Origin of the sequence: Achromobacter sp. HNDS-1, assembly GCF_040084795.1 — a bacterium.
In the GTDB taxonomy this organism is placed as follows: domain Bacteria; phylum Pseudomonadota; class Gammaproteobacteria; order Burkholderiales; family Burkholderiaceae_B; genus Achromobacter; species Achromobacter ruhlandii.
Genome location: NZ_CP157584.1, coordinates 2,540,681 through 2,597,555 on the forward strand (window position 1 = coordinate 2,540,681; position 56,875 = coordinate 2,597,555).

At 63.8% G+C, this 56,875-nt stretch carries 54 protein-coding genes and 2 tRNA genes (2 of these 56 cut by a window edge); 14 read left to right on the forward strand and 42 right to left on the reverse strand.

The features are described 5' to 3' along the window. The 8 genes from ABFG95_RS11710 to ABFG95_RS11745 form a co-directional block, all read right to left on the reverse strand. Positions 1-1,120: the 5' portion of a TolC family outer membrane protein gene (locus ABFG95_RS11710; protein ID WP_348995885.1), read on the reverse strand. The gene continues 239 nt to the left of window position 1, outside the view; only the first 1,120 of its 1,359 coding nucleotides appear in the window; the start codon lies at positions 1,118-1,120; its stop codon lies beyond the left edge, outside the window. Continuing rightward, positions 1,117-2,469, reverse strand: a complete 1,353-nt coding sequence (locus ABFG95_RS11715; RefSeq protein ID WP_348995886.1) for an HlyD family type I secretion periplasmic adaptor subunit — start codon at positions 2,467-2,469, stop codon at positions 1,117-1,119. Before ABFG95_RS11715 ends, ABFG95_RS11710 begins: the two co-directional genes overlap by 4 nt. Continuing rightward, positions 2,466-4,388, reverse strand: coding sequence for a type I secretion system permease/ATPase (locus ABFG95_RS11720; RefSeq protein ID WP_348995887.1), 1,923 nt, complete (start codon positions 4,386-4,388; stop codon positions 2,466-2,468). Before ABFG95_RS11720 ends, ABFG95_RS11715 begins: the two co-directional genes overlap by 4 nt. 131 nt (positions 4,389-4,519) lie before the next feature. Then, positions 4,520-5,128, reverse strand: a complete 609-nt coding sequence (locus ABFG95_RS11725; RefSeq protein ID WP_063584528.1) for a heme acquisition protein HasA — start codon at positions 5,126-5,128, stop codon at positions 4,520-4,522. A 138-nt stretch (positions 5,129-5,266) separates the two neighbouring features. Next, positions 5,267-8,491: a TonB-dependent hemoglobin/transferrin/lactoferrin family receptor gene (locus ABFG95_RS11730; RefSeq protein ID WP_348995888.1), complete on the reverse strand. Its 3,225-nt coding sequence runs from the start codon at positions 8,489-8,491 to the stop codon at positions 5,267-5,269. A 301-nt stretch (positions 8,492-8,792) separates the two neighbouring features. Beyond that, complete coding sequence (locus ABFG95_RS11735) at positions 8,793-9,908, reverse strand: FecR domain-containing protein (protein ID WP_348995889.1); 1,116 nt, start codon at positions 9,906-9,908, stop codon at positions 8,793-8,795. Beyond that, a complete protein-coding gene (locus tag ABFG95_RS11740; RefSeq protein ID WP_336728560.1) occupies positions 9,883-10,392 on the reverse strand; it encodes an RNA polymerase sigma factor in 510 nt (169 codons plus the stop codon). The genes ABFG95_RS11735 and ABFG95_RS11740 overlap by 26 nt, the downstream gene beginning before the upstream one ends. Before the next feature lie 190 nt (positions 10,393-10,582). Further along, the gene (locus ABFG95_RS11745) at positions 10,583-11,422 is read right to left on the reverse strand and encodes an IclR family transcriptional regulator (RefSeq protein WP_049076401.1); all 840 of its coding nucleotides are present in this window, start codon (positions 11,420-11,422) and stop codon (positions 10,583-10,585) included. A gap of 408 nt (positions 11,423-11,830) precedes the next feature. Between ABFG95_RS11745 and ABFG95_RS11750 the strand changes: the two genes are divergently transcribed. The 8 genes from ABFG95_RS11750 (at position 11,831) to ABFG95_RS11785 (ending at position 22,006) form a co-directional block, all read left to right on the forward strand. Then, positions 11,831-12,847, forward strand: coding sequence for a 2-dehydro-3-deoxygalactonokinase (locus ABFG95_RS11750; RefSeq protein ID WP_348995890.1), 1,017 nt, complete (start codon positions 11,831-11,833; stop codon positions 12,845-12,847). Further along, complete coding sequence (locus ABFG95_RS11755) at positions 12,844-13,497, forward strand: 2-dehydro-3-deoxy-6-phosphogalactonate aldolase (protein ID WP_348995891.1); 654 nt, start codon at positions 12,844-12,846, stop codon at positions 13,495-13,497. The genes ABFG95_RS11750 and ABFG95_RS11755 overlap by 4 nt, the downstream gene beginning before the upstream one ends. Then, positions 13,494-14,642 (forward strand): galactonate dehydratase, encoded by a 1,149-nt coding sequence (dgoD, locus tag ABFG95_RS11760; protein ID WP_006391563.1) that lies wholly within the window; start codon positions 13,494-13,496, stop codon positions 14,640-14,642. The genes ABFG95_RS11755 and dgoD overlap by 4 nt, the downstream gene beginning before the upstream one ends. 32 nt (positions 14,643-14,674) lie before the next feature. Continuing rightward, positions 14,675-15,985 (forward strand): MFS transporter, encoded by a 1,311-nt coding sequence (locus ABFG95_RS11765; protein ID WP_024070516.1) that lies wholly within the window; start codon positions 14,675-14,677, stop codon positions 15,983-15,985. Positions 15,986-16,215: 230 nt separating this feature from the next. Further along, the gene (locus ABFG95_RS11770) at positions 16,216-16,926 is read left to right on the forward strand and encodes an ABC transporter ATP-binding protein (RefSeq protein ID WP_348995893.1); all 711 of its coding nucleotides are present in this window, start codon (positions 16,216-16,218) and stop codon (positions 16,924-16,926) included. Continuing rightward, positions 16,923-18,311 carry an ABC transporter permease subunit gene (locus ABFG95_RS11775; RefSeq protein ID WP_049076410.1) on the forward strand — a complete coding sequence of 463 codons (1,389 nt, stop codon included), beginning with the start codon at positions 16,923-16,925 and terminating at the stop codon, positions 18,309-18,311. Before ABFG95_RS11770 ends, ABFG95_RS11775 begins: the two co-directional genes overlap by 4 nt. A gap of 10 nt (positions 18,312-18,321) precedes the next feature. Then, positions 18,322-19,782, forward strand: coding sequence for an ABC transporter permease subunit (locus tag ABFG95_RS11780; RefSeq protein WP_348995895.1), 1,461 nt, complete (start codon positions 18,322-18,324; stop codon positions 19,780-19,782). Between the two features lie 40 nt (positions 19,783-19,822). After that, positions 19,823-22,006, forward strand: a complete 2,184-nt coding sequence (locus ABFG95_RS11785) for a TonB-dependent siderophore receptor (protein ID WP_348995897.1) — start codon at positions 19,823-19,825, stop codon at positions 22,004-22,006. 33 nt (positions 22,007-22,039) lie between these two features. Here ABFG95_RS11785 and ABFG95_RS11790 read toward each other — a convergent pair whose 3' ends face one another. From ABFG95_RS11790 to ABFG95_RS11810, 5 genes are all read right to left on the reverse strand, one after another. After that, complete coding sequence (locus ABFG95_RS11790) at positions 22,040-23,239, reverse strand: MFS transporter (RefSeq protein ID WP_175144868.1); 1,200 nt, start codon at positions 23,237-23,239, stop codon at positions 22,040-22,042. A 197-nt stretch (positions 23,240-23,436) separates the two neighbouring features. Beyond that, positions 23,437-23,724, reverse strand: coding sequence for a hypothetical protein (locus ABFG95_RS11795; RefSeq protein ID WP_156524566.1), 288 nt, complete (start codon positions 23,722-23,724; stop codon positions 23,437-23,439). Positions 23,725-23,835: 111 nt separating this feature from the next. Next, positions 23,836-24,093: a type II toxin-antitoxin system Y4mF family antitoxin gene (locus ABFG95_RS11800; protein WP_049076418.1), complete on the reverse strand. Its 258-nt coding sequence runs from the start codon at positions 24,091-24,093 to the stop codon at positions 23,836-23,838. A gap of 249 nt (positions 24,094-24,342) precedes the next feature. Further along, positions 24,343-26,232, reverse strand: coding sequence for a molecular chaperone HtpG (htpG, locus tag ABFG95_RS11805; RefSeq protein WP_063587946.1), 1,890 nt, complete (start codon positions 26,230-26,232; stop codon positions 24,343-24,345). Positions 26,233-26,527: 295 nt separating this feature from the next. Then, the gene (locus ABFG95_RS11810; RefSeq protein WP_348995898.1) at positions 26,528-27,913 is read right to left on the reverse strand and encodes a DKNYY domain-containing protein; all 1,386 of its coding nucleotides are present in this window, start codon (positions 27,911-27,913) and stop codon (positions 26,528-26,530) included. Positions 27,914-28,087: 174 nt separating this feature from the next. Here ABFG95_RS11810 and ABFG95_RS11815 point away from each other — a divergent pair, with 174 nt between their 5' ends. Both ABFG95_RS11815 and ABFG95_RS11820 read left to right on the forward strand, forming a co-directional pair. Then, positions 28,088-29,479: a nucleobase:cation symporter-2 family protein gene (locus ABFG95_RS11815; protein ID WP_348995900.1), complete on the forward strand. Its 1,392-nt coding sequence runs from the start codon at positions 28,088-28,090 to the stop codon at positions 29,477-29,479. A 118-nt stretch (positions 29,480-29,597) separates the two neighbouring features. Further along, positions 29,598-29,682 (forward strand) — tRNA-Leu (locus ABFG95_RS11820). Between the two features lie 383 nt (positions 29,683-30,065). Here ABFG95_RS11820 and ABFG95_RS11825 read toward each other — a convergent pair. After that, positions 30,066-31,334 (reverse strand): hypothetical protein, encoded by a 1,269-nt coding sequence (locus ABFG95_RS11825; RefSeq protein ID WP_348995901.1) that lies wholly within the window; start codon positions 31,332-31,334, stop codon positions 30,066-30,068. A gap of 183 nt (positions 31,335-31,517) precedes the next feature. On the opposite strand from ABFG95_RS11825, the gene ABFG95_RS11830 reads away from it, so the two are divergent. Then, positions 31,518-32,183 carry an SOS response-associated peptidase family protein gene (locus tag ABFG95_RS11830; RefSeq protein ID WP_348995902.1) on the forward strand — a complete coding sequence of 222 codons (666 nt, stop codon included), beginning with the start codon at positions 31,518-31,520 and terminating at the stop codon, positions 32,181-32,183. A 3-nt stretch (positions 32,184-32,186) separates the two neighbouring features. Here the strand turns inward: ABFG95_RS11830 and ABFG95_RS11835 are convergent, their stop codons facing one another. Continuing rightward, on the reverse strand, positions 32,187-32,375 hold the full coding sequence (locus ABFG95_RS11835) for a hypothetical protein (RefSeq protein ID WP_348995903.1): 189 nt from the start codon (positions 32,373-32,375) through the stop codon (positions 32,187-32,189). Between the two features lie 197 nt (positions 32,376-32,572). Here ABFG95_RS11835 and ABFG95_RS11840 point away from each other — a divergent pair, with 197 nt between their 5' ends. Then, positions 32,573-32,791: a hypothetical protein gene (locus tag ABFG95_RS11840; RefSeq protein ID WP_348995904.1), complete on the forward strand. Its 219-nt coding sequence runs from the start codon at positions 32,573-32,575 to the stop codon at positions 32,789-32,791. A gap of 116 nt (positions 32,792-32,907) precedes the next feature. Here the strand turns inward: ABFG95_RS11840 and ABFG95_RS11845 are convergent, their stop codons facing one another. The 25 genes from ABFG95_RS11845 to ABFG95_RS11965 form a co-directional block, all read right to left on the reverse strand. After that, the gene (locus ABFG95_RS11845; protein ID WP_348995905.1) at positions 32,908-33,792 is read right to left on the reverse strand and encodes a hypothetical protein; all 885 of its coding nucleotides are present in this window, start codon (positions 33,790-33,792) and stop codon (positions 32,908-32,910) included. Positions 33,793-34,017: 225 nt separating this feature from the next. Continuing rightward, positions 34,018-34,284, reverse strand: coding sequence for a hypothetical protein (locus ABFG95_RS11850; RefSeq protein ID WP_348995906.1), 267 nt, complete (start codon positions 34,282-34,284; stop codon positions 34,018-34,020). Positions 34,285-34,286: 2 nt separating this feature from the next. Beyond that, positions 34,287-34,778 (reverse strand): hypothetical protein, encoded by a 492-nt coding sequence (locus tag ABFG95_RS11855; protein WP_348995907.1) that lies wholly within the window; start codon positions 34,776-34,778, stop codon positions 34,287-34,289. A gap of 2 nt (positions 34,779-34,780) precedes the next feature. Beyond that, positions 34,781-35,245 carry a hypothetical protein gene (locus tag ABFG95_RS11860; RefSeq protein ID WP_348995908.1) on the reverse strand — a complete coding sequence of 155 codons (465 nt, stop codon included), beginning with the start codon at positions 35,243-35,245 and terminating at the stop codon, positions 34,781-34,783. A 95-nt stretch (positions 35,246-35,340) separates the two neighbouring features. Then, positions 35,341-36,009: a hypothetical protein gene (locus ABFG95_RS11865; protein WP_348995909.1), complete on the reverse strand. Its 669-nt coding sequence runs from the start codon at positions 36,007-36,009 to the stop codon at positions 35,341-35,343. Positions 36,010-36,358: 349 nt separating this feature from the next. Further along, a complete protein-coding gene (locus ABFG95_RS11870; RefSeq protein ID WP_348995910.1) occupies positions 36,359-39,532 on the reverse strand; it encodes a host specificity protein J in 3,174 nt (1,057 codons plus the stop codon). Beyond that, positions 39,529-40,134, reverse strand: a complete 606-nt coding sequence (locus ABFG95_RS11875; protein WP_348995912.1) for a tail assembly protein — start codon at positions 40,132-40,134, stop codon at positions 39,529-39,531. The genes ABFG95_RS11870 and ABFG95_RS11875 overlap by 4 nt, the downstream gene beginning before the upstream one ends. Before the next feature lie 3 nt (positions 40,135-40,137). Next, the gene (locus tag ABFG95_RS11880; RefSeq protein ID WP_348995913.1) at positions 40,138-40,911 is read right to left on the reverse strand and encodes a C40 family peptidase; all 774 of its coding nucleotides are present in this window, start codon (positions 40,909-40,911) and stop codon (positions 40,138-40,140) included. A gap of 2 nt (positions 40,912-40,913) precedes the next feature. Next, complete coding sequence (locus tag ABFG95_RS11885) at positions 40,914-41,642, reverse strand: phage minor tail protein L (RefSeq protein ID WP_348995914.1); 729 nt, start codon at positions 41,640-41,642, stop codon at positions 40,914-40,916. 9 nt (positions 41,643-41,651) lie between these two features. Continuing rightward, positions 41,652-42,101, reverse strand: coding sequence for a hypothetical protein (locus tag ABFG95_RS11890; RefSeq protein ID WP_348995645.1), 450 nt, complete (start codon positions 42,099-42,101; stop codon positions 41,652-41,654). Further along, positions 42,101-43,126, reverse strand: a complete 1,026-nt coding sequence (locus tag ABFG95_RS11895; RefSeq protein ID WP_348995915.1) for a hypothetical protein — start codon at positions 43,124-43,126, stop codon at positions 42,101-42,103. Before ABFG95_RS11895 ends, ABFG95_RS11890 begins: the two co-directional genes overlap by 1 nt. Positions 43,127-43,131: 5 nt before the next feature. Then, positions 43,132-43,470, reverse strand: coding sequence for a phage tail protein (locus ABFG95_RS11900; protein WP_348995916.1), 339 nt, complete (start codon positions 43,468-43,470; stop codon positions 43,132-43,134). A gap of 8 nt (positions 43,471-43,478) precedes the next feature. Further along, complete coding sequence (locus ABFG95_RS11905; protein WP_348995917.1) at positions 43,479-46,976, reverse strand: tape measure protein; 3,498 nt, start codon at positions 46,974-46,976, stop codon at positions 43,479-43,481. Positions 46,977-47,019: 43 nt separating this feature from the next. After that, positions 47,020-47,316, reverse strand: a complete 297-nt coding sequence (locus tag ABFG95_RS11910) for a phage tail protein (RefSeq protein WP_348995918.1) — start codon at positions 47,314-47,316, stop codon at positions 47,020-47,022. Next, positions 47,316-47,780: a phage tail assembly chaperone gene (locus ABFG95_RS11915; protein ID WP_348995919.1), complete on the reverse strand. Its 465-nt coding sequence runs from the start codon at positions 47,778-47,780 to the stop codon at positions 47,316-47,318. The genes ABFG95_RS11910 and ABFG95_RS11915 overlap by 1 nt, the downstream gene beginning before the upstream one ends. Before the next feature lie 3 nt (positions 47,781-47,783). Then, positions 47,784-48,266 (reverse strand): phage tail tube protein, encoded by a 483-nt coding sequence (locus ABFG95_RS11920; protein ID WP_348995920.1) that lies wholly within the window; start codon positions 48,264-48,266, stop codon positions 47,784-47,786. A gap of 57 nt (positions 48,267-48,323) precedes the next feature. After that, the gene (locus tag ABFG95_RS11925; protein ID WP_348995922.1) at positions 48,324-48,674 is read right to left on the reverse strand and encodes a DUF3168 domain-containing protein; all 351 of its coding nucleotides are present in this window, start codon (positions 48,672-48,674) and stop codon (positions 48,324-48,326) included. Next, a complete protein-coding gene (locus ABFG95_RS11930) occupies positions 48,671-49,102 on the reverse strand; it encodes an HK97-gp10 family putative phage morphogenesis protein (protein WP_348995923.1) in 432 nt (143 codons plus the stop codon). Before ABFG95_RS11930 ends, ABFG95_RS11925 begins: the two co-directional genes overlap by 4 nt. A gap of 318 nt (positions 49,103-49,420) precedes the next feature. Then, positions 49,421-49,741 (reverse strand): head-tail connector protein, encoded by a 321-nt coding sequence (locus ABFG95_RS11935; protein WP_348995924.1) that lies wholly within the window; start codon positions 49,739-49,741, stop codon positions 49,421-49,423. 41 nt (positions 49,742-49,782) lie between these two features. After that, positions 49,783-51,027 carry a phage major capsid protein gene (locus ABFG95_RS11940; RefSeq protein WP_348995925.1) on the reverse strand — a complete coding sequence of 415 codons (1,245 nt, stop codon included), beginning with the start codon at positions 51,025-51,027 and terminating at the stop codon, positions 49,783-49,785. Between the two features lie 12 nt (positions 51,028-51,039). Then, a complete protein-coding gene (locus tag ABFG95_RS11945; RefSeq protein ID WP_348995927.1) occupies positions 51,040-51,657 on the reverse strand; it encodes an HK97 family phage prohead protease in 618 nt (205 codons plus the stop codon). Positions 51,658-51,667: 10 nt separating this feature from the next. After that, entirely contained in the window at positions 51,668-52,909 is a 1,242-nt protein-coding gene (locus ABFG95_RS11950) for a phage portal protein (protein WP_348995929.1), read from the reverse strand. Positions 52,910-53,062: 153 nt separating this feature from the next. Then, on the reverse strand, positions 53,063-54,787 hold the full coding sequence (locus tag ABFG95_RS11955) for a terminase large subunit (RefSeq protein WP_348995930.1): 1,725 nt from the start codon (positions 54,785-54,787) through the stop codon (positions 53,063-53,065). Between the two features lie 3 nt (positions 54,788-54,790). Beyond that, positions 54,791-55,273, reverse strand: coding sequence for a phage terminase small subunit P27 family (locus ABFG95_RS11960; protein ID WP_348995931.1), 483 nt, complete (start codon positions 55,271-55,273; stop codon positions 54,791-54,793). 206 nt (positions 55,274-55,479) lie between these two features. Continuing rightward, positions 55,480-55,860 carry an HNH endonuclease gene (locus tag ABFG95_RS11965; protein ID WP_348996045.1) on the reverse strand — a complete coding sequence of 127 codons (381 nt, stop codon included), beginning with the start codon at positions 55,858-55,860 and terminating at the stop codon, positions 55,480-55,482. Between the two features lie 51 nt (positions 55,861-55,911). Here ABFG95_RS11965 and ABFG95_RS11970 point away from each other — a divergent pair, with 51 nt between their 5' ends. Then, positions 55,912-56,094 carry a type II toxin-antitoxin system HicA family toxin gene (locus tag ABFG95_RS11970; protein ID WP_241049130.1) on the forward strand — a complete coding sequence of 61 codons (183 nt, stop codon included), beginning with the start codon at positions 55,912-55,914 and terminating at the stop codon, positions 56,092-56,094. Between the two features lie 22 nt (positions 56,095-56,116). Next, positions 56,117-56,506: a type II toxin-antitoxin system HicB family antitoxin gene (locus tag ABFG95_RS11975; RefSeq protein ID WP_348995932.1), complete on the forward strand. Its 390-nt coding sequence runs from the start codon at positions 56,117-56,119 to the stop codon at positions 56,504-56,506. 65 nt (positions 56,507-56,571) lie between these two features. On the opposite strand, the gene ABFG95_RS11980 is transcribed toward ABFG95_RS11975, so the two are convergent. Both ABFG95_RS11980 and ABFG95_RS11985 read right to left on the reverse strand, forming a co-directional pair. Then, a tRNA-Gly gene (locus ABFG95_RS11980) sits at positions 56,572-56,645 on the reverse strand. A 113-nt stretch (positions 56,646-56,758) separates the two neighbouring features. Further along, positions 56,759-56,875: the 3' portion of a hypothetical protein gene (locus tag ABFG95_RS11985; protein WP_348995933.1), read on the reverse strand. It continues 525 nt past the right edge of the window; the window shows 117 of its 642 coding nt (coding positions 526-642); the start codon falls outside the window, past its right edge; it ends in the stop codon at positions 56,759-56,761.

Sequence of the window (56,875 nt, forward strand, 5' to 3'; positions counted from 1 at the left end):
AGGCCGCGATGCGTGCGCGGCTGCTGGTAAAGGTATGGAACTGCCGCGCCAGGTCATCCAGCAACGCCCACGTGGCGGCATCGAGCTTGTGCTGCGCTTCTTCCTGCTCGGCCAGCGCCTGGCCGCTGGCCGCCGACGTGCGCCCGCCGGAATACAGCGGAATGCTGACCTCGATGCCCACCGACCCGGTGTCATAACGTTGCCCGATCTGGTTATCGCCATTGGAATGCGTCAACTGCTTGCGGGCCACCAGCCTCGCCGTCGGCAGATGTCCCGCGCGGGCGGCCTCGTAGCGCTGGCGGCTGGCTTCCAGCAAGTGCCGCTGCGCCAGCAATTCGGGGTTGCTTGCCAGCGCCAGCTCGCGCCACGCCGGCAGGTCACGCCCCTCCACGGCCAGCCCGGCCAGCGCGGCCGCCCGCAAGGGCGCCAGCGGCTGCTCGGCCAGCGCCGGGCCGACGATCGCGCCCAGCGCATTGCGCGCATCGCGCAACTTGTCTTGCGCCTCGATCTCCTGCGCCTGCACCACGCGGGCGCGCGCCTCGATCTCCAACTGATCCGTGCGCGTGCCCTGGCCCGCCGCCACGAAGCGTTCGCTGCGGCGCGCGTCCTCCTGCAACGAACGGCCCTGCGACTGCGTCAATGCCAAGGCTTGCTGCGCGTAGAGCACGGCGGTATACGCCTGCAGCACGCGCACCGCCAGCGCCTGGCGGGCGCGCTGCAACGTCAATCCCCCCGCCTCGGCGCGCTCGCGCCCGGCACGGTACTGCGCAAAGGCCGCCGCGTCGAACAACGGCTGGCTCAACGTGAAGCCCGAGGCGGAGCTGGCGTAGCGCGACCGTTGCTCCAGCGTGCCAAACCGCGTCTCCTGGCGCGACGACGTATCGTTGCGGGCGCCGCTGTAGTGGTAGCTCAGGTTCGGCAGCAAGCCGCCGCGCCCCAGCGCCTCTTCCTGCGCATCGGCCCGCTCGCGGGCCTGCGCGGCCTGCCAGGTGGGATCGGACGCCAACGCCATCGTGTACGCCTGCTGGAAATCCAGCGCCTGCGCCGCCCCCAACGCGGGCAGCAACAGCGCCCCCATCAACATCCACGCCGCCGCGCGCGCGCCCCGCCAGCGATTCATGCGTCACCCCACGCCAGCCGCGCACGATCGAGCAAGGGCTTGAACAGATAATTCAACAGCGAGCGCTCGCCCGTGCGCACGAACACCTCCACCGGCATACCCGCGCGCAGCGGCGCATCGCCAATGCGGCGCAACTGACCCGGCGCCACATCGGCGCGCAGGCGATAGTAGGGACGACCGTTGCGGTCATCATCGAACCGGTCCGCCGACACCAGCATCACGGTGCCTTCCAGCCGTGGCGTGCGGCTGGCATCAAAGGCGGTGAACATCAGCTCGACCGGCAGGCCCGTGTGCACCTTGTCGATGGACTCCACCGGCAAGCGCCCCTCGACCACCAGCGGCACGTCCTTGGGCACGATCTCCATCAGGCGCGCGCCCGGCTGCACCACGCCACCGACGGTGTGCGCGGCCAGCGCCACCACAGTGCCGCTGACCGGCGCGCGGATCTCGCTGTGCGCCAGATCGAATTCCGCCGCCGCCAGTTTCTGCGTCAACTGTTCGCGCTGCACGCGGGTTTCCGCCAGATCGGTGCGCACCTCGCGCTGGAATGCGTCGCGGCGTTGCTGCCCGCGCAGCGCCAGTTCCGCGATCTGTTGGCGGGTCTGGCCCAGCGCGCCCAGGTCCGAGGCCATGTCACCGTCCAGTTGCGCCAGGCTGCGCTCCAGGTCCAGCACCCGGTTGCGCGGCACGTAGCCTTCGCGCGCCAGATCGCGCAGGTTGCCCAGTTGTTCCCGCAACAGCGTGCGTTGCGTGCGCTTGTGCGCCAAGGTCGATTCCAGGCCGGCGGCCAGGGCCCGGCTGCCGGCCAGCGTCGCGTCGATGCCAGCCAGCTCGCCCGCCAGCGCCGCCCGCCGGCTGGCGAACAGTTGACGCTCCATCGCGTAGGCGGCCGCCACTTCGGCGTTCGCTTGGGCATCGGGCGGCGCAAGATCATCCCGCCCATCGCGCTCGGCCAGCAAGCGCGCTTCGCGGGCCATGACCGCCGCCTGCTGCGCGCGCAGGCTGTGCGCCTCGCCACGCACCCGGGTGTCGTCCAGCCGCACCAGCGCCTGGCCGGCCCGGACCTGGTCGCCTTCGGCCACCAGCAAGGCGCTCACCACGCCGCCCTCGATGCTGTCCACCGCCTGCCGCTCGCCGGTCACGACGACGATGCCGGGCATCACCACGCCGTTGTCCAGCGGCGCCCATGCCGCCCATGCCAGGAAGCCGCCAAAGCCCAGCGCCAGCACCCACCAGCCGAAGCGGGCCGACCAGCCGCCATGGTCTTCGGCATCGACCGCGCCCGCATCGCCCTTGTTCAGCTCGGGCCGCAACACCACCACCCGATTGCCCGCGGCGCGCCCCGTCATGCCTTGCCTCCGAAGATTCGCCCCGCAAACGCGCCACCGGCCAACGGATAGACCTGCGCCGCCGACCCGCCCGGGCGCGTCTGTGGCGGCGAGCCGGCTACGCCGGACGCCCCCGCCCCCGTCGCGCCGGCCATCGTCGCCGCGCGGCCGCCGGGCTCGGCGGACGCCGTTGGCGGTGATGGCCTCGCCCCGGGCGCTCCCTCGGGCCCCGGCCGCAACACGTCATGGGTGGCGCCGAAGCGCTGCGCGCGGCCATCGCGCAGCAACAGCAAGTGCGTGGTCGCCGCCAGCACCTTAGGCCGGTGCGTCACCAGCACCACCGTCGCGCCGATCTCGCGCAGCCGGCCCAGCGCATCGAGCAAGGCCTGCTCGCCCGCGTCGTCCAGGCTGGCGTTGGGTTCATCCAGCACCACCAGGCGCGGCGTGCCGTACAGCGCCCGCGCCAGCGCGATACGCTGGCGCTGCCCGCCCGACAACCCCTGGCCTCCGGCGCCCAGCGGCGTGTCATAGCCGCGCGGCAGGGCCAGGATCATGTCGTGCGCGCCGGCCAGCCGCGCCGCGTCGATCACCCGCCGGGCCAACCCCTCGCCATCGCTGTCCGGCCCAGGAAAGCGCGCGATGTTCTCGGCCACGGTCCCGGAGAACAACTCCACGTCCTGCGGCACATAGCCCAGCCACTCCCCCAGCCGCGCGCGTTCCCATTGCTTCAGGTCGGCCCCATCCAGCCTCGCCGTGCCCAGGCGGGCCGGCCACACACCCGCCACCAATCGGGCCAACGTCGACTTGCCCGCGCCCGACGGGCCGACCACGCCCAGCACCTGCCCCGGCTCCAGCGCGAACGACACGTTCACCAGCGTCGGCTGCGCCGCGCCCGGCGGTGTCACCGTCACGCCCTCCAAGCGCAATGCGCCCTTCGGGTCTGGCAGCGTCAGGCCCGTGGACGGCTTCGGATACGTCGTCAGCAGCTCCTGCAGGCGCCGCCACGCCAGCCGCGTGCCCGCCCATTGCCGCCAGGCGCCGATCACCTGATCGATCGGGCTGAGCACGCGCCCCATCAGGATCGAGCCCGCAATCATCATGCCGGCGCTGACATGGCTTTGCAGCACCAGCCACGCGCCCAGCCCCAGCACCAGCGATTGCAGCGCCATCCGCACCGTCTTCGACAGGCTCGCGATCATCGCCGAGCGCTGGCTGGCCAGGCCCTGGCGCCGCACATAGCCCACATGCAGCCGCTGCCAGCGCGCGCGCAACCGGTCCAGCATGCCCATGGCCTGGATGGCTTCGGCATTGCGCAGTTGCCCTTCGGCCTCCACCCCGGCCCGCACCGACAACCCGCCCGCCTCGGCCAACAGCTTGCGCGACACCTGCTCGTTGAGCCACGCCAGCGCCACCAGGATGATGGTTCCCGCCAACGCCAGCGTGCCCATCCAGGGATGGAACAGGAACATCACCAGCAGGAACAGCGGAAACCACGGCGCGTCGAAGAACGCGAACACCGCGCTGCCGGTCAGGAACTGGCGCACGGTGTTCAGGTCGTTGACCGCCTGCCCCGCATTGGCGGGCACGCCCGCCAGGCCGCGCTGGAACGCCGCTTCGTGCACGCGCCCGGCCAGCGCCGCGTCAAAGCGCGCGCCGATCTGGATGATGACGGCGCTGCGCGCATAATCCAGCGCGCCCATCAGCGCGAGCAAACCGACGATCATCAGGCTCAGCATCACCAGCGTGAAGACGTTGCCGGATGCCAGCACGCGGTCATAGACCTGCAGCATGTAGAGCGACGGCGCCAGCATCAGCAAGTTGGTGGCGACACTGAACGCGGCCACGCTGTACCAGCCCGTGCGAAAGCGCGCCAGGAGCGCCTTGATATCCAGGACGTCCGCGCCCTGTGCCGCGCCCGCGCGCGTCTGGGTTTGCTGCATTGAATTTCCTTGCCCGGATGACTGCCGGGACACGCAGAATGAAGAAACAAAAAGACGGTCGCGACGGGGGATAGGCCCGCCGCGACCGTGACCCACGCGCCCGAGAAAGCGCGGGGAAACTCACGGGTGGGTTACGCCGCCAGGGCGAGGTCGGTTTCGGTGGCGAAGTTGTGGGCGACCAGGTCGGCGATGGACATGGTGATGTCCATGTCGTTCTGCGCCAGCGCGCCGAACAGACCGCCATGGGACATGACACCGGCCTTGATGTCATCGAAACCATCGACATGCCCGTTCATCAAGCCCCATACGATGTCATGTACGTCGTTTCCGCGGCCTTCCGAGACATCACCATGGATCGGTGCGTCGAACGTGAACGTAATGAGCGGATCAACCACATGCCCGGTCTGATCCACCCCACCGCCCAAGGTAATGGAGTCCAGTTCGCCCCATACGGTGTGCGGCGTCGCACCTTCGACCTTCGGGCCGCTAAACGGCGGGAAGTAGTAGTTCACGTCGCCCGACGCAACGAAGGCATAGTGGCCAACGGCTTTGCTGGCGTAACCATAGTCGGTGCCGTTGAAGGGGCCTCCACCGAAAAAACCCCCAAAGTTCTTGCCGGCGGTGTGTTCACCGGCAACGCCGTCGTTCTCGAAGGCTACCAACATGGATTCCAACGAATCCTCCATCGAGATGCCTTGAGGGAAGTGACTTTCGTCGATAAAGCTGATCGATACGGACATTTTCATGCTCCAATAACTACGAGTTCAGCCGGGTAACCCCGACTCCCTTGGCGCCGCGTCACGCAGGCGCCAAGCATGCGAACCATTCGCATGTTCTTTCGAAGAACCGCCATACGCCGGTCCTGGTCAATGCTTGCCCTAGAAGCGCACCTCCATGCCCAACGTGACGGTGCGCCCGGGCGCGAACGTGCGCGCCAGCGCGTCGGAATAACCTTCCACGTACATGCGATTGGTGATGTTCTCGACCGCCGCCATAAACTTGACGTTGTCATTGGCCTGATAACTGGCATACCAGTCCCAGGTGGTGTACTTGAACCAAACTTGCGCGCCGCCGGTGTCGCGGTTGTACCAACCCTCACCGCTGTAGTTGAAGCGCACACCGGTATCCAGCTTGCGCTCCAGCAGCCGCGCACCAACGAGCACCATGCCTTTATCGACCGGCTTGGCGATGGCGCTGTTGAAAACGAAATTGCCGCATGAGGTCCAGGCGTCGGCCCAGGCCTGCCAGGAGTCGTACCCCGCCTCAAGCGCTTCATCGTGCGGCTTCGGATAGCTGCCATCCGACTTGGGCACGTCATACTTGTTTGGCCCTGATCCCAGCGGATACACGTTTTCGCAGAACTTGTTCGGTCTCCCGAGGTAATGCGTGTAACTCACGGCGCCATAGACAAAACCGGCGTCGTAGCGCCCTTCCAATTCGAGACCGCGAAACCGGGTGCGAGTGAGGTTGTTGGTAAAGAAGGTCGTGCCCAGCAGCGGGAAATAGCTCCCCGGGCTGGTCCCGCTTCCCGGCAGCAGACCCATCATCGAGGAAAACAGATAGTTGTCCGCCCGCGTGTCGAAATAACCAACCTTGAGCGACAAATTGTCGCCCTGTGCCATGACGTCACTGAAGATGGCATTAGCGCCCACTTCCCAGGTTTGCGCGGTCTCAGGTTTCAGGAAGGGGTTGGGTACGATCGTTTCGAATCCTTCCGTGGGATGACCGCCGGCCATCATCAGTTCATTGATGGCGGGCGGACGCCACGACTTGCCCCAACTGCCGTACAACTCCAGCCAGCGGGTGGGGCGGATGGAGGCGGACAGCGACGGCAGCAGCTTGCCGCCGCTACGGTCAACGTCGTACTCGTACGTGGTGGGCTGATCGTCCCACCAGACGTCTATAAATTGATCTTCAAACTTTCTGTGCGAGAGGTTGACGGGTCTCCGAGTCGGTACTTTGCTGTACACGATCTCGCCCGTGTCCGGGTCACGCCTATAGGGGTATATAAATCGGCCTGGATTCTTTGGGTCCGGCACACGGTCGCGCAGAGCTTTGTAGTAGCTATAAGCAGGATCGGAATCCCACCACGCTTTCAATGCCGCCAAGTCACCGCCTCTCGCTATGCGGCAGCCTTCCCCATAAACCTCAGCCTTGTCCACCTCACCAGGGAGATTGTGCGTATAGCGGCAAAGACTTTTTTCGGCCGTCCTCAATGAGGTTTGGTGATACGGCCCGGTTCCAGGCATATGTGTCTTGCCTTTGACCCAGTAGCGTTCATAGCGCACACCCGCTGAAACCGTATAGAAATCGTCTTCCAGCTTCAAATTGGCGAAGATGCTTCCCATGTTGCGGCGTCCTCTCGGGTTGAGAGAGTCCTTACCCTCCGCGCCAAAAGGCCTGACTTCACGCCCCTGGTTATTCCAGCGTTGGCTCGAAGTTGCACGATCAGAGAAATACTCGATACCGTAGTGGGCACTGAGCAGCGAGTTCGTACCCAGCAGGAAGCGCGAGGTATTGTCCACCTGCACGCCATGGGTCCGGGTGCGCAAGCGGGTTTCCTTACCGACGCCGTAGTGGCTGCAAATGTCCGTCGTGTAGTCGGAGACGTACCCCCCATTATCGGTTTCACATTTGCCGGTGCCGTCGGACTTCCAGTGCTCGAAATGAATGGCCTCTCGAATCGCCACAGGATCGGTCATCCAAGAGCCTCCTCCTGGAGTTAAGACTTTCGGATAATTCGGTTCCGTGTAGTTGCTGACACGGGTATCGACGGCATAGAGCTTCACGTTCAAGTCTAGCCACGGGTTGTCCGCCGGCTTGAGCTTGTAGTCCAGCGCGAAGCTGTCGGACTGCGCCTTGGACGCTCCCAGCTTTCGCCAGGGGGAGCCGCTGTTATCTGGACTCGCCAGCACGGATTCCGCAGTGTACGAATAGTTCACCCGCGTGCCGACATAACTCAATTGCAGGGACGATGCATCATTCAACTTCCAGCGCGCCTTGAACAGGCTGGAATCCTGCTCCTGAGCGGCGAATTTCACATCGTTGAATTCCACCTTGCTGCGCCGGCCATCGCTGTCACGCACCACTTCCTTGTTCCAGTCGGATTGCCCGCCCCGCAACCCAAACCGATAATCCCCGATAGATCGCCGCGACACCGCCGCCATCACTTCCAGGTTCTCACCAGCGCGCGCTGCGCCCGCCGCGCTGCCGATGAAATTGACCCCGTTCCCCTGATATCCCATCCCGGACGTGCCGCGAAGCTTCAGCCCGATATCCCTGCCTTCCCGCAGCACATCCCCAAAATCCAGCGTGCGGAAATCCACACTGCCCGCCATCGCGCCGGTGCCATGCACCCCATGCACCACGCCTCGCTCTACCTCCACCTCGGACAGCAGTTCCGAATCGACATACATTTCTCCATTGCGTTGCATGTGCCCGTTCTGCACGAAATCCTGGCGCATGCCGTCGATCATCATGTTGACGCGGCCGAAGTCCTGCATGCCGCGGATGTTGATCGACAGACCGGGGTTCTGGCGGTTGACGGCGCTGGCGACGCCGGGGGTGTCCTGGATGAGTTCGGCGGCGTGGCGCACCGGCACGCGGTCCATTTCTTCACGCGTGACGATGCTGACGGCGCGGGGGGCCTGATAGACGCGCTCGTTGACATCGTTGCCGCGCACCACAACGGGCGCCATCGAGTACACCCGCGCACGCGCGCCGGGACCGTTGTCGACCAGTTGCACGTTCGGTCGGACAGCGCCCGCGGTCCGGCGATAGCGGTAGCCGATAGGACTGTTTCCCAGCAACCGGGTCAGGCCGGTCTCGAGGTTGAAGCTGCCCTTCAGCTCGACACTGGTATAGGCTGAGAAATCGACGTCGCTCATGTACAGGTCAACGCCGGACTGGCGCGCGAATGCCAGTACGGCCTGCGCCATCGCTTGAGCCGGGATGTCGAAAACGAACGTCCGTTGACGTTCATCATCCTTCCGATCGGCGGGCTCCGCCATGCCCGCGGCACGCTCCTGCGTTTGCGCCATGGACACGCACGGTAGCGCCAACGCGCCCGCGGCCAGCATCCGACTCACAATACGGAACGTCACCTGTCTTCTCTTCACTTTCGTCTCTGGTTGTCAATGATGCAAACGCGCATCATTACCATTAACGTTTGAGAATCGAAGTTCAGTAAAAAAAGTTCGAAAAAGGGCAATTCCCAGAGGGAGAGCGGTGCGGGTACGTCCTGACTTCGTCTTACTCGGGGCCCGACGATGGCGGCGCGCGCACCGCGATTGGATCGTGCGGTCGGCACGCGAAAGGGTGTCGAATACAAATCAGCGTTTGTTTTTCCGCTTTACCAACCAGGCTTTGTAAAGCCGAACTCGACACTCAAGAAATCGACGCTTTTCAGTACAGCACCGTCACCCCTGGCAGCCGCAACCGCGCAAGCCGCAGCTCGCTACAGAGCGTGGCCAGCGCGCCCTCAAGGTTATCCAGGTGGAACAGCGCATTGACCGGCCTGCGCGCCGCGGCGCGGTTCGCCAGGATCAACAGGCCCGGCCGGAAATCGCCGATGCGTTGCAGGACCTGCTCCAGGGGTTCGCCTTCGAAGATGAGATAGCCGTCGGCCCAGGCGGCCCCGCGCGCGGGCGCGACGGGACTGCGGCCGATCCCGGCGGCGTGACTGAAGGTGGCGCTATCGCCGGCTGTCAGCGCCGCGTAGGCGACGCCCGCGGTGGGCGGGCGATCCATCAGGAGCGCGACACGATGCTGCAATACGCCCATCCAGCCGTGGCCGGCGTCCTGGCGCCGCACGGCGTAGCGCGTGCCCAGCGCGGTCATGCTGGCGCCCGCGCTCTCCACCACGAACCTGCGCGGCTCGGCCGCCCCCGTAGGCGCCGGCGAGAACACCGCTTCGCCGCGCAGCAGGCGCACCCGACGGATCGAAGCGTCGTATGCCACATCGAGCGCGCTGTTGCTGCCCAGCAATACGCGGCTGCCATCGGGCAACGCCAGGGAACGGATTTCGCCGACGTCGGTGCGATAGTCGACCAACCAGGGTTCGATGAGGTCCGGCCCATTGATCGTGCCGGCGACGACCAAAGCGGCGCATGCCAGCGCCAACGCGCGCCGTCGGGGCGCCATGAGATGCGCTCGGCACCACGCCGCGGCACAGGCGCGCCAGGGGAGGTGCCGCGCCCTCGGCGCCGGCTGCGCGAGCGAGGGCGCGTCGCGGCAGGCGCCGGCCAGGGCCCAGGTCATTTCGGCATCGGCCAGGGCCGGGCCGTGGCGCGCGTCGCGCGCCAGCCAATGATCGAGGCGGCGTCGTTCAGCCTGGGTGAGCGCGCCGGCCTCCAGGCGCACGGCCCACAGACTGGCCTGGCGACGCAGACGTCGTTCGCGATGGATACGTGATGGGATCTTCATGAAAGGGATAACGGGCCAGACGCGAAAGACAGTAAAAAAAGTGGCCAAGGCGCGTATTCGCTGCGCCGGTTCATGGATCGCGCCCCAGGCGTTCACGCATCAGCTCAAGGGCCATGGCCAGGTGCTTCTGCACCGAACTGGGCGAGATATCCAGATAGCGCGCGGCCTCCGCATGGCTCAGGCCCTCGACGCGGCAGAGCCTGAAAATCTGCCGCGTGCGCGGCGGCAGTTCGGCCAGCGTCGCGGCCAGACGCGCCAGTTGGCGGCGCACGTGCGTATGCACGTCAGGCGCGGCACGCGGATCGCGCACGCCTTCCAGCAGGTCGTCCGCCCCCATGTCGGTGCGGGATTGATGGTGATTGCGGCGATGGTCGATGAGCAGGCGATTGACGATGGCGTAGAGGTAGGCCAGCGCGCTGTCGTCCGACGGGATGTCTTCCTGGTGGGCCAGGAGCCGCGCGAAGCAGTCCTGCACCAGATCGGCGCTGAGTTCGGCTTCGCCGGTCTTCAGGAACAGGTAACGGCGCAGCCGCTCGGCATGGGCGGCATACAGGCGCTCGACATCAGGTTGGGGCGCCACTTGCTCGTCGCCGGGAATCTACTCAATCGTGATGAGCGTCATTGATGATTGAGCGAGAGACTAGCACCGATAGGGCGTCCCGCCGGTCGCGGCGGCATATGGATTAGTCGGAGATTTGACCGACGCCGGCGGTGCCGGCGGACGGCCCGCGTCATGTGTCGAGGTCGCCTTTTTTTGCCAGCGCGACGCGTTATGTGCCGGCGTCGCGCGTCTTGGCGGGCCCGCCCTGCACCTTCCAGCCCAGCTCGGCGGAGATGCGCGCCGCCGCGTCCTTGACCACGTCGACCATCTCGTTCATGCGTTCCAACGACATGTACGGCACCGTGCTGGACACGCTGATGGCGGCGACGATGCCGCTGGAAGCGTCGCGCACCGGCGCCGCCACGCAGCGGATCGAGGGTTCGTTGTCTTCCAGGTCGAAGGCGTAGCCGTTGGCCGCGTAGTCGCGCATGCGGTCGCGGAAGGCTTCCCAGGTCTGGCGGCCGCCCGGCGCGCGCGAGGACACCGGCGCGCCGACGCGGTGCAACGCCTTCCATTGCGGCTCGTCGGCATCCAGCAGAAGCGCCTTGCCGACGCCGGTGGCGGCCAATGGCATGCGGTGGCCGACCCGCGAGCGCATCTCCAGGCCCTTCTTGCCGGGGATCTTTTCCAGGTACAGCACTTCGTCGTTGTCGCGCACCGCCAGATGGATGGTGTCGCCGGTCTCGGCGGCCAGGCCGTCCAGGTACGGACGCGCCAACGTCGCCATGGGAAAGGCTTCGCGCGCCTGGAAGCCGAGTTCGATCAGCTTGGGGCCCAGCACGTAGCCGACGCCGGGAAGCGAGCGCAGGTAGCGTTCCTGCACCAGGCAACTGGCGAGCCTGTGCGTGGTGCTGCGCGCCACGCCGATGTGGGCGCAGATGTCCTTGAGGTCGCGCGCGCCGGAGGCGACGGCCTGGATCACGCCTAGCCCGCGCATCAGGGTCTGCGTGCCGGCGGGCGCCGCGGCGTCGGGATCGTAGGCGGGAGAGGCGGGCGAGGAATCGGACATGAGAAAGGAGTGTGAATCGAAACGTGGACCGGGCGGCGAAGACCGGCGGGAGGGCATGGCAAGCGGTATTACGCGGCAGACGGCAAGGGGCAAGCGGCAAGCGGCAAGCGGCAAGCGGCAAGCGGCAAGCGGCAAGCGTCAAGCGTCAAGCGGCCGGATTGGCTGCGCAAGGCCGCGGCATGGGGAGTTTTCGCCACTCGCTTTTTTCCCTATATATGGGATTTAATTCTATATTTTGAGATTTTTCAAGCGCTGATCTAGAATTTTTCCCAGCCCGTCCGCCGCCGCCCCGGCGCCGTCGCGGGTCTGACGACAACAAGGCTGGCCAGCCCCTGACTGCCGCGTACGCCGCGAATGCGCGCGCCCGCGCCCGCAGCGCGCCGCCGGCCCGAGACGAGACAGATTCTGATGACAACCGGATCACCTGCCCGCGCGGCACTCATAGCGCTGGACTGGGGCACCTCTTCGTTGCGCGCCTATCGCCTGGATGGCGCCGGCCGCACGCTGGATACCCGCCACCTGCCATGGGGCATCATGCGCCTGCCGCAACCCTTGCAGGACGGCGCCGCCACGCCCAGCGGCCAATCGGGCTTCGAACTGGCGTTCGAGCAGGCCTGCGGCGACTGGCTGCGGGCAGAGCCCCATCTTCCCGTGATCGCTTGCGGCATGGTCGGCAGCGCGCAAGGCTGGCGGGAAGCCGCCTACCTGGACGTGCCGGTGGACCTGGAACGCATCGGCACCCTGCTGACCCGCGTCGAGCGCAACGGCGCCACGCCCGTGCACATCGTGCCGGGCCTGATCCAGCGGCATGGCCTGCCCAACGTGATGCGCGGCGAAGAAACGCAGGTATTCGGCGTGCTGTTCGACCAGGCCGACGACCCCGCCGACAGCGTGCTGATCGGATTGCCCGGCACCCATTCGAAATGGGTCAACGCGCGCCGCGGCCAGGTCACGCATTTCGACACCTTCATGACCGGCGAGGTTTACGCCGCGCTGCGCGGCCACACCATCCTGGGCCGCACCATGATCGAGGCGCCGACCTCCGACATGGCGGCCTTTGAGCGCGGCCTGAAGGTGGCTGGCGTGCCGGCCGGCCGCGCCGGCGTGCTGTCGACGATCTTCAGCACCCGCGCGCTGGGGCTGACCGGCGAACTGGCCGGCGTGTCGCAGGCCGATTACCTGTCGGGCCTGCTGATCGGCCATGAGATTTCCGCGCTGGCCGACATGCTGCGGCTGCAGGGCGAGCTGCCGCGCATCGTGCTGTGCGGCGACGACGCGCTGTGCCAGCGCTACATCCTGGCGCTGCGGCACTACGGCCTGGGCACGCCGCGACTGGCGCAACACGCCACCGAACGCGGCCTGTGGCACCTGGCGGTTTGCGCCGGACTGGTGCCTGCCCCCTCTTCTTCCGAGACCACATCATGACCCATACCGGACTGCAAACCGCCATGGCCCATTGCGGCCTGATCGCCATCCTGCGCGGCATCACGCCGGCCGAGGCCGTGCCCGTCGCGCAAGCGCTGTACGAGGCGGGCTTTCGCCTGATCGAGGTGCCGCTGAATTCGCCGGAACCGCTGGCGAGCATCCGCGCCATGCGCGACGCGCTGCCAGCCGACTGCCTGGTGGGCGCCGGCACGGTGCTGAATCCCGATGACGTGGCGCGCATCAAGGACGCCGGCGGCGAGCTGATCGTCATGCCGCACAGCGACCTGGCCGTGGTGCGCGCGGCCAAGGCCGCCGGCCTGGCCTCGTGCCCCGGCGTGGCCACGCCGACCGAAGCCTTCGCCGCGCTGGCGGCCGGCGCCGACGTGCTCAAGATGTTCCCCGCCGAACAGCTCGGCCCGGCCGTGCTCAAGGCCTGGCGCGCGGTGATGCGCCCGCCGATCGCGCTGGTGCCGGTGGGCGGCATCACCCCTGACAACCTTTCCACTTACGCCCAGGCGGGCGCCAGCGGCTTCGGCCTGGGCTCCGCCTTGTACAAACCCGGCCTGTCGGCCACCGAAGTCGGCCATAACGCGCGCGCTTTCATTGCCGCCTGGCAACGCGCCTATCCCGCCCAGGAGACCCAAGCATGAAGATCACCAAGCTCACTACCTACATCGTGCCGCCGCGGTGGTGCTTCCTGAAGATCGAGACCGACGCCGGCATCGTCGGTTGGGGTGAACCCGTGGTGGAAGGCCGCGCTCATTCCGTGGCCGCCGCCGTCGAGGAACTGTCGGACTACCTGATCGGCAAGGACCCGCGCAACATCGAGGACCACTGGACCGTGCTGTACCGCGGCGGCTTCTACCGCGGCGGCGCCATCCACATGAGCGCGCTGGCCGGCATCGACCAGGCGCTGTGGGACATCAAGGGCAAGGACCTGGGCGTGCCGGTGTCGCAACTGCTGGGCGGCAACGTGCGCGACCGCATCCGCGTGTATTCGTGGATCGGCGGGGACCGACCCGCCGACACGGCCGCGGCCGCCAAGGGCGCGGTCGAGCGCGGCTTCACGGCCGTCAAGATGAACGGCACCGAGGAACTGCAGTACATCGATTCGTTCGACAAGGTCGAGAAGTGCCTGGAGAACGTGGCCGCCGTGCGCGACGCGGTCGGCCCCAACGTCGGCATCGGCGTGGACTTCCACGGCCGCGTGCACAAGCCGATGGCCAAGGTGCTGATGAAGGAACTGGACCCGTTCAAGCTGATGTTCATCGAAGAGCCGGTGCTGAGCGAACACTACGAGGCGCTGAAGGAACTGGCGCCGCTGACGTCCACGCCGATCGCGCTGGGCGAGCGCCTGTTCTCGCGCTGGGACTTCAAGCGCGTGCTGGCCGACGGCTACGTCGACATCATCCAGCCGGACCCGTCGCATGCCGGCGGCATCACCGAAACGCGCAAGATCGCCGCCATGGCCGAGGCCTACGACGTGGCGCTGGCGCTGCACTGCCCGCTGGGCCCGATCGCGCTGGCCACCTGCCTGCAGATCGACGCCGGTTGCTACAACGCCTTCATCCAGGAACAGAGCCTGGGCATCCACTACAACGCCGCCAACGACCTGCTGGACTACGTCAGCAACCGCGAAGTGTTCGCCTACGAGAACGGCATGGTCGCGATTCCGCAGGGCCCCGGCCTGGGCATCGAGGTCAACGAGGAATACGTGAAAGAACGCGCGGCGGTGGGCCACCGCTGGCGCAACCCCATCTGGCGCCACGCCGACGGCAGCTTCGCCGAGTGGTAAGCCGGTAGAAAAAAGCGAAAGAGGAGACCCCCTTGACCACCGCCACCCACCCAGGCCTGCAAAGCGCCCAGCGGCCGACGCGCAGCCGCTATCTCATCATGGTGATGCTGTTCATCACCGTCGTCATCAACTACCTGGACCGCAGCAACCTGTCCATCGCCGCGCCCGCGCTCAAGGACGAGTTCGGCCTGGACACGGTGCACGAAGGCCTGATCCTGTCGGCCTTCGGCTGGACCTACGCCGCCATGCAGATCCCCGGCGGCTGGCTGGTGGACCGCGTGTCGCCGCGCGTGCTGTACGCGGCCGCGCTGATCCTGTGGTCGGCGGCGACGTTCTTCATGGGGTTTGCCGGCAGTTTCGTGATCCTGTTCGTGCTGCGCCTGGCCGTGGGCGCGTTGGAAGCGCCCGCCTATCCGATCAACAACCGCGTCGTCACGACCTGGTTTCCGGAAAAGGAACGGGCCACCGCCATCGGCTTCTACACCTCGGGCCAGTTCGTCGGCCTGGCGTTCCTGACGCCGGTGCTGGCCTGGCTGCAGCATCACTACGGCTGGCACATGGTGTTCGTCAGCACCGGCCTGCTGGGCATCGTCTGGGGCGTGCTGTGGTACCTGATCTACCGTGAACCGCGTCAGTTCAAGGGCGCCAATGCGGCCGAGATCGAGCTGATCCAGAAAGGCGGCGGCGTCGTGGACCTGGACAAGCGTGTGACCGAGAAGAAGGCCCCCTTCAACTGGAACGACCTGGGCCTGGTGATGAGCCAGCGCAAGCTGTGGGGTGTGTACCTGGGCCAGTTCTGCCTGACCTCGACGCTGTGGTTCTTCCTGACGTGGTTCCCCACCTATCTGGTGAAGTACCGCGGCATGGACTTCATCAAGTCGGGCTTCCTGGCGTCGGTGCCGTTCCTGGCGGCGTTCATCGGCGTGCTGTGCTCGGGCGTGCTGTCGGACTTCCTGATCCGCCGCGGCGCCACCGTGGGCCTGGCGCGCAAGCTGCCGATCATCCTGGGGCTGCTGATCTCGACGTCGATGATCGGCGCCAACTTCACCGACTCGACGCCATGGGTGATCTTCTTCCTGGCGGTGGCGTTTTTCGGCAACGGCCTGGCGTCGATCACCTGGTCGCTGGTGTCGGCGCTGGCGCCGGTGCGGCTGCTGGGGCTGACCGGCGGGGTGTTCAACTTCGTGGGCAACCTGTCGTCGATCTGCACGCCGATCGTGATCGGCTTCCTGGTGTCGAAGGACAGCTTCGCGCCGGCCATCGTGTATGTGTCGTCGCTGGCGCTGCTGGGCGCGCTGTCGTACATCCTGCTGGTGGGCAAGGTGGAGCGGATCGAAGCCTGACCGGCGCGCACCGCTGCCGCAATGACGAAGGGCGCCCACGTGGGCGCCCTTCTGCTTTGGGTCGTTGTTTTTGCCAGAGTTCCGCGCGAGGAATGGCAATATAATCACGTTATGTTATATCATCCCCAACGATAGAAATTCCCAATGGATCGGAAGCCCTGCGCCGGCGCCCCCGCTCCCCCACCCCCTCCCTTGAATTTCCGGCATCTTCGGACGAAGAAGGATTTGCAGTGCTCGAAGCCATCGGCCTGACCAAACACTACGGCGACCAGATCGCCCTCCACCCGCTGAACCTGCGCATCGAGCCTGGCGAAATCTATTGCCTGCTGGGCGCCAATGGCGCCGGCAAGACCACCACCATCAACCTGTTCCTGAACTTCATCGCGCCCGACGGCGGCCAGGCCCTGATCCATGGGCTGGACGTGGCGCGCGAGCCGCTGGCCAGCAAGCGCCACGTGGCGTACATCCCGGAACAGGTCAATCTGTACGGCACCCTGACCGGGCTGGAAAACCTGCGCTACTTCGCGGCGCTGGCGCTGGGGGAAGCGCCGCCACGGGCGCGGCTGCTGGAACTGCTGGCCGAGGTCGGACTGGACCAGGCCGCCGCGGACAAGCGGGTGGCCGCCTATTCCAAGGGCATGCGCCAGAAGGTGTGGATCGCCGTGGCGCTGGCCAAGAATGCCCGCGCGCTGCTGCTCGATGAGCCGACCTCGGGCCTGGATCCCTCCGCCGCCGCGGAGTTCACGCGCCTGCTGCAACGCGCCGCCGAGCGCGGCGTCGCCATTCTCGCCACCACGCACGACCTGTTCCATGCGCGCCAGACCGCCACCCGCATCGGCATCATGAAGCGCGGGCGCCTGGTCGAAAACCTGGACGCCCGCCAGCTCGGCGACCTCGACCTGCAGGCCCTGTACCTGACGCACATGAGGACAGAGGCATGATCCTCCTGATCGCTCTCAAGGACCTGCGCGAACGCCTGCGCGACGGCCGGCTCTACTGGGCCGGCGGCATCGTCGCGGTGCTGTTGATGACAGCCCTGGCCGTCGGCTACCTGCACCAGCAGGAAGCGCGGGCCGAACAGGCGGCCGCCCAGAACACCGACTACAGCGACTGGCTGCGCCAGGGCGCGCGCCACCCGCACGACGCCGCGCACCAGGGCATGCACGTCTTCAAGCCCGACACCACGCTGGCGCTGCTGGACCCCGGCATCAATCCGTATATCGGCAGCACGGTGTGGCTGCAGGCGCACCGGCAGAGCGAAGTCAAATTCCGGCCGGCGCAGGATGCCACGGGACTGCAACGCTTCGGCGACCTGTCCGCGGCGTGGATCCTGCAGGCGCTGGGACCGCTGCTGGTGATCGTGCTGGGCTTCAACGCATTTTCGGGCGAACGCGAGCAAGGCATCCTGCGCCAGACCCTGAGCCTGGGCGTCGCGCCTTGGCGGCTGCTGTGGGGCAAGGCCACGGCCCTGGCCATGAGCCTCGGCCTGCTGCTGGCGCCCGCCGCGCTGGTCGCCATCGCCGTGGTGTGGCTGGCGGGAGGACGGCTCGACGCGCTGCTGCGGTTCGGCGTCCTGGCGGGTGGCTATGCGATGTACCTGGCGGCCTTCATCTTCGTCACGCTGGGGGTGTCGGCGACGGCGCGCTCGTCGCGCGTGGCGATCACCGTGCTGCTGGCGCTGTGGATCGCCAATACCGTCATCGCGCCGCGCGTCATGGCCGAGCTGTCGCGCGGCCTGTATCCCAGCCCCACGCGCCTCGAATTCAACCAGGCCTTGCAGGACGACCTCAAGGCCACCTCCGACCGCGTCTGGATGCAGGCCTTCGGCACCACCGAACGCTGGAGCCGCGACGTGCCGCTGAACAAATGGGGCCTGGCGCTCAAGCTGGACGACCAGTCCAGCTATGCCGTCTACGACCGCCATTTCGGCCGCCTGTGGGACACCTGGGAACGGCAGCAGACCGTTCAGGAATCGGCCGGCTGGCTCATGCCGCTGCTGGCGGTGCGCGCGCTGTCGGCCGCCATGGCCGGCACCGACTTCGCCCATCACCGCGACTTCACCACCGCCGCCGAGCAACAGCGCCGCGTGATCCAGGACATCGTCAGCGCCGACCTGGTGGCGCACGCCGACACGCTGGAACACCAGCACTTCTCATATCAGGCCAGCCCGTCGCTGTGGGCCCGCGTGCCGCCGTTCCGCTACCAGCCGCCCGAGGCCGGCTGGGCCTTGCACCAGGCGCGCCTGAGCCTGTTGATGCTGGGCGCCGCGCTGCTGCTGAGCCTGCTCTTTGCCTGGCGCGCCGTGGCCCGCCAGACCGCCCTGTAGGAGACCCCTGGTGCACGATACGCAATTTCGCCGCTTCGGGATGGTCCTGCGGCACGAACTCCGCCTGCTGACGCGCGAGCGCGCGCTGTGGCTGTGCGGCCTGCTGTTCCTGCTGCTGGTGGGCTATGCCGTCTTCAACGGCCTGCTGCAGACCTCGCTGCGCGACGAGGCCCAGGCCGCGCTGGCGCGCGCCGATGCGCAGAACCGCGCCAGCCAGCTGGCCCAGCTACAGCGCATCATGGACGGCAGCGAAACCCCGACGCCGTTCGGCAACCCGGCCAGCCCCGCCAACATGGGCGGGGGCCTGGGCGCGCACTACGCCATCATGCCCAGCGTGCCGCTGGCCCCCGTGGCGCTGGGCCAGACCGACCTGTTCCCTTCGCAGTTCAAGGTGACCTACGACAGCAAGGTCAACTTCATCCACAACAACGACATCGAAAATCCCTGGCACCTGCTGAGCGGACACTTTGACCTGGCGTTCGTGGTGGTCTACCTGCTGCCGCTGCTGATCTTCGCGCTCGGTCACAACCTGCTGTCCGGCGAAAAAGAAGACGGCACGCTGCGCCTGCTGCTGTCGCAGCCGCTGTCGCTGCTGACGCTGGTCAGCGGCAAGATCGTCCTGCGCGCGGCGGTGCTGCTCGGCGCGGCCGTCCTGCTGCCGGTGGTGGCGCTGCTGATCGCCCGCCCCCAGGCCTTGCAGGCCGCCAGCGCCACGCTGTGGTGGGCGCTGCTGGTGGGCGCCTACGCGCTGTTCTGGTTCGCGGCCGTGGTGGCGGTCAATGCCTTCGGCAAGTCCTCGGCCGCCAACGCCATGATCCTGATGGTCGGCTGGGTCCTGCTGGTGCTGGTGGTGCCGGTGATCCTGAACCTGGTGGCGGCCTATGCCAGTCCGGCGCCGTCGCGCGCCGAGCTGGCCACGCGCACCCGCGTGGCCACGGCGCTGGCCATGCGCGACAACGCCGCCCTGCTGTCGACCGACTATGGGCACATGGACAGACCCGACGCGCTGATCCCGCGCGACGGCCGCCTGGAAATCACCGGCCGCCCACTGGGCCATGCGCGGGTCGAGCGCCAGGTGGACGCGGCGATGCAACCCGAGCTGGATCGCTTCGACGCGCAGATGGCGCGCCAGCAGGCGCTGGTCGCCCGGTACAGCGTGCTGTCGCCGGCGGCGGTGGCCTATGAAGGCATCACCGCGCTGGCGGGCACGGGGCAGCGCCGCCACGCGCACTTCATGCGCCAGATCGATGCCTATCACCGGGCCTGGAAGGATTTCTTCCTGCCCCGCATCGAGGCCAGCCGCGCCATCACGCCCGAGGACTTCCCCGGCATGCCGGTCTTCCAGTGGCAGGAAGAGGACCCCGCCGCCGTCCGCGGCCGTGCCCTGCGCGCGCTGCTGCAGCTGCTGGCGCCCGCCGCGCTGCTGCTGGCGCTGGCCGGCTGGCGCCTGCGCCGCTATCGCGTGGTCTAGACACAGGTTTTTCACCCCCATCGAGTTTCGGGAAAGCGTCATGAGAAGAGTCGTATCCACCGCCGCGCTCGCGGCTTGCACCGCCGTGCCCAACGTCCAGGCCCAAGAGGCCCAGGCGCGCGAGGCCGAACTGCCCAGCATCCGCGTGGAGGCCGCCAGCGACGCGGACAGTCTGCATCTGGACAGCCGCAGCAGCAGCGCCTCGCGCCTGGGCCTGACCCTGCGCGAAACGCCCGCCTCGGTCGAGATCGTGTCGCAGCAGGCCATGCGCGAACGCGGCGCCGCCACCCTCAGCGAAGCGCTGCGCGGCGCCACCGGGCTGGCCGGCGGCGGCCCGCCGTCCTCGCCCACTACGTTGACCTCGCGCGGCTTCACCGACATCCTGTATCTGTACGACGGCCTGCGCATGTCGGGCGCCGGTTCGACCAACCGGGTCGAGGACACCTGGAACTACGAACGCATCGAGGTCCTGAAAGGCCCGGCCTCGGTGCTGCAGGGCGACAGCGCCATCGGCGGCATCGTCAACTTCCAGACCAAGCGCCCCGACCGCGACAACCCCTCGCGCGAAGCGATGTTCTCGTATGGCAGCTATGGCAGCACGCGCACCGGCATCGGCCTGGGCGACAATTTCGGCGAGACCGGCGCCTACCGCATCGACTACAGCCACAACGACAGCCGCGTCGGCACCATCGCCCGCAACAGCAACAAGCTGGACCACCTGACCACCGGCGTGGCTTTTGACGTCGCGCCCGCCACCCGCCTGGACCTGTCGTTCGACTACTCGCGCGACACCGGCCATGCCTATTGGGGCACGCCGCTGATTCCGCGCGAACTGGCCAAGGACCCCACCGGCGTGGTCAGCACGCACGATGGCCGCGTCCTGGACCGCGCGCTGGCCGGCAAGAACTACAACGTGCTCGACGATCGCAACGAGGCCGAAGCCTATTGGGTGCGGGCACGGGTCACCCACCAGCTGACGCCATCGTGGACGCTGCGCAATGAGCTGGCAATGAACAAGGTCGACCGGCTGTGGAAGAACTCGGAGTCGGCCACCTTCAGTGCGCCCGGCTCGATCAACCGCGACCAGACCATCATCACGCACCACCAGCGCTACCTGATCGACCGCTTTGACGCGACCCACAGCGGCACCCTCGGCGGCCTGTCGAACAAGTTCGTCATCGGCGGGGAACTCAGCAAGACCACCCTGGACAGCGAACGGCGCTTCTCGAACCGGGCCGCCAGCACCGCCGACGCCCTGCGCGTGTCGCTGTGGAACCCGGACGTGGGCTACTACAACGACGACCCTGCCCTGATGAGCGGCGCCGGTAACCGCACCGACTACACCACCGACGTGCGCGGCGCCGCGCTGTTCCTGGAAGACTCGCTCAAGCTGACCGATCGCTGGACCGTGGTGGGCGGCTACCGCTACGACCGCATCCGCGTCGAGCGCAGCATCACCGACCTGAACGCCGGCACCCACACCGCCTTCGGCACCCGCTACGGCGCCAACTCCATGCGCCTGGGCACGGTGTATGACCTGACGCCGGCGTCCTCGGTCTATGCGCAATACACCAACGCCACCATCCCGGTGGGCTCGCTGTTCCTGCTGTCGCAGTCCAACGCCTCGTTCCCGCTGGCCAAGGGAGAACAATGGGAGGCCGGCTTCAAGCAGAGCCTGGGCGACGTCGAATGGACCGCGGCGGTCTATCACATCAAACTGGAGAACGTGCTGACGCGCGACGCCAACGACCCGCGCGTGACGGTCAACAACGGCCGCCAGTCTTCGCGCGGCGTGGAACTGTCGGCCGACTGGCGCATCACGCCGCAACTGACCCTGTCAGGCAACGTCGCCGCGCTGAACGCACGCTTCGATTCACTCACCGAGGCCGACGGCACCTCGCGCGTGGGCAACACCCCGCCCAACGTGCCCGAGCGAGTCGCCAACCTGTACGCCACCTACCGCTTGAAGGAGGTGCCGATGGACCTGTTCGTCGGCCTGAACCACACCGGCAAGATCTACACCGACAACGCCAATCAGATCCGCATCAACAGCCACACCACGGTGGACGCGGCGATCAGCTACCGCATCCGGCCGGCGCTGATCACCTTCCGCGTGCGCAACCTGACCGACAAGCTCTACGCCTACTACGGCGGCCGCGCCACCAGCCAGGTGCTGCTGGCGCCGGGTCGCACCTACGAGCTGGGCGCGACGTTCGAGTTCTGACGGGACGAATCGCGATGTCGCCCCGCTTCACGCTCAGCAGCCCTGCACCGCCAGCTTGCGCTGGCGCTGGTTGGCGGCGCGCTGCCACAGCACCAGCACAAGGCCCGCCGCGGCGATGATTGCGCCGGCAATCGGCACCGCGGCATAGCCCATCCCGGCCGAGATCACGCCACCACCGGCGGCCGCGCCCACCGCATTGCCCAGGTTGAACGCGCCCACGTTCACCGACGAGGCCAGGCCGGGCGCGTCGGTGGCGGCGCGCATCACCCGCATCTGCAGGGGCGGCACCACGGCGAAGGTGCCGAAGCCGAAGATCAACAGGCCGATCGCGGCGCCCACCGGGGTCTGCGCCAGCCACGGGAAGGCCAGCAGATCGGCGATCACCAGCACCAGGAAGGCGATCAGGCTGCCATCCAGCGAGCGGTCAGCGAAGCGGCCGCCGGCGGTGTTGCCGACGGTGAAGCCGATGCCGATCAGCACCAGCATCGCGGTCACGAAGTGGGGCGACGCGCCGGTCAGTTCGGCCAGCGTCGGCGCCACGTAGGTGTACAGCGTGAACATCGCGCCCGCGCCCAGCACCGTGGTCAACAACGCCACCAGCACCACCGGGGTCTTGAGCACCGCCAGTTCGTGACGGATGTCCGGGCGCCGCCCGGCTTCGCCCGCCGGCAGCGCGAACCACAGTGACAGCATCGCCACCAGGCCGAGCACCGAGGTCGCGGCGAACGACATGCGCCAGCCGATCACCTGGCCCAGCCAGGTCGCCGCCGGCACACCGCCGACGTTGGCGATGGTCAGCCCCAGGAACATGGTTGCCACCGCGCTGGCCTGCTTGTGGCGCGGCACCACGCTGGCGGCCACCAGCGAACCCAGGCCGAAGAAGGCGCCATGGTTCAGGCTGGTCACCAGACGCGCCAGCAGCAGCGTGGTGTAGTTGGGCGACAGCGCCGACAACAGGTTGCCGAGCGTGAAGATCGCCATCAGCACGATCAACGCCTTGCGGCGCGACCAGCGCGACAGCGCCAGCGTCATCAGCGGCGCGCCGACCATCACGCCGATCGCATACGCGCTGATCAGCATGCCGGCGCTGGGGATGGATACCCCCACGCCGTCGGCGATCACGGGCAGCAGGCCCATAGGCGAGAATTCGGTGACGCCGATGCCGAAGGCGCCGACGGCCAATGCCAGCAAGGGCGGGCCGGCTTTCACCGGCGGGGTTTCATGGGAGGACATACGGGTTCCTTGGTTGGATGCGCCGACCAGGGAATCCAGAGGCGTCGCGGCAAAGGCCGGGCGCATGGGGCGCGTCTGATCGGAAGACAGGCGGCCAGTATGACGGGTATACCCTTACGGAAAAAGCGACAAAACGGGGAAAGACTTTTGACCTGGAGTCATGAATGACGTGGGGGGGTTCCAGGAGGCGGGCAGGATCAGCCCGGCAATTCCCAGCGCTTGGCGAGCTTGCGGGTATTGGCCCGGATCCACTGGCCCAGACGCTCGATCAGCGTGCTTTCCGTCCCCGCCGTGGCCTGCCGCGCCAGGTCGGCCTGCACCGTTTCCAGCGCCGGCGGCAGTGCCGTCACCAGCGCCTGCGCCACGCCAGCCACATAGCGGGGACTGAAGCCCAGCTCCCGGGCCATGGCATCCAGGTGTCCGCGGCCGATGTGGCCGGGCCTGGACTCGCCCCCCACGGTGAACGCGAAATTGCGCGATGGCATGCGCCGCGGGCCATCCCAGCCAGCCATCGTCATAGACGAAACGCAGGGGCCGTTCGTCGAACAGGCGGCCGACGTTGCGATCCGCCTGGTAAAGATCGAGCGCGTCGACGCTCATGGCCGGCCCACGCGCTTGGGACCAACCCGCACTTCCAGGCCCAGCAGGTCCAGCATGTCGAGCACCTTCTGCAACTGCAGCGTCGGCTTGCCCCGCTCCAGGTCCACCACGAAGCGATTGCCGGTGCCGGACAAGCCGGCCAGGTCTGTTTGCAGCAACCCTTGCGCGCGGCGCACCTCCTTCACCAGTTCACCGAGTTCGGCAGAGGTGTGGATGACGGTGGCCGCCGCATCGGCGGAAGGTGGCGAGGGCATGGGACTCTCCGAATTACCGTACGGGAAGTCTAGGCGAACATGCCGGAGCTATACAAATAAAATTACCGATCGGTAATTTTATTTGAGAAACCCTCGCGCTTTGCCCGAAAAATTACCGATCAGGAATATTACGGCGCCTTCCCCCGGGCAGCGGCCTGTCCCGCGCCTGCCGAAACCTTGATCTCCCGTCCTGGCCAATGAAAAAGGCGCCCTCGCGGGCGCCCTTTTCCTGCCTTCGTACCGCCGCGCTTATTTCAGCAGCAACGCATTCAGCCGCTTCACAAACGCCGCCGGGTCGGCGATCTGCGCGCCTTCGGCCAGCAGGGCCTGATCGAGCAGCAGGCGGGCCCACTGGTCGAACTCGCCGTCGTCGGCGGCGCGGATGCGGGCCAGCAGCGGGTGTTCCGGGTTGATCTCCAGCACCGGCTTGACGTTGGGCGCTTCCTGGCCGGCGGCCTTCAGCATGCGCAGCAGGTGCGGGCTGAGTTCGTTCTGGCCCACCACCACGCACGCCGGCGAATCCACCAGGCGCAGCGTGACGCGCACTTCCTTGACCTGGTCTTCCAGGGTCTTCTGCAGGCGCTCGACCAGCGGCTTGAAGTCCTCGGCCACTTCGGCCTGGTGCTTCTTTTCTTCCTCGTCGGCCAGCTCGGCCAGGTCGAGGCCGCCCTTGGCCACCGAGACCAGCGACTTGCCGTCGAACTCACGCAGGTACGACAGCATCCATTCGTCGACGCGGTCGGACAGCAGCAGCACCTCGATGCCCTTCTTGCGGAAGATCTCAAGGTGCGGGCTGTTGCTGGCGGCGGCGAAGGTGTCGGCCGTGACGTAGTAGATCTTGTCCTGGCCTTCCTTCATGCGGCCCACGTAGTCGGCGAACGACACGGTCTGGGCCTGGTCGCCGGTGTGGGTCGAGGCAAAGCGCATCAGCTTGGCGATGCGTTCCAGGTTGGCGTGGTCTTCGCCCGCGCCTTCCTTGAGCACCTGGCCGAATTCCGACCAGAACGTGGCGTAGTCTTCCGGCTTGTTCTCGGCCAGGTCTTCCAGCAGCGACAGGATGCGCTTGGCCGAACCTTCGCGGATGGCGCGCACGTCGCGGCTTTCCTGCAGGATCTCGCGCGACACGTTCAGCGGCAGGTCGGCCGAGTCGATCACGCCGCGCACGAAGCGCAGGTACGACGGCAGCAGCTGGTCGGCGTCGTCCATGATGAAGACACGCTTGACGTACAGCTTGACGCCGCGGCGGCCGTCGCGGTCCCACAGGTCCATCGGCGCGTGCTTGGGCACGTACAGCAGCTGGGTGTATTCGCTGCGGCCTTCGACGCGGTTGTGGGTCCAGGCGAGCGGGTCGTCGTAGTCGTGCGACACCGTCTTGTAGAACTCGCGGTACTGTTCCTCGGTCACATCCGCCTTGTTGCGGGCCCACAGCGCGTTGGCCTGGTTGACCGTTTCGAGTTCGTCCTTCTTGACCTGCTCGCCCTTTTCCGAATCCCACTCTTCCTTGGCCATGCGGATCGGCAGCGAGATGTGGTCGGAGTAGCGGCGCAGGATCTCGCGCAGCTTCCAGCCGTTGAGCAGCTCGTCTTCGTCGGCGCGCAGGTGCAGCGTGACGTCGGTGCCGCGCGTAGCCTTATCGGCGGCGGCGATGGTGAATTCGCCCTGGCCGTCGGACTCCCAGCGGATGGCGTCGGTGGCGCCGGCGCGGCGGCTGACCACCGTGACCTTGTCGGCCACGATGAACGAGGAATAGAAGCCCACGCCGAACTGGCCGATCAGTTGCGCATCCTTCTGCTTGTCGCCGGTCAGCTGCGAGAAGAACTCGCGCGTGCCGGAACGGGCGATGGTGCCCAGGTTGGCCACGGCCTCTTCGCGCGACAGGCCGATGCCGTTGTCGGAGATGGTGATCGTGCGCGCATCCTTGTCATAGCTGACGGTGATGGCCAGCTCGCCATCGCCTTCCAGCAGCGCCGGGTTGTCGATGGCCTCGAAGCGCAGCTTGTCGCAGGCGTCGGATGCGTTCGACACCAGCTCGCGCAGGAAGATTTCCTTGTTGCTGTACAGCGAATGGATCATCAGGTGCAGCAGTTGCTTCACCTCGGCCTGGAATCCCAGGGTTTCGGACGTGGCGTTCTGGCTCATCGTTGTATGAAAAGTCGGAAAATTAGGGACAAAAGGAAGCCGGATCGCGGGGCGCATGGCCCAGGCGTTTTCCGGGAAACCCTGTTGTGATGGGGGCCATCTGAAATATTTCAAGGGCCGGAGGGATGCGGCGGCCATCCTGGCGCCTGCCCGGCGCGCGGTGACGGCCGACCGGCGCGGAGTCGCCCGGCGGGAAAACGGGCGAAAGCGGCCAAAGCGCGCTCAGCCCGGCAACAAGGCCACGGCTCCCGCCCTGCCGCGCGCGGGCAAACAAGCCCAGACCGCCGCCCCGGCCTCAATCAAAAAGGGACCAGATGCCGCTGCGATAACGCGTCTTGGCCTCCAGCACCGCGTCGGATTCGGGCGCCGCCAGCTTGCCGCTGCGCACCAGCTTGCGGATGTCATCCGCCTTGATCTGCCGGGTCTCCTGGGAGCGCAGCAGGAAATCCGCCGCGGCCGGGTCCAGGATGCGATAGATCGGGCTGTGGATCAGTTGGGTCGCCCCCAGTTCGTCCAGGTAATAGAGCGCGTCACCATTGCGCCAGACCGAACCGAAGCCGTGATAGACATCGCCCAGCTTGGCCCATGGCCCCGTGGGCGCATCCTTGAGCCGCAGGATCAGGGTGGACCTGGACAGCAGGCCGCCGCCGCCACGCGAGCGGTTCCAGACTTCCTTGCTCTGGAAGAACAGCACCTGGCGGCCGTCCCGGAACACGTAGGGCGACAGCGCCGTGAAGCCGCCCGCCGCGAACGGATCGTCGCCGGCCCGCTCCACCGCGCGCTTTTCGCTGTTGTAGAAATAGACGCCGTCCTTGCTGGCGAACAGCGCATGGAGCACATGGCCGCCGGCCTCGTCCAGCAAGCGGTACGGCGCATGCGCCGGGTCGAAGGCCAGCGCGCCCAGGTACACCATGCCGTCGCGCGGATCGAACAGATAGGGCTGGTTGTGGAGATTGCCGACCATGAAGGTGTAGAGCGCCGGATCGTCCGACAGCGGCAGCAGGGTCTCGCGGTAATAGACCCGGCGGCCATCGGCAAAGAAGTCGTTGCCCGGCCGCGTCTCGCCGCGCTGGATCGCGGCGATGCGACGCAACCGCGCCGGATCCGCCTGCGGCATTGCGCGGCCTTCGTAAAAGACGCGGGCGCCGTCGGTGGCCAACTGGCGATCGAGCAGCGGCCGGTAGGGTTGCGCGCTAGCCGGCAGGGCCAGGAACGGATACAGGTAGGTCTGCGGCTTGTCGCCCTTGCCGGCGCGGTACAGGATCCGCTGCCATAGTTCGTCCAGCCGGCCCAGTTCGAGATTGCGCTCGGAGGCGAAGTCGCAAAAGTAGGTGGCCGAGCCGTCGCTGAAATAGCTGTTGCCCAGATAGCGCGTCGATGCGGGCCGCATGCCCGGCAGCACCAGGTTGCCGCAATACACGTGGCGGCCGTCACGCGCCGCCTGCCGGCCGTCGTAGCGGCCCGTGTCGAAGGTCTCGAAACCCGCCGGGTCCGCCTCGCGCATCCGGTAATAGCCGTTGCTGGGCACGGCCGCGTAGACCTCGCCCTGGTAGCGCTTGTAGATACTGCTGCCGTAGGACTCGCCATGGTCGATCGCGGCGAAATCGTCGCCACTGTCATCGATCAGCCAGACCAGCAGCATCATCGGCAGGATGGCCGTCAACAAGACCAGGACGATCACGATTCCTCGGGTGCGCTTGTGCATCGATTCCCGGGCCGGCGGCCCCTGGTTGGCGGATCAAGATTCTATCAAGCCCTCTGCCGCCACCCCGGGCAGACGCGCTGCGCCCGAGGGTCTTCCCCGCTAAAATGCCGCACTTTCCTCCCCTACCCCCTCCCCGGCCGGCTCCCTGCCATGCAACCCGCCTCCCTGACCCAACCTGCCTCCCACGGCGCGTCCGACGACGCCGAACCCCGCCACGACCTGGTCTACGGCCCCGACGACCGTCCCGCCGCCCCCGTCGCCTTCGTCGCCGCCCTGCAGCACCTGCTGGCCATCCTGGTGCCCATCGTCACCCCCGGCCTGCTGATCTGCCAGGCCCTGGGCGTGAGCAGCCGCGACACCACCCTGATCGTGTCCATGTCGCTGGTCATCTCCGGCATCGCCACCTACGTGCAGTGCAAGCGCTTCGGCCCGCTGGGCGCGGGCCTCTTGATCGTGCAAGGCACCAGCTTCAACTTCGTCGGCCCGCTGATCGCCGGCGGTTCGGTCATGGTCAAGCAGGGCACGCCGGTCGAGGCCGTCATGGCCGCGATCTTCGGCGTCGTCATCGCCGGCTCCTTCGTCGAAATGGGCATCAGCCGCATCCTGCCCTTCGTCAAGCGCCTGATCACCCCGCTGGTCACCGGCATCGTCGTGCTGCTGATCGGCCTGACGCTGATCAAGGTCGGCCTCATCAGCATGGGCGGGGGTTTCGGCGCCATGGCCAGCGGCACCTTCGCCAGCGCCGAGAACCTGACGCTGTCGGGCCTGGTGCTGGGCACCATCATCCTGCTGAACCGCGTGCCGGTGGTGTGGATCCGCAGCACCGCGCTGGTGCTGGCGCTGGCCGTCGGCTACATCGCCGCCGCCTACATGGGCCGCCTGGACTTCACCGGCGCGCGCGAAGCCGCGCTGTTCCAGGTGCCGATGCCGCTGCACTTCGGCCTGGGCTTCTCGTGGGCGCTGTTCGTGCCGATGCTGATCATCTACCTGGTCACCTCGCTCGAAGCCATCGGCGACGTCACCGCCACCAGCAAGGTGTCCAAGCAGCCGGTCGAAGGCCCGCTGTGGATGCAGCGCATCAAGGGCGGCGTGCTGGTCAACGGCGCCAACTCGCTGCTGGCCGGCGTCTTCAACACCTTCCCCAGCTCGGTCTTCGCCCAGAACAACGGCGTCATCCAGCTGACCGGCATCGCCAGCCGCCACGTCGGCGTGTGGATCGCCGGCATGCTGATCCTGCTGGGCCTGTTCCCCACCGTCGCCGGCGTGCTGCAGGCCGTGCCCGAACCCGTGCTGGGCGGCGCCGCCATGGTCATGTTTGGCGCCGTGGCCGCCTCGGGCATCAACATCCTGGCGGGCATCCACCTGGACCGCCGCGCCCTGCTGATCATCGCCGTGTCGCTGGCCCTGGGCCTGGGCGTGTCGCAGGTGCCCGAGATCCTGTCACACCTGCCGCACGCCGTGAAAAACGTGCTGGAATCGGGTGTTGCCACCGGCGGCATCTGCGCGCTGGTCATGAACTGGTTCCTGCCGGAAAAGAAGTAAGCACGCAGGCCGGCGCGCCCCGCGCCGGCCCCTGGCCTGACAATTTTTCCCAGACCGCATATAATCGCGGTCTTCGCTTTACCCGCGACCGTCGCCTGGACGGCTCCGCGACCAGCCTGCCCGGGTGGTGAAATTGGTAGACGCAGGGGACTCAAAATCCCCCGCCGCAAGGCGTGCCGGTTCGATTCCGGCCCCGGGCACCAGCAATGAACAGGCCGTCTCTAGCGGTAGTGGGTACTTCCTTCCACATACAGTGTTCCGCTTTTGTTCCGCGCCATGTTCCGCATTCATACACTTGTAACTTGCATCTAGCCTCTGTTAGCGTACACTGAGGCTGTGATATCAAAACGCTTGACGGAAACCCCGCTTGTGTTAGGATCACGATCCTGGCCTAACGAAAACGTAACAAAGCGTTTTCTCCGAACGCCAGGCGGCCTGAAGGCCTTGTTACTTTCTTGCTCAAGAGACTATGGAGAATTCTATGACCCACGCCCCCAATGCTATTGCCTTGGATGTTCGCCCCTGGGCAATTAAGTAACCACCAAAAAAACCCGCTCCGGCGGGTTTTTTTTCGGGTGTGCACGGGCTACAACGCCTGCCCTTCATCATTGACTGTGGTCACAAGGGCAGCTTTAAAGGCCACACCATGTGAAGCGTGTTTGCGAACCCAGTCAAAGTCGGGATCTTTCATAGCCTTGCCTGAAAATTTTCCGTGTAGCTTCACGGCAGTCGTCAACGCTTCGACACACATATCTACGAAGGGCGTCACCATCGCTTCTTCACTATCAGGACTACATTTCCTGGCTTTATCCTCCGCCACCATGGCGGCATAACACGCCACGTTGTAGTGAGCCGATGGATCATCAGGCGCCGCATTGGCAGCGCCTTTCGCCGCCGTCAGTGCTCCCATCGGATCGTCTAACCGTTTTCGAACGTTGCCGAGCGTACCCAGAGCGCGAGCCCTCACGCGGTAATTATTGCGGTCGCAGTGGTCGAGGGAGCGCTCCAGGTATGCGAGGCTCTCTTGAAGGCGCGCCACTTTTTCGCCGAACTCTATGTTTTGACCTGCTTGCGAAAGGTGCTTCGCAATTACTTCATACACATCCGCAATTTCCCGCAATATGATGCCGTGCGCGAGATACAGCTCAGCACTCGCAAATTTCGGATACTCCTCGGTCCGGAATATTTGGTGTTCTGCAATAGACTCCGTCACGCGACGTTGTGCGTCCTCAGCCCGCTTAACCGCTATATCAGCCTTAGCAACCGTTTCTTCGGCCCGAGCTTTCGCTTGAGCGAATGATTCGAAACCCTTAAATCCTAAGAAGCCTAGGAGCGCCGCGAACGCGGCGATCATCGCAAAGAGTTTGTCGTAGTTCTCTTTTATCCCTTCGATTCGGTCTTTGGACGTATCCAGAGCCATTTTTGCGATTTCAGTTATGGGACGTGTGGCATCGGCAACAGAGGACTGGACGGGGCTAGGGGACTGCTCTTGAGCCATCCCAGGCGCGGCATCGCTGCTCGGGATTGAGGTGGACGACGCCGCCGATACAGGCTTGGCCTGCGCCGAAGCTTGGACTGGCTGATTCGAAAGTGCAGTCTCGATTATCGGAAGTATTCTCGGCAAAAAAGCACTAATGGAAAGCGCCAGAAGCGTGCCGACAATGGCATACATCGGCAACCCGTGCGTCAGCAACCAGCGCACGAGCCGCCCACCCGCGCGGAAAAGGCTCAGCCATTTCGAATCCGCATTTGACGCACTAGCGGCAGGAGGCGAGACATCACCACTAGGCTTTGCTGCTTTGACCTGTGACGGATGGCCCGAGGATGAAGCAGCATCGTTCTCGTCTCGATTCATGTCGGCATTTCCGCACTCTGATTGAATAAGTAACTATTTTAATCGATGCCTAAAGGGTACTGCCGACAAAAATCTTTGATCCGAGGGCTTTTGCGGACTTATTCAAGCATTTCTAATATTGACCGTCTCCTGTGAGCGGCCGCAGCTACTGACCCTATACTGGTTCCCTTCACGGAGGGTTTCATGTGTAGCCACTACCAGACCCTGAAGGACGCCGAGCTGCTGCTCAAGAAGTTCGGCGCGCCCAACAAGCCGGCCGGCGGCAAGTACGACATGTGGCCGCGCTACCCGGGCGTTTTCATCCGGCGGCCGGTCGAGCATGACGCCGGCGACGAAGCCGTGCCGGAGCGCGAGGCGGTGGTGGGCCGCTGGGGCCTTATCAGCGCCATGACCAAGGCGGATGGCCTGGACAAGGCCGGCAAGCTGTCGACGTTCAACGCGCGCAGCGAGACGGCGGCCAAGTCCTTCACCTTCGGCAACGCCTGGCGCCGGGCCCAGCACTGCATCATCCCGGCAGACGCCATCTTCGAGCCTGACTGGAGGTCGGGCGCCGCGGTGGCTACCCGGTTCACCCGGGCCGACGGCGCGCCGCTGGGCATCGCCGGCCTGTGGGATCGCTGGCGCGACGCCGCCGGCCAGCTGCAGGAGAGCTACACCATGCTGACGATCAATGCGGACGAGGATCCACTGTTCCGTGACTACCACCAGGCCGGCAAGGAGAAGCGGATGGTCGTCATCCTGCCAGAGGGCGCCTACGGAGAATGGCTCACCGCGCCGGCGGATGCCACGCGTGATTTCCTGGTGCCCTTCCCGGCCGACCGGCTGGTGGCCACACCCATGGAGAAGTAGGCGTCAGCCTTTCACCTTGTCGTAGAGCATGATCGCGGCGGCCAGGGTCGGCTCCATGCCGTGGCGCGTGCCGTTCGCCGCCCATACCTCGTACTGCCAGCGGTTCTGCGCGAACACCTTGCAGATCGTCCAGCCTCCAGGCCCCGCCCAGTAGTATTCGTCCCGCTGTTGCCAGTCCGTCACGTCCGCCATGTTCCGTCCCCAATCGGCCGAAATCGGGGCCGAATTGCGCGAATTCTAGGACTGTTTACACTGTATGTCCATACAGTATTTTTCTAGGCAAGACTGTGCAATTCCAGTGCAGCGTGCTACGCACACACCACCTCGGCGAGCGCCGCCGCGAGAACGATCCAGGCCAGCCCGTCGTGGGCACGGTCCGGATGTACTCCATGCTTCACAAGGGCCTAAATCGGCACGTTCCGCGCATGACCATGGACGCGCTGGCGAAGTTCGGCGCCACGGTACCTAGCGCCATCCCCGATCTACTGGACCCCCAACTCCTAACCTTCGCGTCAGACCGCGGCATGATGGTGGTCGGCTTTGAGGAAATCGCCGGCGTGCGCTACTACCAAGGGTGGTGGATGCAATGGATCACCAAGCGAGCCTGACGTCACCACGAAGCCAATGACCGTGATAGATTTATCACGCTCGCGACGCCCATGCCGGCCGCCGCAGAGCATTCGCCCCAGCCCCCTCACGGGTTGGGGCGTTTTTGTATTGGCGACTAACGCTCCTGCAACGAGAAACCCATCTGCTGGGGCGGAGATATCACCTCCAGCACCTCCACAATCGCCAAAGTGCGATCAAGCTCATTGTGGTCGGCATCATAGAAGGTCGTTTCTTCAAACTTGCAGCGCAAGCTATCACCAGGAAGGATTGCAAACTTGCGTTGGTGATAGGCGGTCAACCAGTCCTGATGCAGAACGTTGACCCGAACGGACCGATTCCCTCTCAACACGGTCCACTGAGAGTGGCCGAGCATATCCACCGATTTGACCTTGAAGTACTCTTCACCACGATTGGTTACTGAACTCGCGGGGTCTCTAAATGCTTCCAAAACCGGCACAGCCACCACCTCGACGATAGGCAAATCCCCATACTCCGTTTGGACAGTTACTTTTTGCCCAGGGAATAGAGATCTGGCTTCCGCAACCTTGTCTAACGCCCCCTTCACTTCCGCTACCGTCGGCGGCGTATAGCCAACCAAGTTCGATGGTGCTGCCTTATAGTCTGCGGACAAATCGTTCAGCGCTCGTTGGATTTGAGGCGCATCGGCGTCAATGGTCTGCAGCAATCGATGCTTCCCCTTAACCAACAGGCCGCCGACCCATTTCTTCCACTCTAGGCCGTTGAGACAGTCGTCCGGTACATGCTTTAGCGCCCGCGCTAGAAGCAGCTTCAGCGAAGAGTGCTGAACGTCATTCAGAATAGAAACCGGCTCAAGCGTTGAATCCACGCTCGACAGAAGGACCTGATCTAGGCCATCAATCGATTCGATCAGACGCATTGCCCCCTGCAGCACATCCGTCGCCACGGCCTTGCCCGGTTCATAGTCGATGACCAAGGCGATTTCACCCTCTACGACCTCAGTATCCAATGCTCTGTCCATAGCTCACGCTAAATAGGTAAATTATCCGACACAACTGGATACCATTCTACATTGGACCCGCTAGCTGCGATTTCGCCATCTACCGGATGCCTCTAGCGCTTGTGGATATAGCAAAGCACCGCCCATGTTTCGTTGTGGTCCAGCATCTGGCGCCGGACACCTGCCGGCGTTCGGTCGACCTCGGCGGCCGAATCAAAGTAGATCGGCCGCGCGTGGTCGCAATACTCAACGCCCACCCTGGCCGGGGCCGCGCACCCAGCCAGATTTGAGCCGATCAGAAACAGCGTCATCGTCCATACGGGCCACTTCATCCTCCACATTGCGCACCTCCTGGCGGGCTTTCGCCGCCTGTTCGTTGATTCGGTCGTTACGCTCCTGGCGCTCATCTGCGCGGCCAGCGCTGCGCCCGCGCAGGTAGACCAACGCCAGTGCGGCAACGGCCGCCGCCGCGGCGGCGACGTAGCCCCATATCCGTTGCATGAATGCGGGCATGGTCAGAACTCCATCGCGGTCATGGCCTGGGCATACAGCGCCGGCCAGGTTTTCGGATGTGGCTTTCCAGGCCGCCAGGTGCGCAAATACAGCGACCATCCCGCGTCAGCGTCGCCAATAGCCGGCAGCGCCTTGGGATCGGTCCACAGCAGCAGCCGCGCCACTCCGGCCGCCAGCACGTCGTCATACTCCAGCGCGGCATAGATCGCGTCCGGGTCACAAGCCACACTGCGGGCCTTGCACAAGGTCGCCAAGTGGCCTTTGCTCGCCGCGTGCAGGAATACACCCCACACGCCGCCACGGCTCGCGCGGGTGCCCTTCTCGAATTGCCAGAAGCCCCGCGCCGGCCCGCCGATCTGCTGGCGGTGCGTGAATCGACTTTCCTGCAGGCCGATTGCCAGCAGCATGACGCGCGCAGACGGCGAGTCCATACGCGCCGGCAGCAGCGCCAGCGCAGGCGTGATCGCGCTTTCGCTGATCGTCTTGAGGTTCATGGTCATTCCTTCCCACCTCGACGGCACCAAGGAAAGCGCGCCATCAATTCATCAATCCAAGCCATCAGCCCAATCTCCTTAATGCGTGCCATCCAGCGCATGTACCCGCCCAGCACCCACCAGGCCGGCAGGCCAGCCAACAACGAACAAGGCCCGAGCACGTACATCTTTGCGAGAAATTCGTCGTCGCCGCCTATGTTGTGCGCCAGCCAGGCCAGCGACTCGGTAAGCGTTGGGAACCACGCCAGCACTGCCGCCGCCACGGCAGGGCCGAACGCAAATGAGCAAATCACCGTCGATACAGTGCGCACCACGAATTCCCGCCGCGTCCTGGGCGGCAGGATCAGCAGCCCCAGCAAGGCGGCTAGCGCCGCAAATGCCCCGTGCGCCGCCGCAACTTTCAGCGCAGCAGCGGCGGCCGCGGCTCCAGCTCCCGCCCCCGCCGCTACCCCCGAACCTGGTTCCATGTCACTACTCCTTTGATGGGTTCGCATTGCTGCTCCCGTTGTATGTGCGAAAAAAAAGCCCGCCGAGGCGGGCTGTGTACTGGAATGTGACGCTCTCAAGCGAAGGCGTCGGTAACATCAAAAATCAAGGGATCGACAGAAGGCCCAACCCACTCTCCGTTGTGGGTTCCGACATACGGCGTGTAGTTGAATGCGAGGCCGGCAGTATTTCCCCAGGGGTACTCACCACTCTGCCCGCCTCTTGGCGCTCGTGTAACTAGTGTGGTGCCGTTCATTGAGGCCGCCGAACACCCCGTCCACATTGGCGAGATTGATCCAACACCATAGACAGTGATGTTCAATCGGCTGTTGACGGGAATCGCCGCGTACGACCGCCCGGCTACGACCGCCCCCGGGCGTACCAGCTTGGCCGCGGGCTGCGCGCTGGAGAACGCCAGCTCGCCGCTCGGCGTGTACATGACCAAACCCGCGCCGCCAGCGACCATTACGCTTGGAGGGCCCAGATCAAAATACGAAACCCTTATCTGTTTTTGCGTTGGGTCATTGCTGCAACCGCGGATGTACGCGTTGCCATTCACATCCTGAACACCTACGGCCGGGTACGGCCCCTGGAAGGCCCGCAGTACGGCGCCAGGTGTCAACGGAACAACTCCGCTCGTCCAGTAAAGTGGATTTCGATACCTGTTCATAGCCACGATGCCAAGCGTGGCGGAACCGCTACCCAACACCACCAGTTGCCGGTATGCGCTGTCAAACGTCAGCACACCGGACTCGTTGTACGTAACAAGCCTGGCCATCATGTCCTCGTATACACAATAATGCGGCTGGGGATGTACCAAGGGTTTCCCTTGCCGAACCAATCGGGCCAACTCCAAGCAACCGAGTTGGCGCCTGTAGTGGCATGGGCCACGAAAGGTATTCCCGTGACACCACCGTTAAATGTGGGCCACAACGGCAACACGGCAGCCTGCAAAATGGCCCCTGAGATGTCGTAAGACTTCGTTCCGGGAACGCCATCTTTAGCGAGAAACGTATCCAGCAGAAGCCCGTGATAGCCGTTGGAATCGAACTGCAAACGCCCGCTGGGCGTCCATGATCTAAGACCGGCGGCCATCAGACATTGATCCCCATCGCGATTGCCAACTGGCCGTTCGGGTAGTAGATCTTCGTATCACCCGGCGTTTCCACACGCCTTCCTCCCACCCCGGTGCCGTTGTTCTCCATGGTTCCATCCTTGCTCCATCTCCAGCCAGACACGCCCGGGACATAGTTGTTGGACTGGATGTATTCGCCGATCTTGGCGCTGGTGATGGTGCCGTCTTGGATGAACGCCGATCGGATAAACGTCTGTCCGTTCTGGATGACGAACGGCGCAGAGATCGCGCCATTTTCCAGATTGATGAGCGCCAAACGATCCGCGAGAAACAGCACTTCGGTCTGCATACCGTCCGGCGTTTTTTCCACCCCAACTCCCATGCCAGCGCCGTAATACTTGCCGTCCTTCGTGACGCCGGCCTTAATGCCAATCATCGCGTCAAGATCGTTCTTGATTTCGAAGATTTCGGTAGCAGCACCGCCCCCAGATTCAATTTCCTTCACCAGCTCCGGGGCGAGCATGCCTTTCCCGATCTGGCCGCCTATCTGCCCCAGGATCGGATCAGCGTCCGAACTGGCTTGCCCCCGGACGCCTGCGCCTGTCGGAAACCAATCTCCTGCCACGCCGTTCCTGTCGATAAGACGCGCCCAGAACCACAGCTCATTGCCTGCACTCAGCCCCATCAAGGTATGCGTGTTTTGCGGATAGGCGAACACGCCGAGGGGAATCGCGGCCTCAAAGCTGGAAGTCTGCGAGTAGTACAGCTCGGTCCGCTCGATGATCGAAGGCCCATGCGGCAATCCCCAGTTCAACTGGATACCAAACAGCAGACCGCGCGCCACCAGGCTAGTTACCACCGGCGGCGGCGCGATGATGCCGTCAAGCTGAACCAGCGAAGAAGTGGCCCAGATAGAGGCAACCTCTATCGCATTCAGCGCTCGCACGCGGAACGTGAATGCGCCGGCATAGATGTTCGGCACCTCCACCCGCGTATATCCGGTACGCGGCAAACTGATCCAATCGGAATTGTCACGGCGCCACTGCACTTCATAGGACACGGCACCGTCAGCAGCCTCCCATTCAAAGACTGCCGTGTGATTGGCGATACCTTGACTAAGGATGTAGTACGAATCGACTTTCAAGCCCACAGGCGGCACTTGCACGCCAGGCGGCGTTACCGAGATCGGCAGCCGGTCCAACCTGGTTCCGTGGTCAACGCTACTGAATTTACCGGCCTCATGCTGAACCGCCGAAACTTCAGCCTCCAATCCGCCTTTGCGCTCAATGCGCAGAACCCGGAACGTCTGCGCGGACAGCGCTTCAGATTCCAAGGTCCAAATGCATTCGGCTTCCGGCACCTCCGAAAATGGCGGCTGCACAACGATGTGCATAGCCGTGCCCGGCACACTCGCCATATCGGCGGTTAACCTGGTCGAATCAAAACTGCATTTCCCGCTGTCCAGCGTCAACGGCTCGCCCAGCGCCGACGAAACCAAACGGGTTTCGGATCGACCGCTGGGCAGGTTCACGGTTACACGGTCGCCGGCCCTAACGCCCAGCTCGGCATCGACTACGATCCACCGCGCGGTAGCCTCGCGGATGCGCCCACCGATCCGCCGGCCGGCCAGGTGCGGGTCAGCAATGCGAATGATGCTGCCGGGTTGAATATGGCAATGATCCAGGCCAATAGTGAACGTGACACCGCGCGTCTCAATCTGGGACGTAAGCAGCAACCATTTGCCGACGCGGTTGGCCTGTCCCCGCGACGTACAACCAAATGCCGTTACCTCAAGTTGGCTAATGCCATACCGGGCTATTCCCTCGCTGCTCTCGACGTACTCGACTTTCTGGCGCCCCATGTCCGACAGGTCGCACCACGAAACCAAGGCGCTTGTGTATCGGGTGTTGAGGGCAGACCCGGTATAGCTGAAATTTCCACCTATGACGTTGGCGGCAGTAAACGTATACACCGGGTCGCCCGGCATGTCCGCCACAGCAAACACCGTCGAATTCGCCCAATAAGCCATGCCGCGGAAGATCGATGCGAAGTCCTGCACCACGCGGTAGGCGTCGGCCGCTTGCTGGAGATAGGCATTGCACGCGAAACGCGGCTCTTTACCACCGAACCCATCATCCACCAGCTCGTCGCAATAGCGGCCAATCTCATACAGCCCCCACTTATCCAGCCAGCCCGCTGGGATGCGTTCGCCCAATCCGTAGCGGTCATTGCTCACCAGGTCGAAGAACACCCAGGCGGGGTTGTTCGTCCATGCCTGCTTGAACGTGCCATCCCAGACGCCGGTATAGCTGCGCGTGTCCGGATCGTAGTTCACGGGCACGCGGATAATTCTCCCCTTCAAGTCATAGGCCCGCGTGGGGACGCTCTGAAACTGCGAAGCGTCGACCTTGAGCCCGACCACCGCCGACATGGGATAACGCAATTTAGCGTCGATGATTTCGGTTACTGCGTCCACCATCGTGCGATCGGCGATCGTGCTGCTGGTCGCATTGAGCGTAAGCCGCCGAACGCGAATGCTCCACCCCTGCTGCGCACCGGCCGGCAGATCGATGCGATGCGATCGCGCGTAGCGCTGCGTGGTCTTCCCGTCAAAAGCGCTGGCCAGCACCTGCTGGTAGGCGCCGCCGTCCCGGCTTACATCGATGGCGTACTCGACGCGGTAGCCGCTGATATCTCCGGTCGAGGTATCGGCCTTGCTCAGTCCCTCAACGGCCAGCGTCACCCGCACCGCTGACAACTGGCGGTTGGTGAACAGATGCACCCAAGGCTGCGATGCCTTCAATTCTGTATTGATGCCGATCGTATTCTCAGAAGCCGGGAAGCCTGGCAACGGATCTTGCCATTGCGTCCCAGGGCGAAAGTCCACTGACACGCCAGAAAAGTTCAGCGTGCCGTCTTCATTGGCTACAGGGGTGCCGTTCAAGTACACGTCCCGCAGCTCGCCACCCGGACCATGCGCAGGGCCGAAGATTTCACCCTCGCTCACCAAATCAATGACACGCGCATAGGCGATGCTATGCAGGCTGTCCGGCGACTCAGTGGGGGTATGGCCGCCGCCGCCCCCCTTTCCGCCCCCATGGCCGACAATTGGCGCAGATCGATGCGCCCGGCGGCGCCCATAAAAAAAAGCACCCGAAGGTGCCTGCTGCTTTCTGCGATGCCGTTGCTTCATACCTGATCTTCCGAAAAAATCCCCGCCGAGATAACTGCGCTCCCGACGATCATCTGCCCATACAGAAGCGGGACCGGGTTGCCCTGCGCCGAGGTATTGACAGGCCCGTTGAAGTTGTACGAAGCGCCGTTTTCCGGCCTGTCCCTGACGCTCAACTGGCGTTGCTGCGGCGAAAGCATCTGAACCACGCCGCCGAACGCCAGGGATGCGCCCATCGTGGCGGCATAGCCTGCCCACCCATTGGCAGCAAAGGCCGCCGAAAAACCGCCAGTTGCATACGCGGCAACAGCTATCAGCGCTACACCTAGCACTGTCTGAAAAAGCCCCGCCCGCTTGGCGCCCGTTGCCACAGGGGCAATGCGGATATCGTCATCCCCTGCGGGATGCGAAAGCTCATCCTCTGGGATGTTCCTACGCCCGACGAAGCAGGCATAGGAGACGCCTTTACTAGCGCTGCATGCCATGGCAACTTGAAAGCCCGGAATCAGCACACAAAGCGCGCGGACTGCTTCCGCAGTGCTGCTAACTGCCAGCCGATGCATCCGGCCGAACTCCGCCCCCAGTCGACCATAAAGCCGGATTGTTCGTAGTGTCTCGCTCATCTCTTACCCCTGATAGCGCAGCAGTAGGCGCGTGGCCTCGCGCCAGTAGCCGCCGTACACCACCCGCTCAGATAGGCGCCCGTATAAGTGGTGCAGCATCGCGTCAGGAACCGGCAACAGGCCAGGCGCTTCCTTGAGGCCTTCGGCACCCAGAAATACCCCTGCGTGGTTGGCGCGGTCCGAGCGAACCTGCATCAGAATCACGTCACCGGCCGTCATGTCCTCGCCGACCTGCAACGGGCGAAAGCCCGCCTCGGCGTAGTGGTCCATATACAAATCGCCCTGCCGCCCCGGCTCCCACCAGCCCTCAAACCGGGCAAAGTCGGGCAGCTCGATATCGCGCTCGCGCTTGTACCAATCCCGCACCAGTGAATAGCAGTCCAACACGCCATGAGCAAACTGCCGCCCCAGCAGCGGCGCTACGAAACCGACAGGCGTAAAGCCCCGCACCTCGCCCGCGACTACGGCCCCTGCGTCGTCCTTGGACACCGCGACGATGTACCACGGAAGGCCCGTCGCCTCGCAAGCAACCCGGTCCGCCTCGCTCGGTGCCGGCGTCTCGTCCGGATGCGAATGCACGACCGCCACAACCCGGCCGGCGTCCTCGGCCGCCGCATAGTCGTCAGGCGCCAGTACGAAATGATCGGCGCTCGCCGCTGCATTGCGGCACGGCATATAAACCTCGCGCCGCCCCACCATAACCACCAGGCCGCAGCACTCGCGCGGGTACTCGGCTACAGCATGGTCACGGATGGCCTGCATCGTTCGCTTGAGCATGTCTATCCCCTAACCAAATCGGCGGCCGGAAAGCCGCCGAACGAAATGGGTTCGTACTCGCCGAATCGCTTCTTGCAATCCGACAGCAAACCCGAGCACCTGTCTCGCGCTGGATCGGTCACAGGGTTGCCTTCAAGGTCGAACATCAGATTTCCCGTGTAGCCGCAGTACGGGCCGCGATAACCGCCTTTTCGCAGCCAACCGCACACGCCCGCGATGATCGGCCGGCCTGGCAGCTTCTGACCGTCAACATCCAACGCGCTCGATAGGGCGAACTCCACAACCTCGGCTGTCTCGGCCGTCTTCTGCTGCACAATCCAAACCTCTGGCCGCAGTTCCTCCGCCGGGTTGGCGTTCTCGTTGCCATCCGCGAAATTGCGAGCGTCCAGATAGCGCCCAAGCGTGCGCCGTACACGTACCCATGCGCCCACAAAGTCGTCGAGCTCAATGCACAGTGCCGAAATCACGCCGACTATCGGCTCGCCGTCCACGCCGGCGCCGATGTTGCCTACCGTCAGAGTCGGGGTGGGCTGCTGGCCTTCGCCCACCTGTTCAAACCCTGCGGCGGCAATTGCCCAAGGCTCGTATCGGTTTCCCTGCCACCAAATGGGGCCAACCTGCGTATAGCCATGGAAACGCTGTAGCGTCCCACCGATTGGCGTTGCGTCCAACTCGAAAAGCTCCACTAACTCGCCGACTTCCAGTTTCTGCACATCGGCATATATCCGCATGCCCATCTCCTAGGCTCTCAATACTGCAGCCAGCTCAAACAGGTCTAGGCGCTGGTCCTGGGTCATGCCCAATGCGTCCGCAGCGGCACGGATCGTGGCGCTCTCCACCTCGAATTCCACCAACTCATCCCATGCGCGTCGGTAATACTCTGGCGTGGTTGGTCTTTTCAACAGTTCGTCGAATGCATCGAACAGCGTCCACGCCGGAGCGCCATCCCTGGCCCATGGGGTTAGACGCATCGCCTCGCGTAGCTGGTAGCGGGTGACTGGGGGGGGCTGGCTTCGGGAAAGATTCGGAGCGGGCATATCTGCAATGTCCGCCGGCACCAGAGACTCTGGTAGCGCAAGGCGCTCGCCGCCGGCCGTGTAGAAGGCGTAAGCGCCCGACGTGTCATCGACAATCACATCGTCATCCACTTGCCAGTACTGCCCGGTTTCGGTGTCTTTGAAGGTCTGCATTAGCGGTACTCTTTCCATAAGTCGAAGGTCAAACCAGTACCGAACGCATAACCCATATATTGCACGCCCGGCGGGATGATTGCCGAGACTGTGAGATAGTTGGCCACTCCCGCCCCCAGAGGGACGTGGCATATGTCAGTAGCTTTGAAGGGGTTGCCCAATTGCAGAGACAGGTGTCCCGTGGAACCGGTAGATTGAGTAACGCACCGCACATACGCCACGATGGGCCGTCCTGTACTGTTAACGTAACTAACGTTGATGGCGCGGGAACCCGTGACATCAACAAGCGCCTGATCCGGACCCATCGTCCTAGCAGCTTCGGCAACTTGCTGCCATTGCCCCCAAGTGGTAAGAGTTAACTTGCTACGCCACCACCGAGCCGGCTTAGCGTCAAGAAGGAAAAATTCCTGGAACAGTTGGCCATCAAAGAGTTCGCGCACCCGTAATAGTCCCTCACCCCGTAGCGCAGGCGGGCTGTTTGGTACGGGCAACGAGACGTAGTAATCATCGGTCCAAATGAGGTCATTAAAATCGGTTTCAAGATACGCTCGCGTCGCGGGATAGCTGCTATAGCCCTCCGGAATTCGACCATCTGCATCCAGCGGCGCAACGCCACCAATCTGCCCCCTGTCCTCGACGCTTAGATAGCCCGTCAAGGGTGGCAGATGAGCGGCAGGCACCTTGCCCCGGTCATCCAGTGGTGCAACTCCACCTGGCGCCCCTTTCTCATCGGCGGGTAGGTAATCCGTCAAGGGCGGCAGATGGGCGGCTGGCACCTTGCCCCGGTCATCCAGCGGTGCAACGCCGCCGGCCATGCCCTTCGCGGCCGCTGGAATATCGCCATCGGCCTTCGCCTTGGCCTCTGCTGCGACCTCGGCAGCACTCGCCGCGGTCGATTCAACGGCTTCAACGCTTTGCTTCACCTTGGCGAAGTTGTCGTTTACCTTGGCCATGCCATCGCGCAGCGCGTCTCCGGTGCCGTCGTCGGCATGCTGCCCAATACGAATTTGCTCAAGTTCCTGCATACCCTCTATGCCCCAAAAAACTGTTGGAGGGTCACCGATAGCGAGAACATCCCGCCCCCCAGTGCCACGGCGTCGTACTCGGACGCCCGATATCTGCCCTCGTTGCCCAGCGGAGGAGTCCAAAAGAAACTGCGGTAGCCCGCATGCCGGTCCAGAAACGCGATGATTTCGCCTATCAGTGCCTCTGTGCCCACAAACTCCAGCGGCCAGGATTGAACCTTGTTGTTGATGCCGTCTGCGGCGGCCTGCGTGTACCCGTCGCCGAACTTCGCTTCGAGCGTCCGAAGCTTGACTTGCCCGCGCGGGTTCACCCGAGGCGACCATTCGAAAGTGTCTTTTTCCATATCCCCCCCTACGGATTACGGCCGTTCTTGGCGTTCCAAAGCGCACCCGCGCTACGGAATGACTTATTGATTTCGGCCGGAACGAACCTCCGCACGTAGGCCTGCACCACAGACGCCAAGCCCTGTTCCAGATCCTCAGCACCTTCGGATGAGCTGCTGCTGGTGTCACCGCGCCGGTCAACGTTGATGGTTATCTGCGTGGCCCCGCCGAGTCCGCCGGCCCTACCGCCGCCCCCCGACACGCTAGGGAACTCGGCACGGACGCCCAGCGAGCCGTCAGGGCCGCGATGAAGCGGCATGATGGCCTCTGGGCCTGCCTCCCCCATTACCCCCGCCGGGAAGGCGATAGGACTGTCTACGACGCCGTTTGTGAACGCTCCGCCCTTTGCATACTTGGGCATTGCCCAGCTCGCTGTAGTCGGCAAGCTGCTGGCGCCCTCGCCTGCCATTGCGCCCATGGCGCCGCCAATCATGCCGACCAGGCCGCCAATCTGGCTTGTCTGCCCGAAGTTCCCGAACAGCGCTTCGCCCAGTTTGGCCGCGGCGGCCTGCGTAGTCATGCGGGCCAGCATGTCGAAGAAGGCATTGGCGATGCCTTCGAACTTCCTTGTCACCGCCTGATATAGACCGTCGCCCAGATAGCTTTGGATATTCCGCGCGCCTTGTAGCGCAAACTGGGTAAGGTCGTTCAGCCCTTCTCCCGTCAACTTACCCAGCTCCCGGTTGTACTGATCTACGCTGACTTCGTTCTTGTCGAAGGCGTCAGCCAACAGGCCCATTTTCTCCAGCGTCTCGTCGGCCTCGGTACGCCCGGTAACCTGCCCTATATAGGCCTTCCGCGCAGCGGCCTTCCGGGTAAGGTCAAGCTCCTGGGCGCGGCCTACCAAGGCCTTCTTGATGTTCCCATCAAGCGCCGCATAGGCGCCGTTCTGGGTTTCCCAGAGAACGCGCTCGGCCTCGGTCTTGGCGTCGATCAGGGCAATCTCTTTGCCCATGTCGGCGATTTGCTTGGACGCATCAGCATTGCGGCGCGCTACAGCCTCGGCATTCAACAGCTCGACAATCTCGGCCCGGTGCTTGCCGTTCTGCCGGATTACTTCGTCCTCGATGCGCTTGGCTTGGGTCGCCTGCTCAACAGCAGCCCCGCCCTTGAGGTAGGCTGCAGCCAATTCGTTCTGCGCAGCCGCCTCGGCCTGGCGTTCCTTTACCCACCGCTTCCAAGAGTCGCCAGAGGACCGCGCCGACTTGCTCGGCAAGGCGTTCTTGCCGATGGCGGAAATCTGGTCTTCTGTGCGCTGTATGCCAGCGGTCAACGCAGTCTGACGCGCGGCAGCTCCGGCCGCAGCAACCATCCGGTTTAACTCTTCCGGGGACAAGGCAAGCTTGCCTCGGGCAATCTCCGATTGAAGCCGCGCCGCCTCCTGCGCCGACGCGATGATTGCCCGCTGCTGGGCCTCCACCTTTACCAGCTCCAGAAGGGTCGCTTTAGCGCCCGCAATTGCCTTACCGTCCTTTTCCTCTGTGGCCTTTTGCAGCTTCTGCGCGGCCTCGGCCTGGCCGGCGACAGCGCCGGCAAGTACAGCCTGCGCCTGGCTCGCCCCGTCGGCCTTGGCCTTGTACTCGCCTGCCTGTTGCGCAGTCAGCCCGATAAGGTCGCGCGCGGTGGTCAAGTTCTTGAGATACTTGTCCCACTCAGCGCTAGCCATGCCGCCAATGGCAGAAGTAATCGCCGCGCCCATGGCCCGGGCACCGCTTGCCACCTTGGCCTGTTCTTCATTGAATCTGCCCAGCTTGGCGGACGCCTCGTCAACTTGCTTGCGCGCCTGCAACACACTATCGACAACTTCCATCATAGAGGCGCGCATGTGGGACGACGGCCCGACCACAGCCCCCAACCCATTTACCAAGCCTACAAGTTTGGATTGAAGTTCATCGAATGGCAGACTCGAATCAGCCAGCGCTGACAATTCTTCTCTGAAGCTTTCGAACGCCGGGCCAGCCCCCGCCATCTGAGACGCCCGTTCCAGTTCATGGAAGCCCTTGGCAATTCTCTTGCGGGCCGCTTCAAGCTCCTTCTCCTGCTTCTTTATGGCGCTTTCCCGCTGCACCGCGTTCAATTCCTTGAACTTGGCGATAACATCGTCCATCGGCCCTTTCATGGCTACCAATTCGGCTGCGGCCGATTTGGTGTTGTCACGAAACAGAAGCCAACCGGCAGCGGCGCTGGCCGCCAGGCCAATCAACCCGGCCGGGCCGCCCAGCAAGCTCAACAGGCCGGACCCTGCAATCCGCGCCACGCTGGTAACCGCCGCGTAGTTCCTTTGCGCCGCGGCGGCTGCATTAGTTGTCGCTGTTACCGCCATATTGGCCTCAGCGACTTGAATTTTCATCTTCGTTTCGAGCGCGGTCCCGCGTGCGACGGCCAGCGCCTCCACGGCATACGCTGCTGATGCTTTGGCCCTCATCAGCTCCGCTTGCGTAACCTGTACCTGCGCCCGCGCGTGGGCAATAAGCTCCTTTCGATTGGCGATGACAGCGGCAGTGGCCTTCGCCGCCTCGATACCCATGGCGCCGAGGTTCTTTGCGAAGTAGCCTGCGCCAGCTACGACGCCGGCCTTCATCACAAGACCGATGTTGTTCGAAAGCACATTCATGCCATCGGTCAAATACTCGGTAACGCCCCGTGCTTGGTTCACTTCCCCGACATAGCGCCGAATCTCGTTCGTAAGGCGCGTGAAGGCGTCCGCCACCGTTACTGGCATGGCGTCAGCCTCTTGCCCCATCTTCTTGATTTGGCTCGACACTTTTATCAGCTCGGCCGTGGTCAGCTTGCCGTCTGCGACCATCTGTCGAAGCTGGGCATTCGTCACGCCCAAGGACTCGGCCAAGGCCTGTTGCAGCCGAGGGGCCGCCGATATCAGGCTGTCAAACTGCTCCATCGACATCTTGCCGGTCTGAATTGCCTTGGACAGCGCATTTACCGCCTTTCCCGCCTTCTCCGACGACGCAGAGCTAACAGTTAGGCCATACGAAAAGGCTTCTACCAGGTCCAGCGTCTGTTCGGACGTGTAGCCCAACTGCGCCAACGACTCATTGGAACGGATGAACAGCTCGGCGGTCTGGCCGTACTCCTTGTACACCCGACCGCTGATCGTCATAAGGCGATCTTGGGCGCTGTTGAATGCATCCTGATCGCTGGTAGCGATCTTCAGCCGCGAACTGATCTGCCCCCACTCGTCGGCGTACTGAAGCAGCTTTACACCGGCGAATGCGCTCGCCGCTGCGCGGGCGTACTCTTGGATAGCCGATGTGGCCCCCGCAAGCTCGGTAATCTGCATGCGGATGGCGGCGGCGTTGCGCTGATAAGCCGTATCGGCGCGCCTGGCGCCATTCTCTACCGCCTTGAAATACTCGCCGCCCATGCGCGATGCGCGATTCATTTCGCGCTGATAGGCGCCAGTATCCGCCGTCACCGCGACAACGATTTCGCGTAATTTCTTCGCCATAGAGATACCAAGAAAATGGCCCGCGCGTGGCGGGCCTGATGTACTAAGAAGCAGCCTCTTTGGCCTTGGAAAGAAGAAACGCCTTCAACGCGCTTTCACCGGCGTCTTCCGCCGATTCTGGCGTACCTTCGCCCCCCCAACGGATCAGCATGTCCAGGGGTTGCACCTTGGCGCCTGCGGTCTGCGCCACTGTTGCCGCCAGCGCGGCATGCAGTAGGTCTAACCTCTCGTCCCCCAACGGCGATAAGCGGTCAAACTCTCGCCATAGCGAAATCTCGTACGTATCCATGCCGTCCAACACTTCGCCCAGGGTGCGCCCCAGGCGAAGCGCCAGTGTCATCAAGAAACGTAGGTCTGGCGCTTCCTCGAAGGCTTTTTTGCGCGGTCCTGCGCCCCCTCGCCAATGTTGCCCAGCTCGATGGCCTTGGCGACCAGACGGCCATGGACAGGGCCGAAGGCGGCCACGACGATGCCCACGTCTTCGTCGCCAAACACACGCATCGTCCCCGCGTCGGTTTGCTCAAATAGAGTGCGCACCAGCAGGCTGGCCGAGGCGCGTGTGTAGTCCACGCCAGGCGCATCAAGCTTGGCGCGGATAGCGTCCTGATCCTCACCAGGATTAACGCCGGCAGCCTCCCAGATGGCGCGGATGTGAAAGAGATGATCGCCAGGGCTGGGCGCTCGCACAATGACCTTAGCTCCCTCCCATTCCGGCACCGTAACTACTTCGTGCTGAAAACCGGCCAGCGGGTCTGAAGCCCGGCCGCGCAGCGTCCGTGCGAGATTCTTCAAAAATCCGGTCATGGCTTACTTACTCCCACCGGTCGGCGGTTGGGTCGGCGCTTCGGTCATCTTCACGGCTCCGGTTACCCGAACGTTGAACGTAGCCGAAATGATGTTGTCCAGTTGGCCTTGCCATTGGTACTGCGTCACCAGGCCCAGGAACTCGAACTTGGATCCGTCCGCGAAGGTCACGCGGAAGGCCCGGGTTTTCTTGTCGCTCCGGGCACTCACCAGCGCGGCTTGGGCAGGATCGCCGGACTTCCAGTTACCCGACATGCTGAAGGTTCCGTTGTCGTCCAGGCCCAAGGCGTATTCCTTGGCTGTGGACTTCAGTACCGTCACGTCGATTTCGGTCGTTTGGCCGCCCTGAAAATTTGGGTCTTTGATCGTCACCGCCAGGTCAGCATAGGCCGTGCCGGCGGCGCTCAGGTCCTCCGTTGCCGTGGTGGACACCTCCAACTGTGTGCCCTGGGTACGGGTGTATTGGGATACGTTGCTCGATGCCATTGATGGCTCCATAAAAAAAGCCCGCCGAAGCGGGCCGATCTGCTGCCGCGGCTGCGGTCAGCGGATGAAAAAGAACTCCATGGCGGCGCCATGTAGCCTGGTCGTGATTTCGTCGTCCTCGGCGGGTACGTCGTCGGCACCTGTGCATGCGAAGTCTTGGCCGGCAGGAGACAGCAGTGCAAAAGCCGTTTCCATGATTTCGGCGGCCTCTTTTGGCGTGCCGGCCCAGGCATTCACCTGTACCGCAGCCGTGAGGGCTCCGCTCGGCCCGGCTATGGTCCAATCGCGCGCACCGCTGACCCGTCTATAGGTAACGTAAGGCGGACTTGTCCCGGGAGGGGCAACACCGGGAAAAACGCGCCCTCCGGCCAAACCCTTGATGCGTGTTAATACCAGCGGTTCGATCATCGCGCCCCCGTCAGCACCCTATCGATGCCTGCGGCGATTTCCGCCTCGGTCGCAGCGAGGATTTCACCCTCGGCAGCGTCGAACGCCGGCCGAAAGAACGGCTCTGCCGCCATGTTCCTCGTGCCCAGTTCGACCATGCGTCCCACCATCGCGGCGTTCTTCTTTTGCCCCTCATAGGTATAGGTACGCTTGCTAAGCGTAACGGTCACAGTGGCCTGCCGGGAAGCTGCCGGCGAACGCTCGGCAACCAACACAATTCCGCGCGCCATCTTGCCCAAACGCTTCGGTGCCCGTGCCTTGATAGCGCGTTGCGCCACCTTTGCCCCTGCCCGCGCACCCTTGCGCAACGCCGGCCCCCGTTCTGCGCGTTCCAGCGCTTGAAAGTCACCGGCCAGAAGGTCGGCCCCACGCACCACAACTTTAGGCATCCACGCCCCCAATAGCGCAAACTAGATCAACGTGCCGGCGTCGTGTCTCGTCCGGCAGGACAGCTTTAATTGCGAATACCTCATCGCCGTGACGTACCCGCATCGCGGCAGTGATTCCCTTTCGGTATCCGATTCGGATGCTCACAGCCGATTCGGACACCTCCTTTCCTGCGGCAACAAACGACTTCGCGTTGAGGTATCTGATGTTCGCCCAGATGCCTGAGACATGCGGAATCCAAGTTTGCGATTCATGCCCCCAATCGTCCCGACCTGGCCCGCGCATCTCGATTTCGATGCGGCTACTCCGCTTGCCAGCGTTCATTCGCTCCACCATCTATAGGGATTCGCAAGCTCGTAAAAGCCCTGCGGGGTAATTGCCAGCTTTAGGTCTGTCGATGCTTCGCGGTTGACGTTCCAGTGGCCGATCAGAAGTAGCAGCGCCAGAGCGATATCGTCGTCCAGAAACACCGCATTTTCCGGCATTGGGTCCGGTGCGCTTTTGGCGTCCTTAAACAGGCGCCGCCCCGTCCTGGCTTCAAAGCGTCGGACTGCCGCGCCTAAATATCGCGTCAACAGTGCATCGCTCGTCTCGTCCTCGTCAATGCGCAGCTGCTCCCGAATCTCGTTCAGTTCCAGCATTGCCCAACACGGGCCGGTTTCCCGGCCCGCCTCCCTTTCGATTAGCCCCCGGCGGCCGGCTTCCCTTGCAGCGCCTTGATAGCGGCGGTGTCTTGCAGAACGCAGCCGAAGCGCGCGAAGACCAGGAACCCGGTCTGATCGAACTCGGCGTAGCGCTCTACCAGGCGCTTGAGGGTCATGTAGCGCACATCCCGCACGATGAACTCGTTGAAGTCGCCCGCGTACATGAACTTTTTGCCCGCGCCGATATCCGCAATGGCCTGGTCCACCACGTACTGGTACTTCAGGATACGAGGCGGCGCGCCGGAGTCGATACCCGGAATCCACAGGGGACGCCCCTGGCCGTCTTCCATTTCCTCGATCAGCTGCAACGTGCCGTCATTGAAGGCAAGGCGGAACTTGGGCGCATTGCGGTAGGCGGGGTCGATCGAGTGGATAAGCCCGTTGATCTCCTTCCAGTTCAATTTGGAGGCGTCCGCCGTCGTCTTCCCTACGGTTGCCGAAGCTTCCAGGCCCTTGGGTTGCGCCGGTTTTCCACCTGCCGCCGCGGCGCCAGTACCTTGGACGATCAAACGGGCTCGCGCGCGGGCGATACGGCTACCGGCCCGGCCCGCTACATACGCCTCCATGTCGATGCCGCTGTCCGCCAACAGTTCATTGGACACTCGGATCACCTTGGAAGTGAGCTTATGGGCGCCCATGGAGTCCATACCGAACTCGATATCCTTTTCGCCCGCATCGGTGTTTTCGCCGATCAGTTCGCCTTCATCCTCCGCACCGTTGCTGGTCGGCCATTCGATGACGTTACCGCCAGCCGTCACCAACGATTGAGCGACCGACGAAATGCCGCCGTAAGCCTTCAGCGATTCCTGTACTCGGGCCACGAAGGTCGTGGGGACCGTATAGCCGCCCTTTTCCTTGACGCCCACGGCCTGCGCGCGCATCTCGGCCATGATGCTACGTTCTTCCGGCGTGAGATCGGTTGCACCATGGCGCAAAAATTTCTCGAAAGCGGCGCTTCGCTTCTCGTCGGGGGAAGCGTCGCCAGCCGCGGCCGATGCCTTGGCCGCCAGTTCCTCACCATTGGTCTCGACAAAGCGCTGCTCGGCCTCGCGTAGGGTGTCTTCGCGCTCGATCTTGTCGTCCAGCTTCTTGAGGTCTGCCTTCATGGCATCCCACTTATTGCGCTGTTCATCACCCCACTCGCTTTCGCCTTGGGCTTCGTGGTAGGTGCGCATTTCGGTGGCGACTTGCGCACGCTTCTTCTTCAGTTCTGCAAGGGTCATTGTGGACTCCGATTAAATTGAGATGATTTCGAGAAAGCGTTCGCGTGCGCGACGCTCGTTTACAGCCTTGGCCGCCAGCTCCTGGATGCCCTCGGCTTTTTTTTTCCAGCTACCCAGCGAGCGCTGGGCGGCGTGGCTATCGCCATACGCCGGATACGTCACTGGCGACACGTCGCGCAGCCCGGCCAGCCTATGGATCGTTCGCACGACAATTTCTCCCTCGCGTCGCCATTCGTCGCCATCGGCTGCAACGCGAAAGCCAAAGCTCGACCCGGTTACGTCGCCACGCTTTAGCGGAGTCAACACCAGGTCGCGCACTGTCTGCGTGTCCGGCGGGTCGATCGTGTAGGCCAGGCCGCGAGAATCGATTTCGAGGCGCAGCGTGTTGCTGCGGGTGCGACCCAGAACGAAATTCGGGTCGTGGTTGAACAACGCCCGTACGTCATCGCCCAGCACATCGTCAAAGGCTCCCGGCGCGATTTCCTCGACAAAGGAGCCGAAAAGCAAGGCGCTCCGGGTGTTGAAGACCGACGCATAGCCGGTGATTTGCGGGTGCTGTACTTCGTCGGCGACGGACATGCGTAGCTCGCACGGCTGGTTTTCCAGCGTGCGCAATTCAAAGTCATTCATGGGGCTTTTCCTATTGGCTATCTGCCGGCGACTCTGCTGGCGATCCTGTCGGCGGCTGGCCGACTTCGTCAGCCGGCTTTGCGTTGACGCTGACCAGCATCTTGGACAGGCCATCGCGCGGGCTAATGTCTTCCAGTACGCGCACCTCGTTGCGATCCATCCACCCGTCTGTAATGGCGTAGTGATAGAACTCCGCCCGTTCTTTCGGGGTGCCGCGCAGCAGGCCGGCGAGATTCAGCTTCACGTAGTACCCGGCTCGCCGCTCGGAGGCGGTGAACAGCTTGCAGTTAAGTTCCTGCTCCCAGTTCACCGCCCACGGCATCATCGAGTACCGCACGAAGCGGATGCTTTGCTCGGTGATGTTCGAATTTGTGGCGCGCTCAAGGTCGTTGATCATGTCCGCCGGGACGTTGTAGATGGCCGCAATTTCTGTGCGGTTCATCTTGCGCGTTTCGAGAAACTGCGCCGCCTCTGGCGGAATCGTCAGCGCGCGATAGTCCAGGTCAGCTGGCAGTAGAAGCGTCTTGTTCTCGGACTGAATAAGGCGCGATACCGCCCGTGTCCAGAAATCTCGCAGACGGTTCCAAGACGTATCTTTGAGGTCGCCCTTGACGGTCAGGATGCCAGTTGGACGCCCCCCGCCTTCGAAAAAATCTCGCCCGTAGCGTTGAGCAGCCAAACCAAGGCCCAGCATCTCCGCATGCTGCTGGATGATGCTTGTACCCATGCGCCCTCTAGAACCCAGGGCACGTACATGCACCATGTCGTCGGGGTGTACGGCCAAGGGATGGCCGTCCTCATCCTGCGTGCTGTAGATCCAGCGGCCCGCCGGTTTGATCAACGTTGTTGCCCATGGCGCGCAGAATTCCAAACTGCGCAGCTCGCCCGACCGGCTCCGCACGATCCGGGTGTATCCGTTCCCCCAGCCCAGGACATGGTGTTGCTTGGTCTCGCGCCACTTGTAGCTGGTCTGAAAGTCGTTCGGCTTGGAATGGATCAGGTCAAAGGCGGGATGATCCGTTGCTGGCGTGATCTTCTCACCCTGCTTGCGCAACACCACGGCCGGCAGCTGGGCTACGTTGCTCGACAGCACGTAGTGGCACGCATACACAGCAGACAGACTCAACGCACCTTCGGGCGTAACGGAGATGCGCGAGCCTTCGCCGTGTAGATACTCTTGAAGATTCTGGCCCGTCAGAGGCACCGAGGGGCTTTCAATGCTGCGCCCTTCGAATAAGGACGACAGGATCATTTTCGCCCCCTCGCCGCAGCGCACAATGCGAACGCCAGTAGTAAGGCGCCCGACACAATCAACGACGCACCCGTACCGAATTGCACGTACACTCCGGCCGCCAAGCAGCCCAGCCCAGCGAGGCCCGCCGCATCAATCAGCAAATTTTTCATCTCACATAACCAGAATGTCGTCGTCGGTCAGACGGTCCAGAACGGACCCGCTCCGCTCGGCAAGCATTGCCCGCCCGATCCCCATAATCAGCGCCACAGCGCCGTCGATTTTGTTGTCGTTGCCCTGTTTGATAGGGCGCACAACATCGTCATTGCCCGGCAGGTTCTTGCCAATGACGTTGCTGATACACCAGGTCATGATCGGATTGCCGTCGTGATGGAATCGGCCCGACTGAATCGCGGCCTCCAATTCCTTCATGGGATCGCTCATGTTTGTGTAGTTCTGCACCACCGTGATTGGCGTTAACCCTTCATCGTCCAGGTGATGCGACAGGTTCGTGGCGCCACTTGGATCGATCGGAGATTCCAAAACGGGGTTTAGCCGGTTGGCTTCCTCCGCCTCAGCAAGAATTTCCCGATAGTCAATCTCGGCGCCTTCAGACGTGTGCAAGTGACCCGTGTTTACCCACTTTTGGAAGCGCTCGGCCATACGCCGGTTGTCGGTGTCGGCAACCGTGTCTTCCGGCACCCAGAAGCGGGGCGCAACGCTGTAGTAGTGGCGCTTTCCTTCGATATCTCGGTAGAAGACACGCGCCATGCTGTTCATGTCCAGCTTGCGCGCCAGGTCGAACGCCAGAATGCAGCTTTGCCCCTCGAATTGCTCCAGCGTTAGGGTTTCGTCCTTGCACGCTTCCCACTGCTGGATGTTGAAATAGCCCGCCTTGGCAGTCACCCACAGGTTTAGGTGCTTCGTTTTGAAGGTGTTGGTAAACCTCGCCTGCTTAATGGCGCGTTGCTGCTGGCTGGCTAGGTAATCGGCGTAGACCGAGACACCCATATTGGGGTTGGCCTTCGCCAACACCTTCGGATCCGTCCAGTCGTCCCCCTCATCCAGCGTCCAAATCCAGCCGAAAAGCTCATCGTCGGGCACCAGGCCCTCAAGCATCTCGATCACTTCGCGACGCTTGTCGTAGCAGGGCCCTTCGATATTGGAGCCGGCCGTGGTGATGATGAACATCAAGGGATGGCGACGCGCTCCCATGCCGGTGAGCATGGTTTCGTACAGGGCGGCGCTGTCGTGTTCGTGGTATTCATCCACAATCGAACACGACGGCGACGCGCCGTCGCCAGGGTTGCCGATAATCGGCTCGAACCGGCTCCCATCCTCTGGCCTGGCGAGTGCCTGGGCGTTCACCTCGATTCCCATATGCTCAACGAGCATTGGCGAGCGCTGGACCATGAGCCGAGCCGGCCGGAAAACTTCCCACGCTTGCTTTTCCGTGGTCGCGCCCGAGTACACCTCGGCGCCGAACTCGTCATCGGCCACGAACATCGAGATACCAACGCCCGCGGCGATCACGCTTTTGCCGTTCTTGCGCGGCACCTCCCAATACGACTCACGAAAGCGGCGCAAACCGCCTTTTTTCCGGACCCATCCGAACGTCGCGGCAAGACCAAACTTTTGCCAGGGCTCAAGCGTTACCAACTGCCGTTTGAATGCCCATTCCCCCTTGGTATGGGGCAGCAGTTCAATAAGGTTTAGCTTCTTCTCCGCCTCGGCGGCGTTGAAGCGGTAGGGATACTTTGCCGACTTGCTGGTCGCCAGGTCGTCAAGGTGTCGCTGACACGCCAGTACGACATACCGGCACGCCGGAATCTTGCCCTTGACCACATCCTTTGCGAACTTCAGCGCCTGCGCGACCCGGGGATACTGGGGCGCGGCCATGCATCAACCCCCACCCAGGAGCTTGGCGAAGGGGTTCCCCGCTCCAGGCTTCTTCGGCCCCTGCATGCGCTGCCGGCTGGACGGGTCCAAGCCCAGGAATGACCCGTATGTGGCCATCTGCTTCAACGCCTCATTGGCTACGGTCGCCGCAGGATTTTTCAGCGGCCCGCCCTGCGAGCCGGTGACAACGATCCCATTGGCTTGAATATCTTCCTCTGCCTTGCGGAAACGCCCGTAGGCAGCGCAATAGGCTTCCAGATTCTGGATATCGGTCGCCTGCAGGATCTTTTCTCGGCACAGCAGCGGCGCCAGATGTTCCCACAGGTCGCGCCCGTGTCCCTGCAACCATTCCGGCGCAAAGATGTTCGTGATTTCCCCGTATGACGGGGTGTCCTTATTGATTGCGCGTTTTCCGGGGTTGCCGGCGGCCAGCTTCTTTTCCGCTGGTTTCGGCTTGCGCCCGGAGCGTCCCGCTACTCCTGCCATAGCCTGCTCCATTGGTGAAAAAGTGCGCACATACGCCGCACCGCTGAATTTGATATTTCGCGGGCGTAAAAAAAAGACCAAGGGGTGCGGTACTGGCGGCCTTCGGCCCAGAGATTTACCCCCCCCCACCTGGCGGCGGCGTGCAATGGCCTTCGTGGGCAGCGCAGCGGCCTCACGCGAGGCGTTCGGGTTGAGTTCAGGGGAAACTACTTCTTAGGTCTTGCACGCGCCCTGGCGCTTTCCTTGGCCGTCTTGCGCTTGTGGCAATCCACGTTGATCGCTCCAAGGTTGTGCGGGTCATCCGTTCCGCCCTCTGCCTTCGGGATGCGGTGGTCAACCTCGGTCGCGGGCAATACGCGCCCAGTGCTGCGACACTCGCCGCACTGGCAAAGGTAGCGATCCCGCTTGAGGATCAATTCCCGCAGGCGATCCCATGCCGTTCCATACCCGCGTTGGTGTCGGTTGCCACGCTCGCGGTCGGGCTTCCAACCTACGAATTCTTTCGCATGCATATTGCAATACCCCGGGATGCGAACCAGGGCGCCGCATCCTCGATGACGGCAAGGAAGCAAAATTCGTCTCACCATTACCAGCCGATAAAAGTTGTGCATTCTTGTGTATTGTGTATAATTACACACATGAACAGCGCAGACCTCATCAAGCAACTGAAAGCCGACGGCTGGTATCTGGTGCATACCGTTGGTTCACACCACCAGTTCAAGCACCCGACCAAACCCGGCAAGGTCACAGTGCCGCATCCCAAGAAGGACTTGCCGATAGCGACACAGCGCAGCATCCTCAAGCAAGCCGGCCTGCGATAAGCGGGCCATTCAGGAGAACCGAATGCTCTACCCGATCCACGTACATAAGGACGAAGGCAGCGCCTACGGGGCGTCCTTCCCCGACTTCCCCGGCTGCTTTGCGGCGGCCGATGATCTGCAAGACCTTCCTCGCGCAGCGCAGGAAGCCGTAGAAGCTCACTTCTACGGCGAAACCGAAGGCATCCCGGCCCCGTCTGCGCCCGAGGCCTGGGCCAACCATGAAGATTTTCGAGGCGGTTATTGGATGATGGTCGATATCGACATGTCCAAGGTCAGTACCAAGGCCGTGCGGCTCAACATCAGCCTGCCTGAGAACCTTGTCCACCGCATCGACGAAGAAGCGAAGGCCCGACATCTGTCGCGTTCGGCGTTTCTGGCTATGGCCGCAGAACGGGAAATGGCCCACGTCTGACTTTCCGACGGTCATGGCCGATTCGCAATCCCGCCGCAATCTGCCTCTCCGCCAACTGCCTTTGATGGAGCGGGCTGCGGGGATCGAACCCGCATAGGCGGCTTGGAACGCCACTGCCTGACCACTCGGCCAAGCCCGCAGAAATGCAAAAAACCCGCCGGCTTTTGCCTGGCGGGTTTTGCTGGACGCAATAATACACCGTATCCGTTAGGCGCCTATATTGGGGGTAAAAAACCACATCGTCAAGAGGATTTATTCGCCCTCTGCCACGTCGAGCCACCCGCACGCCCGCAACCGATGGGTAAACGCCTGGCTGGCCTGCTGGTGCAATCCCACCTCGCCCGCGCCCCCGAACATCCACCGCTTGAG

Coding starts and splice junctions, on each gene's coding strand:
- ABFG95_RS11720 (WP_348995887.1), bottom strand. CDS start 4,388: ATGCAGCAAACCCAGACGCGCGCGGGCGCGGCACAGGGCGCGGACGTC.
- ABFG95_RS11725 (WP_063584528.1), bottom strand. CDS start 5,128: ATGTCCGTATCGATCAGCTTTATCGACGAAAGTCACTTCCCTCAAGGC.
- ABFG95_RS11880 (WP_348995913.1), bottom strand. CDS start 40,911: ATGCTCAAGCGAACGATGCAGGCCATCCGTGACCATGCTGTAGCCGAG.
- ABFG95_RS11750 (WP_348995890.1), top strand. CDS start 11,831: ATGACAACCGGATCACCTGCCCGCGCGGCACTCATAGCGCTGGACTGG.
- dgoD (WP_006391563.1), top strand. CDS start 13,494: ATGAAGATCACCAAGCTCACTACCTACATCGTGCCGCCGCGGTGGTGC.
- ABFG95_RS11895 (WP_348995915.1), bottom strand. CDS start 43,126: ATGCAGGAACTTGAGCAAATTCGTATTGGGCAGCATGCCGACGACGGC.
- ABFG95_RS11790 (WP_175144868.1), bottom strand. CDS start 23,239: ATGTCCTCCCATGAAACCCCGCCGGTGAAAGCCGGCCCGCCCTTGCTG.
- ABFG95_RS11885 (WP_348995914.1), bottom strand. CDS start 41,642: ATGCGGATATATGCCGATGTGCAGAAACTGGAAGTCGGCGAGTTAGTG.
- htpG (WP_063587946.1), bottom strand. CDS start 26,232: ATGAGCCAGAACGCCACGTCCGAAACCCTGGGATTCCAGGCCGAGGTG.
- ABFG95_RS11950 (WP_348995929.1), bottom strand. CDS start 52,909: ATGATCCTGTCGTCCTTATTCGAAGGGCGCAGCATTGAAAGCCCCTCG.
- ABFG95_RS11920 (WP_348995920.1), bottom strand. CDS start 48,266: ATGGCATCGAGCAACGTATCCCAATACACCCGTACCCAGGGCACACAG.
- ABFG95_RS11850 (WP_348995906.1), bottom strand. CDS start 34,284: ATGCCCGCATTCATGCAACGGATATGGGGCTACGTCGCCGCCGCGGCG.
- ABFG95_RS11845 (WP_348995905.1), bottom strand. CDS start 33,792: ATGGACAGAGCATTGGATACTGAGGTCGTAGAGGGTGAAATCGCCTTG.
- ABFG95_RS11955 (WP_348995930.1), bottom strand. CDS start 54,787: ATGGCCGCGCCCCAGTATCCCCGGGTCGCGCAGGCGCTGAAGTTCGCA.
- ABFG95_RS11860 (WP_348995908.1), bottom strand. CDS start 35,245: ATGGAACCAGGTTCGGGGGTAGCGGCGGGGGCGGGAGCTGGAGCCGCG.
- ABFG95_RS11855 (WP_348995907.1), bottom strand. CDS start 34,778: ATGAACCTCAAGACGATCAGCGAAAGCGCGATCACGCCTGCGCTGGCG.
- ABFG95_RS11965 (WP_348996045.1), bottom strand. CDS start 55,860: ATGGTGAGACGAATTTTGCTTCCTTGCCGTCATCGAGGATGCGGCGCC.
- ABFG95_RS11890 (WP_348995645.1), bottom strand. CDS start 42,101: ATGCAGACCTTCAAAGACACCGAAACCGGGCAGTACTGGCAAGTGGAT.
- ABFG95_RS11835 (WP_348995903.1), bottom strand. CDS start 32,375: ATGGCGGACGTGACGGACTGGCAACAGCGGGACGAATACTACTGGGCG.
- ABFG95_RS11935 (WP_348995924.1), bottom strand. CDS start 49,741: ATGCTGGAACTGAACGAGATTCGGGAGCAGCTGCGCATTGACGAGGAC.
- ABFG95_RS11905 (WP_348995917.1), bottom strand. CDS start 46,976: ATGGCGAAGAAATTACGCGAAATCGTTGTCGCGGTGACGGCGGATACT.
- ABFG95_RS11930 (WP_348995923.1), bottom strand. CDS start 49,102: ATGCCTAAAGTTGTGGTGCGTGGGGCCGACCTTCTGGCCGGTGACTTT.
- ABFG95_RS11785 (WP_348995897.1), top strand. CDS start 19,823: ATGAGAAGAGTCGTATCCACCGCCGCGCTCGCGGCTTGCACCGCCGTG.
- ABFG95_RS11755 (WP_348995891.1), top strand. CDS start 12,844: ATGACCCATACCGGACTGCAAACCGCCATGGCCCATTGCGGCCTGATC.
- ABFG95_RS11830 (WP_348995902.1), top strand. CDS start 31,518: ATGTGTAGCCACTACCAGACCCTGAAGGACGCCGAGCTGCTGCTCAAG.
- ABFG95_RS11775 (WP_049076410.1), top strand. CDS start 16,923: ATGATCCTCCTGATCGCTCTCAAGGACCTGCGCGAACGCCTGCGCGAC.
- ABFG95_RS11910 (WP_348995918.1), bottom strand. CDS start 47,316: ATGACACTGGCGCTTCGCCTGGGGCGCACCCTGGGCGAAGTGTTGGAC.
- ABFG95_RS11875 (WP_348995912.1), bottom strand. CDS start 40,134: ATGAGCGAGACACTACGAACAATCCGGCTTTATGGTCGACTGGGGGCG.
- ABFG95_RS11925 (WP_348995922.1), bottom strand. CDS start 48,674: ATGATCGAACCGCTGGTATTAACACGCATCAAGGGTTTGGCCGGAGGG.
- ABFG95_RS11960 (WP_348995931.1), bottom strand. CDS start 55,273: ATGGCAGGAGTAGCGGGACGCTCCGGGCGCAAGCCGAAACCAGCGGAA.
- ABFG95_RS11915 (WP_348995919.1), bottom strand. CDS start 47,780: ATGACCGGATTTTTGAAGAATCTCGCACGGACGCTGCGCGGCCGGGCT.
- ABFG95_RS11840 (WP_348995904.1), top strand. CDS start 32,573: ATGCTTCACAAGGGCCTAAATCGGCACGTTCCGCGCATGACCATGGAC.
- ABFG95_RS11800 (WP_049076418.1), bottom strand. CDS start 24,093: ATGCCCTCGCCACCTTCCGCCGATGCGGCGGCCACCGTCATCCACACC.
- ABFG95_RS11940 (WP_348995925.1), bottom strand. CDS start 51,027: ATGACCCTTGCAGAACTGAAGAAGAAGCGTGCGCAAGTCGCCACCGAA.
- ABFG95_RS11970 (WP_241049130.1), top strand. CDS start 55,912: ATGAACAGCGCAGACCTCATCAAGCAACTGAAAGCCGACGGCTGGTAT.
- ABFG95_RS11825 (WP_348995901.1), bottom strand. CDS start 31,334: ATGAATCGAGACGAGAACGATGCTGCTTCATCCTCGGGCCATCCGTCA.
- ABFG95_RS11900 (WP_348995916.1), bottom strand. CDS start 43,470: ATGGAAAAAGACACTTTCGAATGGTCGCCTCGGGTGAACCCGCGCGGG.
- ABFG95_RS11815 (WP_348995900.1), top strand. CDS start 28,088: ATGCAACCCGCCTCCCTGACCCAACCTGCCTCCCACGGCGCGTCCGAC.
- ABFG95_RS11975 (WP_348995932.1), top strand. CDS start 56,117: ATGCTCTACCCGATCCACGTACATAAGGACGAAGGCAGCGCCTACGGG.
- ABFG95_RS11945 (WP_348995927.1), bottom strand. CDS start 51,657: ATGAATGACTTTGAATTGCGCACGCTGGAAAACCAGCCGTGCGAGCTA.
- ABFG95_RS11745 (WP_049076401.1), bottom strand. CDS start 11,422: ATGTCCGATTCCTCGCCCGCCTCTCCCGCCTACGATCCCGACGCCGCG.
- ABFG95_RS11870 (WP_348995910.1), bottom strand. CDS start 39,532: ATGAAGCAACGGCATCGCAGAAAGCAGCAGGCACCTTCGGGTGCTTTT.
- ABFG95_RS11715 (WP_348995886.1), bottom strand. CDS start 2,469: ATGACGGGGCGCGCCGCGGGCAATCGGGTGGTGGTGTTGCGGCCCGAG.
- ABFG95_RS11795 (WP_156524566.1), bottom strand. CDS start 23,724: ATGCCATCGCGCAATTTCGCGTTCACCGTGGGGGGCGAGTCCAGGCCC.